Annotated in this window: 52 protein-coding genes (2 of these 52 only partly in view); 32 read left to right on the top strand and 20 right to left on the bottom strand. The window is 68.0% G+C overall.

The window, feature by feature from the left end; all coding sequences use genetic code 11:
* From AC1DFU_RS05010 to AC1DFU_RS05030, 5 genes are all read left to right on the top strand, one after another.
* Positions 1–2,302, top strand: the 3' portion of a protein-coding gene (locus AC1DFU_RS05010; protein WP_441591286.1) for a type VI secretion system Vgr family protein. Its footprint begins 236 nt before the window's first position; only the last 2,302 of its 2,538 coding nucleotides appear in the window; its start codon lies off the left edge, out of view; it ends in the stop codon at positions 2,300–2,302.
* Between the two features lie 76 nt (positions 2,303–2,378).
* Complete coding sequence (locus AC1DFU_RS05015; RefSeq protein WP_092293783.1) at positions 2,379–2,645, top strand: PAAR domain-containing protein; 267 nt, start codon at positions 2,379–2,381, stop codon at positions 2,643–2,645.
* Between the two features lie 8 nt (positions 2,646–2,653).
* Positions 2,654–6,031 carry a DUF6531 domain-containing protein gene (locus tag AC1DFU_RS05020; protein ID WP_441591287.1) on the top strand — a complete coding sequence of 1,126 codons (3,378 nt, stop codon included), beginning with the start codon at positions 2,654–2,656 and terminating at the stop codon, positions 6,029–6,031.
* Complete coding sequence (locus AC1DFU_RS05025; RefSeq protein WP_092293779.1) at positions 6,028–6,660, top strand: DotU family type IV/VI secretion system protein; 633 nt, start codon at positions 6,028–6,030, stop codon at positions 6,658–6,660. The genes AC1DFU_RS05020 and AC1DFU_RS05025 overlap by 4 nt, the downstream gene beginning before the upstream one ends.
* A gap of 78 nt (positions 6,661–6,738) precedes the next feature.
* Positions 6,739–7,149 (top strand): FKBP-type peptidyl-prolyl cis-trans isomerase, encoded by a 411-nt coding sequence (locus AC1DFU_RS05030; RefSeq protein WP_092293777.1) that lies wholly within the window; start codon positions 6,739–6,741, stop codon positions 7,147–7,149.
* Positions 7,150–7,162: 13 nt separating this feature from the next.
* Here the strand turns inward: AC1DFU_RS05030 and AC1DFU_RS05035 are convergent, their stop codons facing one another.
* On the bottom strand, positions 7,163–8,665 hold the full coding sequence (locus AC1DFU_RS05035; RefSeq protein WP_092293775.1) for a sigma-54 interaction domain-containing protein: 1,503 nt from the start codon (positions 8,663–8,665) through the stop codon (positions 7,163–7,165).
* A gap of 257 nt (positions 8,666–8,922) precedes the next feature.
* On the opposite strand from AC1DFU_RS05035, the gene AC1DFU_RS05040 reads away from it, so the two are divergent.
* The 3 genes from AC1DFU_RS05040 to AC1DFU_RS05050 all read left to right on the top strand — a co-directional run bounded on the left by AC1DFU_RS05040 (position 8,923) and on the right by AC1DFU_RS05050 (position 11,615).
* Positions 8,923–10,314, top strand: coding sequence for a GntP family permease (locus AC1DFU_RS05040; protein ID WP_092293773.1), 1,392 nt, complete (start codon positions 8,923–8,925; stop codon positions 10,312–10,314).
* Between the two features lie 22 nt (positions 10,315–10,336).
* Positions 10,337–11,113: a 3-hydroxybutyrate dehydrogenase gene (locus AC1DFU_RS05045; RefSeq protein WP_441591372.1), complete on the top strand. Its 777-nt coding sequence runs from the start codon at positions 10,337–10,339 to the stop codon at positions 11,111–11,113.
* Positions 11,114–11,303: 190 nt separating this feature from the next.
* Positions 11,304–11,615 carry a hypothetical protein gene (locus tag AC1DFU_RS05050; protein WP_092293769.1) on the top strand — a complete coding sequence of 104 codons (312 nt, stop codon included), beginning with the start codon at positions 11,304–11,306 and terminating at the stop codon, positions 11,613–11,615.
* Positions 11,616–11,684: 69 nt separating this feature from the next.
* Here the strand turns inward: AC1DFU_RS05050 and AC1DFU_RS05055 are convergent, their stop codons facing one another.
* Complete coding sequence (locus AC1DFU_RS05055; protein ID WP_441591288.1) at positions 11,685–12,734, bottom strand: phytoene/squalene synthase family protein; 1,050 nt, start codon at positions 12,732–12,734, stop codon at positions 11,685–11,687.
* Positions 12,735–13,015: 281 nt separating this feature from the next.
* On the opposite strand from AC1DFU_RS05055, the gene AC1DFU_RS05060 reads away from it, so the two are divergent.
* From AC1DFU_RS05060 to AC1DFU_RS05070, 3 genes are all read left to right on the top strand, one after another.
* A complete protein-coding gene (locus AC1DFU_RS05060) occupies positions 13,016–13,249 on the top strand; it encodes a CDP-diacylglycerol pyrophosphatase (RefSeq protein WP_092293765.1) in 234 nt (77 codons plus the stop codon).
* A gap of 153 nt (positions 13,250–13,402) precedes the next feature.
* The gene (locus AC1DFU_RS05065) at positions 13,403–14,665 is read left to right on the top strand and encodes an MFS transporter (protein ID WP_441591289.1); all 1,263 of its coding nucleotides are present in this window, start codon (positions 13,403–13,405) and stop codon (positions 14,663–14,665) included.
* A 236-nt stretch (positions 14,666–14,901) separates the two neighbouring features.
* The gene (locus AC1DFU_RS05070) at positions 14,902–16,443 is read left to right on the top strand and encodes a methyl-accepting chemotaxis protein (protein WP_092293761.1); all 1,542 of its coding nucleotides are present in this window, start codon (positions 14,902–14,904) and stop codon (positions 16,441–16,443) included.
* Between the two features lie 36 nt (positions 16,444–16,479).
* On the opposite strand, the gene cyoD is transcribed toward AC1DFU_RS05070, so the two are convergent.
* The 4 genes from cyoD to cyoA all read right to left on the bottom strand — a co-directional run bounded on the left by cyoD (position 16,480) and on the right by cyoA (position 20,692).
* Positions 16,480–16,911: a cytochrome o ubiquinol oxidase subunit IV gene (gene cyoD, locus AC1DFU_RS05075; RefSeq protein ID WP_441591290.1), complete on the bottom strand. Its 432-nt coding sequence runs from the start codon at positions 16,909–16,911 to the stop codon at positions 16,480–16,482.
* The gene (gene cyoC / locus AC1DFU_RS05080) at positions 16,908–17,567 is read right to left on the bottom strand and encodes a cytochrome o ubiquinol oxidase subunit III (protein ID WP_092293758.1); all 660 of its coding nucleotides are present in this window, start codon (positions 17,565–17,567) and stop codon (positions 16,908–16,910) included. The genes cyoD and cyoC overlap by 4 nt, the downstream gene beginning before the upstream one ends.
* Entirely contained in the window at positions 17,560–19,563 is a 2,004-nt protein-coding gene (gene cyoB, locus AC1DFU_RS05085) for a cytochrome o ubiquinol oxidase subunit I (RefSeq protein WP_092293756.1), read from the bottom strand. The genes cyoC and cyoB overlap by 8 nt, the downstream gene beginning before the upstream one ends.
* 67 nt (positions 19,564–19,630) lie before the next feature.
* On the bottom strand, positions 19,631–20,692 hold the full coding sequence (gene cyoA, locus AC1DFU_RS05090) for a ubiquinol oxidase subunit II (protein ID WP_441591291.1): 1,062 nt from the start codon (positions 20,690–20,692) through the stop codon (positions 19,631–19,633).
* Positions 20,693–20,841: 149 nt separating this feature from the next.
* On the opposite strand from cyoA, the gene AC1DFU_RS05095 reads away from it, so the two are divergent.
* The 5 genes from AC1DFU_RS05095 to AC1DFU_RS05115 all read left to right on the top strand — a co-directional run bounded on the left by AC1DFU_RS05095 (position 20,842) and on the right by AC1DFU_RS05115 (position 26,092).
* Entirely contained in the window at positions 20,842–22,164 is a 1,323-nt protein-coding gene (locus tag AC1DFU_RS05095; RefSeq protein ID WP_092293752.1) for an MFS transporter, read from the top strand.
* Between the two features lie 126 nt (positions 22,165–22,290).
* Positions 22,291–22,911, top strand: a complete 621-nt coding sequence (locus AC1DFU_RS05100; RefSeq protein WP_092293750.1) for a hypothetical protein — start codon at positions 22,291–22,293, stop codon at positions 22,909–22,911.
* Positions 22,912–22,977: 66 nt separating this feature from the next.
* Positions 22,978–23,886, top strand: coding sequence for a LysR family transcriptional regulator (locus AC1DFU_RS05105; protein ID WP_092293748.1), 909 nt, complete (start codon positions 22,978–22,980; stop codon positions 23,884–23,886).
* Between the two features lie 133 nt (positions 23,887–24,019).
* On the top strand, positions 24,020–24,784 hold the full coding sequence (locus AC1DFU_RS05110; RefSeq protein WP_177219896.1) for a substrate-binding periplasmic protein: 765 nt from the start codon (positions 24,020–24,022) through the stop codon (positions 24,782–24,784).
* 33 nt (positions 24,785–24,817) lie between these two features.
* Positions 24,818–26,092, top strand: coding sequence for a GGDEF domain-containing protein (locus AC1DFU_RS05115; protein WP_092293744.1), 1,275 nt, complete (start codon positions 24,818–24,820; stop codon positions 26,090–26,092).
* Between the two features lie 25 nt (positions 26,093–26,117).
* On the opposite strand, the gene AC1DFU_RS05120 is transcribed toward AC1DFU_RS05115, so the two are convergent.
* Positions 26,118–27,014: a LysR family transcriptional regulator ArgP gene (locus tag AC1DFU_RS05120; protein WP_092293742.1), complete on the bottom strand. Its 897-nt coding sequence runs from the start codon at positions 27,012–27,014 to the stop codon at positions 26,118–26,120.
* A gap of 73 nt (positions 27,015–27,087) precedes the next feature.
* On the opposite strand from AC1DFU_RS05120, the gene AC1DFU_RS05125 reads away from it, so the two are divergent.
* Entirely contained in the window at positions 27,088–27,744 is a 657-nt protein-coding gene (locus AC1DFU_RS05125) for a LysE/ArgO family amino acid transporter (RefSeq protein WP_441591292.1), read from the top strand.
* 27 nt (positions 27,745–27,771) lie between these two features.
* On the opposite strand, the gene AC1DFU_RS05130 is transcribed toward AC1DFU_RS05125, so the two are convergent.
* On the bottom strand, positions 27,772–29,196 hold the full coding sequence (locus tag AC1DFU_RS05130; protein WP_092293738.1) for an aldehyde dehydrogenase family protein: 1,425 nt from the start codon (positions 29,194–29,196) through the stop codon (positions 27,772–27,774).
* 133 nt (positions 29,197–29,329) lie between these two features.
* On the opposite strand from AC1DFU_RS05130, the gene AC1DFU_RS05135 reads away from it, so the two are divergent.
* A complete protein-coding gene (locus AC1DFU_RS05135) occupies positions 29,330–30,211 on the top strand; it encodes a LysR family transcriptional regulator (protein ID WP_092293736.1) in 882 nt (293 codons plus the stop codon).
* A gap of 144 nt (positions 30,212–30,355) precedes the next feature.
* Positions 30,356–31,534: a GGDEF domain-containing protein gene (locus AC1DFU_RS05140; protein WP_441591293.1), complete on the top strand. Its 1,179-nt coding sequence runs from the start codon at positions 30,356–30,358 to the stop codon at positions 31,532–31,534.
* Between the two features lie 8 nt (positions 31,535–31,542).
* On the opposite strand, the gene AC1DFU_RS05145 is transcribed toward AC1DFU_RS05140, so the two are convergent.
* On the bottom strand, positions 31,543–32,490 hold the full coding sequence (locus AC1DFU_RS05145; protein WP_369823409.1) for a hypothetical protein: 948 nt from the start codon (positions 32,488–32,490) through the stop codon (positions 31,543–31,545).
* Between the two features lie 275 nt (positions 32,491–32,765).
* Between AC1DFU_RS05145 and AC1DFU_RS05150 the strand changes: the two genes are divergently transcribed.
* The 9 genes from AC1DFU_RS05150 (at position 32,766) to AC1DFU_RS05190 (ending at position 40,713) form a co-directional block, all read left to right on the top strand.
* A complete protein-coding gene (locus tag AC1DFU_RS05150) occupies positions 32,766–33,359 on the top strand; it encodes a cytochrome P460 family protein (protein ID WP_218158026.1) in 594 nt (197 codons plus the stop codon).
* Between the two features lie 138 nt (positions 33,360–33,497).
* Positions 33,498–35,156, top strand: a complete 1,659-nt coding sequence (gene mdcA / locus AC1DFU_RS05155) for a malonate decarboxylase subunit alpha (RefSeq protein ID WP_092293731.1) — start codon at positions 33,498–33,500, stop codon at positions 35,154–35,156.
* Positions 35,156–36,037, top strand: a complete 882-nt coding sequence (locus AC1DFU_RS05160) for a triphosphoribosyl-dephospho-CoA synthase (RefSeq protein ID WP_441591294.1) — start codon at positions 35,156–35,158, stop codon at positions 36,035–36,037. Before mdcA ends, AC1DFU_RS05160 begins: the two co-directional genes overlap by 1 nt.
* On the top strand, positions 36,037–36,348 hold the full coding sequence (locus AC1DFU_RS05165; RefSeq protein ID WP_092293727.1) for a malonate decarboxylase subunit delta: 312 nt from the start codon (positions 36,037–36,039) through the stop codon (positions 36,346–36,348). Before AC1DFU_RS05160 ends, AC1DFU_RS05165 begins: the two co-directional genes overlap by 1 nt.
* Positions 36,345–37,199: a biotin-independent malonate decarboxylase subunit beta gene (locus AC1DFU_RS05170; RefSeq protein ID WP_092293725.1), complete on the top strand. Its 855-nt coding sequence runs from the start codon at positions 36,345–36,347 to the stop codon at positions 37,197–37,199. Before AC1DFU_RS05165 ends, AC1DFU_RS05170 begins: the two co-directional genes overlap by 4 nt.
* Positions 37,196–38,020 (top strand): biotin-independent malonate decarboxylase subunit gamma, encoded by an 825-nt coding sequence (gene mdcE, locus AC1DFU_RS05175; RefSeq protein ID WP_441591295.1) that lies wholly within the window; start codon positions 37,196–37,198, stop codon positions 38,018–38,020. Before AC1DFU_RS05170 ends, mdcE begins: the two co-directional genes overlap by 4 nt.
* 4 nt (positions 38,021–38,024) lie before the next feature.
* Positions 38,025–38,675, top strand: coding sequence for a malonate decarboxylase holo-ACP synthase (locus tag AC1DFU_RS05180; protein ID WP_441591296.1), 651 nt, complete (start codon positions 38,025–38,027; stop codon positions 38,673–38,675).
* A complete protein-coding gene (gene mdcH / locus AC1DFU_RS05185; protein WP_441591297.1) occupies positions 38,672–39,598 on the top strand; it encodes a malonate decarboxylase subunit epsilon in 927 nt (308 codons plus the stop codon). The genes AC1DFU_RS05180 and mdcH overlap by 4 nt, the downstream gene beginning before the upstream one ends.
* A 143-nt stretch (positions 39,599–39,741) precedes the next feature.
* Positions 39,742–40,713 carry a GGDEF domain-containing protein gene (locus AC1DFU_RS05190; RefSeq protein WP_441591298.1) on the top strand — a complete coding sequence of 324 codons (972 nt, stop codon included), beginning with the start codon at positions 39,742–39,744 and terminating at the stop codon, positions 40,711–40,713.
* Positions 40,714–40,723: 10 nt separating this feature from the next.
* On the opposite strand, the gene AC1DFU_RS05195 is transcribed toward AC1DFU_RS05190, so the two are convergent.
* The 8 genes from AC1DFU_RS05195 to AC1DFU_RS05230 all read right to left on the bottom strand — a co-directional run bounded on the left by AC1DFU_RS05195 (position 40,724) and on the right by AC1DFU_RS05230 (position 49,649).
* Entirely contained in the window at positions 40,724–42,172 is a 1,449-nt protein-coding gene (locus AC1DFU_RS05195) for an HDOD domain-containing protein (RefSeq protein WP_441591299.1), read from the bottom strand.
* Complete coding sequence (locus tag AC1DFU_RS05200) at positions 42,169–43,959, bottom strand: putative bifunctional diguanylate cyclase/phosphodiesterase (protein WP_441591300.1); 1,791 nt, start codon at positions 43,957–43,959, stop codon at positions 42,169–42,171. The genes AC1DFU_RS05195 and AC1DFU_RS05200 overlap by 4 nt, the downstream gene beginning before the upstream one ends.
* A gap of 332 nt (positions 43,960–44,291) precedes the next feature.
* Positions 44,292–44,930, bottom strand: coding sequence for a Vgb family protein (locus AC1DFU_RS05205; RefSeq protein WP_441591301.1), 639 nt, complete (start codon positions 44,928–44,930; stop codon positions 44,292–44,294).
* Positions 44,931–44,967: 37 nt separating this feature from the next.
* Complete coding sequence (locus tag AC1DFU_RS05210) at positions 44,968–46,197, bottom strand: helix-turn-helix domain-containing protein (protein WP_092293711.1); 1,230 nt, start codon at positions 46,195–46,197, stop codon at positions 44,968–44,970.
* A 79-nt stretch (positions 46,198–46,276) separates the two neighbouring features.
* A complete protein-coding gene (locus AC1DFU_RS05215; RefSeq protein WP_092293709.1) occupies positions 46,277–46,597 on the bottom strand; it encodes a hypothetical protein in 321 nt (106 codons plus the stop codon).
* Positions 46,598–46,809: 212 nt separating this feature from the next.
* Positions 46,810–47,865 (bottom strand): GGDEF domain-containing protein, encoded by a 1,056-nt coding sequence (locus AC1DFU_RS05220; protein WP_092293707.1) that lies wholly within the window; start codon positions 47,863–47,865, stop codon positions 46,810–46,812.
* A 78-nt stretch (positions 47,866–47,943) separates the two neighbouring features.
* Positions 47,944–48,777: an ABC transporter substrate-binding protein gene (locus tag AC1DFU_RS05225; protein WP_092293706.1), complete on the bottom strand. Its 834-nt coding sequence runs from the start codon at positions 48,775–48,777 to the stop codon at positions 47,944–47,946.
* On the bottom strand, positions 48,777–49,649 hold the full coding sequence (locus AC1DFU_RS05230) for a metal-dependent hydrolase (protein WP_092293704.1): 873 nt from the start codon (positions 49,647–49,649) through the stop codon (positions 48,777–48,779). The genes AC1DFU_RS05225 and AC1DFU_RS05230 overlap by 1 nt, the downstream gene beginning before the upstream one ends.
* Before the next feature lie 327 nt (positions 49,650–49,976).
* Here AC1DFU_RS05230 and AC1DFU_RS05235 point away from each other — a divergent pair, with 327 nt between their 5' ends.
* From AC1DFU_RS05235 to AC1DFU_RS05245, 3 genes are all read left to right on the top strand, one after another.
* Positions 49,977–50,951 carry a Bug family tripartite tricarboxylate transporter substrate binding protein gene (locus AC1DFU_RS05235; RefSeq protein ID WP_092293702.1) on the top strand — a complete coding sequence of 325 codons (975 nt, stop codon included), beginning with the start codon at positions 49,977–49,979 and terminating at the stop codon, positions 50,949–50,951.
* Positions 50,952–51,014: 63 nt separating this feature from the next.
* Positions 51,015–52,385 carry an MmgE/PrpD family protein gene (locus tag AC1DFU_RS05240; protein WP_092293700.1) on the top strand — a complete coding sequence of 457 codons (1,371 nt, stop codon included), beginning with the start codon at positions 51,015–51,017 and terminating at the stop codon, positions 52,383–52,385.
* A gap of 1 nt (position 52,386) precedes the next feature.
* Positions 52,387–53,349, top strand: coding sequence for a D-2-hydroxyacid dehydrogenase family protein (locus AC1DFU_RS05245; protein WP_441591302.1), 963 nt, complete (start codon positions 52,387–52,389; stop codon positions 53,347–53,349).
* Positions 53,350–53,366: 17 nt separating this feature from the next.
* Here the strand turns inward: AC1DFU_RS05245 and AC1DFU_RS05250 are convergent, their stop codons facing one another.
* From AC1DFU_RS05250 to AC1DFU_RS05260, 3 genes are all read right to left on the bottom strand, one after another.
* On the bottom strand, positions 53,367–53,708 hold the full coding sequence (locus tag AC1DFU_RS05250) for a hypothetical protein (RefSeq protein WP_092293696.1): 342 nt from the start codon (positions 53,706–53,708) through the stop codon (positions 53,367–53,369).
* 26 nt (positions 53,709–53,734) lie between these two features.
* On the bottom strand, positions 53,735–54,034 hold the full coding sequence (locus tag AC1DFU_RS05255; RefSeq protein WP_092293694.1) for a BrnT family toxin: 300 nt from the start codon (positions 54,032–54,034) through the stop codon (positions 53,735–53,737).
* A gap of 301 nt (positions 54,035–54,335) precedes the next feature.
* Entirely contained in the window at positions 54,336–55,799 is a 1,464-nt protein-coding gene (locus AC1DFU_RS05260; RefSeq protein WP_092293692.1) for an MFS transporter, read from the bottom strand.
* 220 nt (positions 55,800–56,019) lie between these two features.
* On the opposite strand from AC1DFU_RS05260, the gene AC1DFU_RS05265 reads away from it, so the two are divergent.
* A protein-coding gene (locus tag AC1DFU_RS05265; RefSeq protein WP_441591303.1) for an SDR family oxidoreductase crosses the window boundary here: on the top strand, positions 56,020–56,050 show its start. The gene runs 728 nt beyond the window's last position; only the first 31 of its 759 coding nucleotides appear in the window; its start codon is at positions 56,020–56,022; the stop codon falls past the right edge of the window.

Genomic DNA, 56,050 nt, shown 5'->3' on the forward strand with positions numbered 1-56,050 from the left:
GACGCTCTCGATCCAGATCGACGGAAGCGGGAAGGCGCCCAGCGAGCAGGTGGGGCGCGGCACGCGCGAGATCAGCGGGCTTGTGGTCTCTGCCGGCTACCTGCACCAGGAGGGGCGGTACAACGTTTATCGCGTGGTGTTGCGGCCCTGGCTGTGGCTGGCCACGCTGACCAACGACTTCAAGATATACCAGGACAAGACCGTACTCGAGATCATCGACGACGTTCTGGCTGACTATCCCTACCCGGTGGAGAAGCGGCTCGACGTGGGCAAGTACGCGCTGACGAGCGAATCCGAGCGCAACGACCCGCGCAAGTTCCAGGTCCAGTATGGCGAGACGGACTTCAACTTCATCCAGCGGCTGATGGAGGAATGGGGCATCTACTGGTTCTTCGAGCATTCGGACGGCAAACACCGGCTCGTGCTGTGCGACCACATCGGTGCGCACCGCCGCGTGCGCAGCGAGTCTTATCACCAGATCGAATACCACCCGAACGACGACAAGATCGACATCGAACACATCGCGGCGTTCTCCGTGCATGAGGCGCTGCGTACCGGCCGCGTGGAAGTGGACGACTACGACTTCACACGTTCGCGGGCGAGGCTGCTGCAAGCCAATCAGCAGCCTCGCCGCACGACATGGGCCGACCGGGACGTGTTCGAATGGCCGAGTGACTTTACTGACGCGCGTCATGGCGACATGATCAGTCGTGTCCGCATGGAAGAGGCCCGCGCGGAAGGTGTGCGCGCGTTCGGCCATGGGAACGTCCGTGGCGTGGCTTGTGGCGAGACCTTCGTGCTCGCCCGTCATGCGCACCGTGGGGCGAACCGCGAGTATCTCGTGGTGGAATCGACACTGATGCTGACGGAGGTTGCCGACGAATCGGGAGCCGGTTATCAGTACCAATGCCGGAACGAGCTTGAGGTGCAGCCCACCAGCGAGGTGTTCCGCATGCCCCGCACGACGGCCAAGCCCAATACCCACGGTCCGCAATCGGCCATCGTGGTCGGCCCGCCGGGCTCCACGGTCTGGACTGACGAATTCGGCCGCATCAAGGTGCGTTTCCTTTGGGACCGCTACGCGCGCAACGACGAGTCGGACTCATGCTGGGTGCGCGTGGTGCAGGCCTGGGCCGGCGCCAAGTTCGGCAGCATCTATATCCCGCGCGTCGGCCATGAGGTGATTATCAACTTCATGAATGGCGACCCGGATCGGCCGCTGGTCACTGGCAGTCTCTATAACAATGCGACGCAGCCGCCCTGGGACCTGCCCGCCAGCGCCACCAAGAGCGGCTTCAAAAGCCAGACGCCAGGTGGCGGGCCGGACAACTACAACGGCGTCCGGTTCGAGGACAAGGCCGGCATGGAGGAGTTCTACCAGCAGGCCGAGCGCGACATGGTCAGCCTGACGAAGCGGAACGAGACGAAAACCGTCGGTATGGACCTGGCGATGGGCGTGGGTGCCAACTTCAACCTTGGCGTTGGCGCACTGTATGCCACCAACGTGGCGGGCGGATCGGTCCATACCGTCGGCGCTGCCTATTCCATGAGCATCGGTGGCATATCGGCGGTCAACGTGGCCTTGGCATCGACCTATTCGGTGGGCGGCGCCTATCTGGTGAGCATCGGCAAGGCGATGGCCGTCAGTGCCGGTTCGGCCTTGTCGCTGACCTGCGGGGAATCGTCGCTGTCGATGGCCAGCGACGGAACGATCAAGCTCGTGGGCAACAAGATTGTCATCCAGGGCACGCAACTGGACTTGAACCCGGGCGACGGCAAGAAGAAGAGCGGCGGCGGAGGCGGTGGCGGTGGCTTCTTCGCGATCGGCCTGGCCGCACCGTCGGTACCGATTGTGGTGCCCATGCTCGGCCTCGGCTCCCGCGCCAATGCCAAGCAGATACCGGGACCGCCGGGGCCGAGTGGCGCAACGGGGGCGACTGGAGCAACGGGGGGAACTGGCGCAACCGGCGTAACTGGGGCAACCGGCGTAACCGGGGCAACAGGGCCAACCGGGCCAACCGGGCCAACCGGGCCAACAGGGCCAACAGGGCCAACAGGGCCAACGGGGTCGACAGGGCCAACGGGGTCGACAGGGCCAACCGGGTCGACAGGGCCAACCGGGTCGACAGGGCCAACCGGGTCGACAGGGCCAACTGGCGCGACTGGACCAACCGGATCGACAGGGCCAACCGGACCGACTGGGCCAACCGGACCGACGCCACCGTCGCCGACGCCCACCCCGCCCCCACCGACGCCGACGCCGCCGATTCCGACGCCGACGCCAACGACGCCAGAGCCATAACGGCGGAAGGCGCGAATCTGCTCGCCCCGGTGACATCCGTCACCGGGCCATCACTCGATTCTGAAAGGAAGCACATATGGGAACGCCAGCTGCGCGATTGGGTGACGCGATCGGCCACGGAGGGTCGATCACGTCGGGATCCGGCAATGTCTTTATCAACGGGGTGCCCGCCGCTATCGCGTGCGGGAGCAGTTGTTCGTGCTCGCTGCACGGAGGCGGATCATTGGCGAAAGGCTCGTCCACGGTATTCATCAATAACATGCCGGCCTCCATGGTCGGCGGCGTGTCCGGCTGCGGCGCGCCAGTCGCGAATGGCTCCCCTAACGTATTCGTCGGGGGTTGAGGGCGGACATGTCGGCCATCAGTGAACTGGGCAGCCTGCTCGACCTGCTCCGGGCGAAGGAACTCGATGCCGTGGCAACGCGTCCTTTTGCCGGGCGATTCCATGGTCACGAAGCGGAGATGGCGGCGCGGTACGGTGTTCGTCGCGCGCTGTCCGGCCTGCTGTGGGGCGAGATCGATGTCCTGTCTGGCGACAAGATCTGCCTCCCGGCGCACGAGACGGATTTCACGCTGCCGGCGCGCCTGCCGCTGCGCTGGTCGCGCTTCTATTCCGGCGCACTGGCCGCGGAAGGGGCGCTGGGCGTCGGCTGGCGCGTGCGTTGGGAGGTGACGCTGCACCGGCAGGGCGATCGACTGATCTACGCCGATGAGCACGGGCGCATGATCGACGTGCCCGATCCGCAGCCTGGCACGCGCGTGACAGTGCTGTCCGAACGGCTGCACCTGGCGTGCCTGTCGGACGGCACGATGGTCGTGGCCGATTTCACGCCGTGCTATCGCGTCTTCGAGAAGTTCGACGCGCAAGGCATCGCGCGGCTGAAGTACATCGAGGACTATGCCGGCGAACGCATCGGCTGCATCCGGGATGCCTCGGGACGCTTGGACCGGCTTGGCAGCACGTGCGGTGACGTCTTGCAGATGCACTATGCCGGCGACAGCCGGCGCCTGTCCGCCATCGAGCGTGTAGGGACAGGGCCTGCCGGCATGCTCGTGCACTATCACTACGATGATGACGAACGGCTCGCGCGGGTCGAGGACCGCACGGGTGCCACGACCCGGCGTTACGGCTACCGCGGCGGGCGCATGGTCGAGCAAGCCGGCGCTCTCGGCGGCGTGACACGCTACGTATGGGAGGCCGATGGAGACCGCGCGCGTGTGGTCGAGCGCAGCACCGATGCCGGGGCACGCGAACAGTTCACATACGACACTGCATCGCGCACCTGCGACGTCACCGATGTGTTCGGGCACACGGCGCGCTGGCGCTACGACGCGCGCGGTTGCGTGGTCGGCTTCCGTGACTTCGATCGCCGGCAGTATGCGTTCCAGTACAGCCGCTCGCACTGGCCAGTCGCGCTGGAACTGCCGGGTGAGCGTCGGATCGTGCTCACACTGGACAACCTCTCGCGCGTGGTCAAGGAGACCGATTCCGCCGGCCGATGGCGCCAGACCCACTACACCTTCAGCACGCTCGAGCCGCTGATGGTGAAAGATTCCGCCGGCCAGAACTGGTCGTGGATTCGCGATGACAGCCTCCAGCCGACGCAGCACAATACGCCGGAAGGCAAAGTGGCCACGGTGTACGACGCGCACGGCTGGATCATCCGTCGCACCGGCGCCGACGGTGCAACGGTTCAATTCGAGCGGGACGCCGCCGGTCGGGTGATCCGGCAGACCGATGCGGAGGGCCGTACCTTCGACCTGACCTATGGCGCGGACAACCGAGTCACCGCGCTGTGCGACGCGGCGGGCGGCATCACACGCTTCGAATGCAACGGCCACGGTTGGCCGCTCCAGCTGACGCGCGCCGATGGCAGCGATGAGCGTCATGACTGGAATGCGCTCGGTCAGCGCACCCAGTATGTCGGCGCCGACGGCCAGGGCCGGGCGTGGGAGCGAGATGGGCGCGGTCGTGTCCTGCGCGAGATCAACGAAGAGGGGCACGCAATCGCGCATGCCTACGACGCGCACGGCCGGCGCGTGCGCACCACGAGCGGCAATGGGGCGGTCCAGACGTTCGAATGGGATGCTGTGGGCCGTCCGAGCCGGTCGACCGACGAGAACGGCGTAACGCAGGACTTCACCTACACGGACAGCGGCGCGCTCGCCACGCTGACAGCGAGTGCCGGCGGGCAGGTGCGGCGCGAGGTGTACTCGTACGATCCCCTTGGCCGTCTCGTGGGGCGCGACACCACGCACAGTCGGTATCGGTTCGACTATGCCGCCGATGGTCATCTCCAGGCCGTGTCGCGCACGCCCACCGCTGAGGGCGAGGCGCTGGGGATCGTCGAGGCAGCCGTCCGCTACACGCATGACGAGATGGGCAAGCCCTTGTCCGAGGAAGGCCCGCACAGCAAGCTCCGCTTTGGCTACGATGACGCCGGTCGCCTGATTGGGGTGCTGCTGCCCCAACAGCAGACCGTGCAGATCACGCGCGACGACACGGGGGTGGTGACGTTAATCGGGATCGACGGCCAGCACGTCACGGAGTTTGCTTTCGACCCCATGCAGCGCGAAGTGGTTCGCATGCAGGGCGACCTGCTGACCTATACGGGCTACGACGCCATCGGCGCGCCGCTGTGGTGGCGCGCGGTGCTGCACAGCGAGACCGCCGAGCGCGAGATCGTGCCGGAAGATCTTCGGCTCTGGCGCGCGGTCAGTTACGGCGCTGGCGGCAAGGTAGTACAGACCGTCGATCACCGATATGGCACCACCCACCTCGACTATGACCGCAGCGGCAACCTGCTGCGGCGCGTGACCGACGATCTCGGCATTGAACGCTTCAGCTGGGACGGCGCGGGCACGCAGTTAGACCCATCGCGGAGCCTGGTGGGTCCGGTGCGGCGTGACAATCACCGGCTGACCGAATTTGCGGGCTGGCGGTATGAGTACGACGCGTGGGGGCAGGTCATAGCGAAGTCAGGCAATCGCGACGCAATGGCACTGGAATGGGACGCCGAAGGCCACCTGATTGCCGTGCGCGTGCGCGACCGGCTCGTGCGCTACCAGTACGACGCGCTGGGCCGTTGCATCGAGCGGACTGTGACGGTCCGGCAGGCGCCGGGCCGCGCGTTGCCAGCCACGCCGCCGCGCATCACGCGCTTCGTCTGGCACGACGACACCTTGCGGCAGATACTCGAGGCAGACCGCGTACGGACCTATCTCTATGTGCCGGCGGGGCAAGGCTCTGGCGGCGACGTGCCCTTGACCTGCATCGACCAGCCGCTCGATGCTGCCGGCCAGCCCGGGGCCATGCGGTTCCTGCATTACCAGACCGACGTCGCCGGCACCGCCGTGGCGTTGACCGACGAGGCGGGCGCGGAGGTCTGGTCTGGCCGCTACACGGCGCTGGGCCGGCTGCTGGCCCAAGATGGCCCGGCAGTCGCCGGCGGGCAGCCGCTGCGGCTCGCGGGCCAGTTCGCCGATGACGAAACCGGGCTGCATTGGCACGGCCGGCGTGTCTATGACCCCGACATCGGCCGCTACCTGAGCCCGGACCGTCGCGGCGGCGATGGCGTCAACCCCTATGCGTACCGGGCACCCACGGCGAAGCCGGCGCCATCGCCGCACGCGCAAGGGCCGGCCATGGCGGACGACTACTGGACCGTGGCGGATACCGCGCGGCGGCACGCCATGATCGCCTCCGGCGCAGAGAAGGACTGGGGATGACCCACTATTGGGGAGGCAATCTCCTGCTCCATCTCGCCCAGCCGCTGTTTCGCATCCTCGATGAACTGTCGCCGGAGCTGAAGTCGATGGCGCGGATGGAATGGCTCAAGCGCGAATCCCGCAAACAGCTCGTCCACCTGCGGCGGGCGGGCAACGCGGTGAACCTGCCGGTCGACGCCGTGCAGGCGGTGCACTACTGCTTCTGCACCGCGCTGGATCAGGCGGGCAGTCGTGTGCAGGGCGCGTCGGGCAGTTGCCGGGGCGTATGGCTGCAGGACAGCCTGCTGCGCGAGTACTACGGCAGCGCCGATACCGGGCAGCAATGCCGGACGTGGATCCTGCGCTTGCGTGAAGCGCCGGACATGGGCACGCACGCACTGGCGGTGATCGCGGCGCTGGTCGCCCGGGGGCTGCGGGACGAGCACGGCGCACCATTGCCAGACACCGCGCCGCGCGTCCGGCCGGCGCTCGTACCGGCAGAGGCGGAGGAGACGATGCCAGCTTCGGTCGCCAACCCGGAGCGGCGCCGCCGCACGATGCCATGGCGAGGAATTGCCGTGGTGCTGGTTGCGCTGGCGCTGTCGCTCTCGCTCGCGTACTTCATCGTCGGGCTGTTCGTGGTCGGATGATGCCTCGGGTACACTGCCGGCTGGCCTCGCGCGCGCTGCCGGCGCCAATTTCCAAACACACTGACACGACAGATTCCCATGAAGACTCTTTCCCTGATTCTTGCCGCCGTCACGCTCGCTGGCGCAGGCGTTGCCCAGGCCGCCGCACCGGCTTCCGAGACGCTGCCGTCCGGCGTGGTGATCCAGCACGTGACCAAGGGCACGGGCGCCTCGCCCAAGGCTTCCGATACCGTCAAGGTCCACTACCGTGGCACGCTGACCGATGGCACGGAATTCGACAGCTCGTACAAGCGCGGCCAGCCGATCTCGTTCCCGCTGAATCGCGTGATTCCGTGCTGGACCGAGGGCGTGCAGAAGATGCAAGTGGGCGGCAAGGCCAAGCTGACCTGCCCGTCGGCCAGCGCCTACGGTGCACGCGGCGTGCCGGGTACGATCCCGCCGAACGCCACGCTGAACTTCGAAGTGGAACTGCTCGGCATCGGCGGCTGATCAGGTCGCCTGATCAGGTCACCGAAGCCGGCTTCAGCGCCGCGAGCTTCTTGTAGAACGCGGCGCGGCTGATGCCGATCCGCGTGGCGGCGTCGGCCACCCGGCCGCCGCAGGCGTCCAGCGCCTGTTGCAGGAAGGCGGCCTCGAAGCCGGCCATCGCCGCCGCGTAGGTTTGCGGCGGGGGTTCGGGTGCCGTCGGCACAACCGTCGTCACCTTCGCCGGCGCGACGGGGGCTTCCAGGCTCGCTGGTACGCTTGACGGCAGGGTCGCCGGCAAGCGGCGGTCCAGCAGCGGGGCGAGAGTGGTCGCGTCGATCGAATCCTCGTCGCACAGCATCACGACACGCTCCAGCACGTTGTGCAACTCGCGCACGTTGCCGGGCCAGTCATATTCCCCAAGCAGTTGCAACGCGTCCTGGCGCAGCCCGGGCGGGTTGCGATCGGCCTTGATGCACAGTTCCTCGATGATCGCGTTGGCCAGCAGCAGCAGGTCGGCCCGCCGCTCGCGCAGTGGCGGCAGTTCGATCGTCAGGACGTTGAGCCGGTAGTAGAGATCGGCGCGGAACTTGCCCGCCGCGACCAGCGCCGGCAGGTCGGCCGACGTGGCCGCGATGATCCGCACATCGGCGCGCACGATGCGGTTGGAGCCGAGGGGCTCGAATTCCTTGTCCTGCAACGCCCGGAGCAGCTTGCTCTGGAGCATCAGCGGCATGTCCCCCACCTCGTCGAGCAGCAGCGTGCCGCCGTCCGCCAGTTCGAACTTGCCGATGCGGCCCTTGCGGTCCACGCCCGTGTAGGCGCCCGGCGCCGCGCCGAAGAACTCGACCTCCAGCAGCGTCTCGGGAATGGCCGCCACGTTCACGGTGACAAGAGGCTGCTCGGCGCGCGTAGAGCCGGCGTGGATACCATGCGCGAGCAACTCCTTGCCAGTGCCCGTCTCGCCAAGCAGCAGCACCGGCGACTCCACGCGCGCCGCGCGCCGGGCCTGGCGCTTGACCTCCTGCGCCGCCGGGCTGGTGCCGATGAAGCTGGCGAAGGTGTACTTCGCGCGGCGGGCCTGGTCGAGCGAGCGGCGCGCTGCGGCCAGCTCGGCCTGTACGCGCGAGTAGTGCGCGAACAGCGGCGTCAGCGACTTCAGTTCGTCGAACAGCGCGAAGCCCACCGCGCCGATCGTGCGCCCATCGTCGTCCTTGATCGGCAGGCGCGTGACGATCATCGTGTCGCTGTCCGTCTCCAGGATGTCGAGCAGGATCGGCTTGCCGGTGGTCACCACCTCGCGCATCAGGCTGTTGGGAATCACCTGCTCGCAGTCGCGGCCGATGGCCTCCTGCGGGTTCGAAAACCCGAAGCGCGCCGCGTAGCGCTTGTTGATCCAGACCACGCGCGCGTGGTCGTCCACGACGAACGTGCCTTCGCTGAAATTCTCGAACGTGCGGAACAGCGAGGCCATGGCGCGACGCGCCACGTAGTCGTAGTCCAGCAGCAGGGCACCGCCCGGCTCCGCTATTTTCTGCATGCTGCCGATCTCGTTGTCTCGATGGGGAGACGGCGAGTGTCTCACAAGCGAGATTTGCATGCGTCGATAGCAGGTTTGAATCCATGAATCGAGACAAAAACGTCAATAAGTGATGCATTCGCCTCGTATGGCGTATGGCACACATCCTGCGAACTCAAGCCGCCCCCGATGCCTGACAAGCCAGGGGCAATCCGCGCGCGACGGCTCTTCCATGGCCGCTCAGCAGCGTCGGTTCAAGAACAAATTCTGGAGACCTCATGTCTTTTGTCGTGGTGATCGCCGCCCTGGCGTTCCTGATGTTTGCCGCCTATCGCGGCTACAGCGTCATCCTGTTTGCACCCCTGGCGGCGCTTGGCGCCGTACTGTTGACCGATCCGTCCGCCGTGGCGCCGGTGTTCACGGGCATCTTCATGGAGAAGATGGTCGGGTTCGTGAAGCTCTATTTCCCGGTGTTCCTGCTCGGCGCGGTGTTCGGCAAGGTGATCGAACTGTCCGGCTTTTCCGAGTCCATCGTCGCCGCGGCCATCCGCTATATCGGGCGCTCGCGGGCCAATGCAGTGATCGTGGCGGTCTGCGCGTTGCTGACCTATGGCGGCGTGTCGCTGTTCGTGGTGGTCTTCGCCGTCTACCCGTTCGCGGCCGAACTCTATCGCCAGAGCAACATCCCCAAGCGGCTGATGCCGGGGGCGATCGCGCTGGGCGCGTTCTCGTTCACGATGGATTCGCTGCCGGGCACGCCGCAGATCCAGAACATCATCCCGTCGAACTTCTTCAACACCACGGCGTGGGCCGCCCCGATCCTCGGCGTGATCGGCTCGCTGTTCATCATCGCGGTGGGCCTGAGCTACCTCGAGTGGCGCCGCCGTTCGGCTGCTGCGCGGGGGGAGGGCTACGGCACCAACCTGCTCAACGAGCCGCAGCGCGTGGAAGGCGGCAAGCTGCCGCCGCCGCTGCTGGCCATCCTGCCGCTGCTCGTGGTGGGTGTGTCGAATTTCTGGCTGACGCGGATGATCCCGCTCTGGTATGGGCCGGCCAACAGCGTGTCGCTGCCGGGCCTGGCCAAGCCGATCGAGACCAAGGTGGCGAGCGTCACGGCCATCTGGGCGGTCGAGGGCGCGCTGCTGCTGGGCATCGTGGTGGTGCTCGTCACCGCGTTCGGCGCCGTGCGGGAGCGTTTTGCCGAAGGCACCAAGGGCGCCGTCGGGGGCGCGCTGCTGGCATCGATGAACACGGCATCGGAGTACGGCTTCGGCGGTGTGATCGCCGCGCTGCCGGGTTTCCTCGTGGTTAGCGATGCGCTGCGCAGCATTCCCAACCCGCTGGTCAACGCGGCCATCTCGGTCAGCACACTGGCCGGTATCACCGGCTCGGCCTCGGGCGGCATGAGCATCGCGCTGGCTGCAATGTCCGACGCCTTCATCCATGGTGCGCAGGCCGCCCAGATTCCGCTGGAAGTGCTGCACCGCGTGGTGTCGATGGCCAGCGGCGGCATGGACACGCTGCCGCACAACGGCGCCGTGATCACGCTGCTGGCGGTTACGGGCCTCACGCACCGCGAGTCGTACCGCGATATCTTCGCCATCACCGTGATCAAGACGCTGGCGGTGTTCTTCGTCATCGCGGTGTACTACATGACCGGCCTGGTCTGAGCGAGGCGCGATCATGAACAATCTGACCCATTTGCAAGGCAAGACCGCCCTGGTGACCGGCTCGACGAGCGGCATCGGGCTGGGCATTGCACAGGCGCTGGCCGAGGCTGGCGCCAATATCGTCCTGAACGGTTTCGGCGATGTGGACGCCGCGCTGGCCAGCCTCGCGGCAACCGGCGTGCAGGCCATCCACCATCCGGCCGACATGCGCAAGCCCGACGAGATCGCGGCGATGGTGGCCGCGGCGCAGGCGCGCTTTGGCGGCGTGGATGTGCTGGTGAACAACGCTGGCATCCAGCACGTGGCACCAGTGGAGGCGTTCCCGGCGGAGAAGTGGGACGACATCCTCGCCATCAACCTGACCTCCAGCTTCCATACGATCCGCCACGCGCTGCCCGGCATGCGTGCACGGAACTGGGGTCGCATCGTCAATATCGCGTCCGTGCACGGGCTGGTGGGCTCGGCGGGCAAGTCGGCCTACGTGGCGGCCAAGCACGGGCTGGTGGGCCTGACCAAGGTCACCGCGCTCGAGACGGCCGGTACCGGCGTCACGTGCAATGCGATCTGCCCGGGCTTCGTGCTGACGCCGCTGGTGGCGCAGCAGATCGCGGACATCGCGGCGCGGGATGGCATCTCGGCCGAGGCGGCGCAGGCCCGGCTGCTGGCGGACAAGCAGCCGTCCGGGCAGTTCGTCACGCCGCGCCAGTTGGGCGGGATCGTGGCGATGCTGTGCTCGCCGCTGGGCGACGAAGTGCGTGGCGCCGCCTGGGCGGCGGACGGCGGCTGGACTGCCCAATAAGGGGGCAAAAAGCGGTCAAAAAGCGGGCGGCGGTGGCCGTGAGGGCGCTCGCGCCCTTGCTGCGCCGCGCCAGTGCTTTACAACAATTCACGTGCGAATGCCATGGCGCTTTGGCGTCCATCGGGATAGGCTTAACCTTGGCACGTGCGTCCTGGACGCGCGATCTTCCACATTCCGTCAGGAGGCATCGATGAAGTCGATCACCATGGTATTGGCCATTGCAACGTTGGTTCCGGGCGTCGTGCTCGCGGCAGGTCCGGCGAATCCCGCCGATCGCTACGACTACAACATGCGGACCACGAACAAGGACGGCTATGTGCCGGATCCGGCTCGTGCCACCAACAAGGATGGCTACGTACCTGATACCGCGCGCGCTGGCGACAAGTTCGATCCGTACACCCAGGGTGCCAAGAGCACGGGGTCGGCGCTGACCGACACCAAGAGCACCACGAAGAAGTCCACCAAGGCGCCCAAGAAGGCGCCGGCCGAAGCCGCGAAGTAACGGCTTGCACGTCAGATGAAAACGGCCCGCCGAGTGCGGGCCGTTTGTTTTTTGGCGGGACGTCGACCCTCAGGCCAGACGAGCCTCGATGCGCGAGACCAGCCCTTCCATCCAGCCCCGCAGCGCAGTATCGATCATCACGCACGGAAGACTGCCCGCCAGCACCTGGTAGACCTTGCCGCGCGGGACTTTGGAGACGCGCGCCGGATCGAGCCAGGCGTCGTTGTCCACCAGCAACAGCAGCGTTTCCAGCCCGATCAGGATCGGCCAGATGCAGGCCAGCCGCAGCCGCACGGCCGTGCGCGGGATGGCCAGCGTGTAGGCGATGGCTTCGCGGAAATGGTCGAGCGCTACGCGCACGCCCTCCGCCAGCATCGGCCGGGCACGGCGGCTGTTGGCCGGGTCCAGCAGATCCGCCGACGACAGCCCGTGCCGGTCCAGCAACTCAGTCGGCAGGTAGCAGCGCCCGATGCGCAGGTCCTTGCCGCAGTCGCGCAGCACGTTGACCATCTGCAGCGCCTTGCCGAAGCGCACGCCCCGGCGCAGCATCAGTTCGGCCGGCGCCTGCAGCGTGCCCGGCTGATGCCGGTAGGTCATCGTGGTCCAGAACTCGCCCACGCAGCCGGCCACCAGATAGGTATACCGGTCGAGATCGGTCATGGTGGCCAGTGCCGCGACCTGCCGGGAGCCTTCGTCCGGGAAGGTGCGCAGGTCGAATTCCATGCCTTCGGTCAGCGTGGTCACGATGCCGCGCACGGCGGTGCGGTCGGCCTCGGGCAACTGGTCGAGCACGTCTAGCGCCGGGCCGATCGACTCCAGCAGCACCTTTTCGTCCGACAGGCTTTGCTGGCCGGCGACCTCGGCGGCCAGCCGGCGGACCAGTTCGCCCCCGTCATCGGCACCGTTCACGCGGGCGCGCAGCCCCAGCAGCAGGTCCAGCCGCTGCGGCGGGGGAATCAGCGCGGTATCGGCGATGGTGTCCGCCGCGCGGGCCAGCAGGTAGGCGAGCCCCACGGGGTCGCGCATGCCGGCGGGCAGGATGCGCAGCGTCAGGTAGAACGAGCGGGACACCCCCTTCAGCAGCGGGCCGAGCAGGAAAACCCGGTCAGGAATTGGCATAAAACGGCATAAAGCGGTGGAGGCGGGATGAGCGGGCCGAATGGGCCCGGATGCGGCGCAGGCGCATTGTAGCCGCCCGGGCCACACCAGGATGGCGTCGGCGTGGCGCGCGCACCACGTCAACACGGCGCCACACCACCCGCAAAGCCAGCGCCGGCGCGGCAGTCCCCACCAATGGGGCGTGCACCATACATGTGCGCGTGGCTGTCATCACGTGGTCATGGCAATGTCACGCCGATCCGCGCATAATTTTCGGCATCTGGGCTCTAGGAACTGCGTTGATGCAAGTCACGATTCGAACCACGACGATTCCCGGATCGCCCGACAGGGCGGCGGTGCACCGGGCGGCCGTCTACCCTAACACCGAGGAAGACGCCTCGCCGCTGATGGTCAGCGCCTGGACACAACGTGAGCCGGAAGCCTTTCTGGCCGCGCAACGCTGGGCGATCAGCCAGGCGTACCATATCTCCAATCCGCGCACGGGAACGTTCTACGGCGGCCGCTCGGCCCGCTGATGTCCAGGGCGCCGAGGCCTTAGGCTGCTCTCCAGGTTTCGCCAGGCGGAATGGCGTGCCGTAGTTCGCACGATTTATTGCATTCCTGCGAATACCGAGCGAACCGCGCGCGTAAAATGGCCGGCTGCCCCCCGACAGCCACGAGTCATCGCGTTGCATCGCCCTCATATTTCGACTTTCCCCGAGGAAAGCCCCAACACGACCCCCGACGCCACGACCCGGCGCGGCATCACGTTTCTCACGTTCGCCTTCATCCTGAGCCAGTTCTATCGCAGCTGCCTCGCGGTGATCGCGCCTGAACTCCAGCACGACTTCCAACTGTCGCCCGCGGGCTACGGGGCCCTGTCGTCGTGCTTTTTCCTGGCTTTCGCGGTGGCGCAGATTCCGGTCGGGCTGGCGTTCGACCGTTTCGGCGTGGGCCGCCCCACGGCGTGGCTGCTCGGCGTGGGCGCGGTGTCCGGCGTCGCGTTCGCGGCGGCGCCCAACGCCACGGTCGCCATGCTCGCCCAGATGGGCCTCGGTCTGGCCTGCGCGCCGGTCTTCATGGGGTTGCTCCACTACGCGTCCGAGCAACTCTCGGAAAAACAGTACATGCGCGTGGTCAGCCGATCCAACGCGCTGGGGATGGTTGGCGCGCTGTGCGCCACGGCCCCGCTGGGCTGGGCCTCGCAGCATGTGGGCTGGCGGCCGGCGATGGGGCTCTCGGCCATTTGCATGGCGGCCGTCTGCTACGGCGTCTGGCGCGTGGTGCGCGACGAAGGCCACGCCGAGGCACGCAATGTGCCGATGGGCGCGATGCTGACCGATAGCGCGCGGCTGCTCGGCATGGGCTCGCTGTGGCTGCTGATTCCGATGTGCGTGGCGATGGCCGCCGGCACGGCGTTCCGGAATGCCTGGAGCGGGCCGTATCTGGCCGATGTCTACCATCTCAACGCGGGCACGCGCGGCGTGGCGCTGACGCTGTTGAGCCTGGCGGGCTTCCTGACCGCCTTCCTGCTGCCGGTGCTGGTGCGCGGCACGTCCCTGAAGGCGACCATCTTCGGCTGGGGCGCCCTGTCGATGGTGGGCGGGCTGCTGCTGTGGGCCTGGCCGGACAGCGGGATCGTGTCCGGCGTGGGCCTGATGGCGCTGGTGTCGACCATCGGCATGTTGCATCCGCTGGTCATGGCCCAGGGCCGCGCGCTGATTCCGGCGCCGTCGCGCGGGCGCGGGCTGGGCGTGCTCAATACCTTTGTCTTCCTTGGTTCCGCGCTGACCTCTTGGGGCTTCGGGCTGATCGCCAATGTCGGCCACACGCGCCAATGGGCGGAAGGCGATACCTACGGCGCGATTTTTCTCACGGCGGCCGTACTGGTAGCGCTGGCGCTGGTGCCGTACGCCTTCAGCCGGACCTCGGTCGCGGCCCAGCCGCGCTAGAACCCGACAGGACCGCGCTGCGTTCCGCGATGTGGGATGTCCTCTGCCCACGGGCGGGCAACGTCCGCAATGCGCGTTTTCCCTGAGAAATTTCTCAAGCTTCTGCTACCCGATGCCGTTAAGCCATCCAATGTCCGGTCGTGCGTTCATTCGCGCGACGGGGCACCGGAGAGAGAGCGGCCGGGCGCCATGCGGGCGCGCACGGTCACCCACCAGTGTGCAATCAGGTAGAAGAAATGAAGAATCTTGGTATTGGTGTTCGCCTTGGCATTGGCTTTGGCGTGGTCTTGATGCTATCCACCCTCATGACCGTGGTGGGCGTGCTGCGCCTCCAGGAAGTGGCCGGCCGCACGCACGAAATGATGCAGCAGCCGCTGGCCAAGGAACGGCTGGTCAGTGACTGGTACCGGCTGATGTACGCGAGCGTGCGCCGCACGACCGCCGTGGCGCGTAGCGCCGACCCCTCGCTCGGCACCTTCTTCGCGGCCGAGACCAAGTATTCGGTCGAGGCGATCGCCAAGCTGCGCGAGAAGCTCGACCCGGTCATGACGTCCGAGGCCGAGAAGGCGGCGTTCCAGCGCATTCTTGTTGTGCGCAACCCGTACAACGACTCGCGCGACAAGATCACCAAGCTCAAGAAGGACGGGCAGACCGACGAGGCGAACAAGGTCCTCGAGACCGAATTCGTGCCGGCCGGCGATGCCTACCTGGGTGAGATTCAGAAGTTGCTGGACATCCAGCGCGCGGCCATCGACAGCACGGCCGAGGAAATCAACGGCATCTACCGCAGCGCGCGTAACGGCCTGATCACGCTGGGCGTGGTGGCGCTGGGTATTGGCGTGGCGTTTGCGTGGTGGCTGACCATCGGCATCACGCGCCCGCTGCACCGTGCGGTGGGCTTTGCGCGCACCGTGGCGGCGGGCGACCTGACCAGCCAGATCGAGGTGGATAGCCACGACGAGACCGGCCAGCTGCTCGAAGCGCTGCGCGAGATGAACGACAACATCCTCGGCATCGTCACCGAAGTGCGCTACGGCACCGAGGCGATTGCCACGGGCACGAGCCAGATCGCGGCCGGCAACACGGACCTCTCGCAGCGTACCGAAGAGCAGGCGTCGTCGCTGCAGGAAACGGCCTCCAGCATGGAGGAGCTGACCAGCATCGTCCGCCAGAACGCCGACAGCGCCAAGCAGGCCAGCGCGCTGGCCGTGAATGCGTCGGAAGTGGCGACGCAGGGTGGCGACGTGGTGGGGCAGGTGGTCCACACGATGGACGAGATCAACGTGTCCTCGCGCAAGGTGGTGGACATCATCTCGGTCATCGAGGGCATCGCCTTCCAGACCAACATCCTGGCGCTGAACGCGGCCGTGGAAGCGGCCCGTGCCGGCGAGCAGGGCCGCGGCTTCGCGGTGGTGGCGGGCGAGGTGCGCAGCCTGGCGCAGCGTTCGGCCACGGCGGCCAAGGAAATCAAGTCGCTGATCGGGGATTCGGCGGATCGTGTGGAGCGCGGCTCGCAACTGGTGGCGCGCGCCGGCGAGACCATGGAGCAGATCGTCAGCGCCGTGAAGCGTGTGACGGACATCATGGGGGAAATCAGCGCGGCCTCGGCCGAGCAGAGCGCCGGTATCGAGCAGGTGAACCTGGCGGTCACGCAGATGGACACCGTGACGCAGCAGAACGCGGCGCTGGTGGAGCAGGCCGCTGCGGCGGCGGGCTCGCTCGAAGAGCAGGCCCAGCGCCTGAAGGAAGCCGTGTCTACCTTCCGCCTGGCCGCCTAAGTGGACACCTGAGCGGCAGCAGGAGTATCAGAAGTATCAAGGGGCCTTGGGCGGCGTGATGCCGCCCGGGCCCGGCAGCTTCTCCGAATGCTGCATCGACGGCATCATGTTGCTGTTCAGGTGGAACATCACCCAGAGCGAGCCGGTGAGCGTGATGACCACGAGCACCAGCGTGAAGATCAGGGACAGCATGTTCCAGCCGCCTTCCGAGTGCGCGTTCATGTGCAGGAAGAAAATCATGTGGACGACGATCTGCACTGCGCCGAGCAGCAGGATCACCACGGCCGTGGTCGAAGTGTTGTCGAACACGTCGCCCATCACCAGCCAGAACGGAATCGCGGTCAGGAAGACCGACAGCACGAAGCCGGTCAGGTAGCCGCCCAGCGTGGCGTGCGGCCCGATCTCTTCTTCGTGACCATGACCATGCGCGTCCGCGTGGTCGCCGAGGGTGTTGTCGTGCACGCTCATTGCAGCGTTCCCATCAGGTAGACGAAGGTAAAGACGCCGATCCACACGACGTCCAGAAAGTGCCAGAACATCGACAGGCACATCAGCCGACGCTTGTTGGCGGTGATCAGCCCGTGCCGGCTGACCTGGAACATCAGCACGACCAGCCAGATGATGCCGAACGTCACGTGCAGCCCGTGCGTGCCGACCAGTGCGAAGAACGACGTCAGGAAAGCGCTGCGCTGCGGCCCCGCGCCTTCGTGGATCAGGTGCGCGAACTCGTACAGCTCCACGAACAGGAAGGCCAGGCCGAATACGCCCGTGATGGCCAGCCAGATCAGCGTGCCGGCCTTGCGCCGCACCTGCATCTGCAGCATGGCGAAGCCGTAGGTGATCGACGACAGCAGCAGGAAGGTGGTGTTCAGGGCCACCAGCGGCAGCTCGAACAGCTCCGCCCCGGTGGGGCCGCCCGCGTATTCCCGCCCGAGCACGCCGTAGCAGGCGAACAGGCACGCGAAGACCAGGCAGTCGCTCATCAGGTAGAGCCAGAACCCGAGCAGCGTGCCGTTCTCCGCGTGGACCTCTTCCTTGACGTAGAACTGGTAGTTGTGGTCGAGCGGCGCGGCCGGGTGGGTGCCCGGGCCGCCGTGCGAGAGGGGCATCGTCGATTCAACCATGGGTCGCGAGCAGTTGGGTGCGCGTCGCTTCGGTCCGGACCACGTCATCGGCCGGAATGTAGTAATCGCGCTTGTAGTTGAAGGTATGGACGATGGCGGAGATGATCGTCGCCGCGAAGGACACCACCACGAGCCACCAGATGTGCCAGATCAGGGCGAAGCCGCACAGGGTGCTCAGGCCCGCCAGCACGATCCCGGCGGCGGTGTTCTTCGGCATGTGAATGGGGATGAAGCCCTGGTCGGGGCGCTGGTAGCCCAGCTGCTTCATCTGCCACCAGGCGTCGGCGTCGTGGACCATCGGCGTGAACGCGAAGTTGTACTGCGGCGGCGGCGACGAAGTGGACCATTCGAGCGTGCGGCCGTTCCACGGGTCGCCCGTGGTGTCGCGCAGCTGCTCGCGGCGCATGAAGCTGACCACCAGCTGGATGATGAAGCAGCCGATGCCGAGCGCGATCAGCAGCGCACCCAGCGCGGCGATCTGGAACCACGGCTGCAGCGACGGATCGTCGAAATGGTTCATGCGGCGCGTCACGCCGAGGAAGCCCAGCCAGTACAGCGGCATGAACGCCACGTAGAACCCGACCAGCCAGAACCAGAACGAGCACTTGCCCCAGAACGGGTCGAGCTTGTAGCCAAAGGCCTTCGGGAACCAGTAGGTGATGCCGGCCATCAGCCCGAACAGCACGCCGCCGATGATCACGTTGTGGAAGTGGGCAATCAGGAACAGGCTGTTGTGGAGCAGGAAGTCAGCGGGCGGCACCGCCAGCAGCACGCCGGTCATGCCGCCGATCACGAAGGTGACCATGAAGCCGACGGTCCACAGCATCGGCACCTCGAACTTGATGCGCCCGTGGTACATCGTGAACAGCCAGTTGAAGATCTTGGCGCCGGTTGGGATCGAGATGATCATCGTCGTGATCCCGAAGAACGAATTGACGCTGGCGCCCGATCCCATCGTGAAGAAGTGGTGCAGCCACACCAGGTAGGAGAGCACCGTGATCACCACCGTGGCGTACACCATCGACGCATAGCCGAACAGCCGCTTGCGCGCGAAGGTGGCTACCACCTCGGAATACACGCCGAACACGGGCAGGACCAGGATGTAGACCTCGGGGTGGCCCCAGATCCAGATCAGGTTCACGTACATCATGGCGCTGCCGCCCTGGTCCGCCGTGAAGAAGTTCGTGCCGACGTAGCGGTCCAGCGCCAGCATGGTGATGGCGGCGGTCAGCACGGGGAACGCGGCGATGATCAGCACGTTGGTGCACAGCGAGGTCCAGGTGAAGATCGGCATGCGCATCAGCGTCATGCCCGGCGCGCGCATCTTGACGATGGTGACGAGCAGGTTGATCCCCGATAACAATGTGCCGACCCCGGCCACCTCCAGGGACCATATGTAGTAGTCCACGCCCACGTCCGGACTGTGCAGGATGCCGGACAGCGGTGGATAGGCCAGCCAGCCGGTGCGCGCGAACTCGCCCACGAACAGCGACATCATCACCAGTATCGCGCCGCCCACGGTCATCCAGAAGCTGAAGTTGTTCAGGAACGGGAACGCCACGTCGCGCGCGCCGATCTGCAGCGGCACGACGAAGTTCATCAGCCCGGTGACCAGTGGCATCGCCACGAAGAAGATCATGATCACGCCGTGCGCGGTGAAGATCTGGTCGTAGTGGTGCGGGGGCAGGTAGCCGAGGTTGTCGCCGAACGCGACGGCCTGCTGGATGCGCATCATGATCGCGTCGGCAAAGCCGCGCAGCAGCATCACGATGCCCAGGATCACGTACATGATGCCGATCTTCTTGTGGTCGATGCTGGTGAACCACTCGCGCCACAGGTAGCCCCAGACCCGGTAGTAGGTCAGCGCGCCGACGAGGGCGAGGCCCCCGAGCGCCACCACGGCGAACGTCGCCAGCAGGATCGGTTCATGGAGCGGAATGGCCTCCCAGGAGAGGCGGCCAAAGATCGGCGAGGCGAGATCGGAACGCTCGGGCATGTTGTGTCACCTGGGCCAGCAGGCCGCTGAGTATTGGCGAAAGATTACGAGTCCGGCGGCGCTTCGTCTACCGCAGCAAGCGCCTGCCGTCGTTCAGCGCGGGTTCCGAGGCGAACATGGACGCCTCGCCCGCCGCGCCGCCAGCCGTATTGCCGGCCGTGCAGACATAGGTGGACGGGTCGAACTTGCCGCGGCTGCGGTCCAGCGCCATCGTGTCCGCCATGCAGGTTCCCCCTAGCACGCAGCGGTTCAGGATCTGCTTGTACAAATCGGGCTCGACGCTGGCATAGCGCTGCACCGGCACGCGCTCGCTCGGCTCGGCCAGCTTCGCGTAGGCATCTTTGGAGAGCGCGGTGCCGCCCGATTTCACCTGCTGCACCCATTTGTCGAAATCGCCGTCTGACAGCCCGTGGAACTTGAAGCGCATGTGCGAGAACCCTTCGCCGCTGTAGTTGCCCGAGAGTCCATCATAGACGCCGGCCTTGTTGATGACGGCGTGCAGCTTGGTCTCCATGCCGGGCATCGCATAGACCATGCCCGCCAGCGAGGGCACGAAGAACGTGTTCATCACCGAGGTGGCCGTGATCTTGAACGCGATGGGCCGGTCCACCGGCGCGGCCATCTCGTTGACCGTGGCGATGCCCTGCTCGGGGTAGAGGAACAGCCATTTCCAGTCCATCGCCACCACTTCCACGACCAGCGGCTTGGTGTCAGGCGTGACGGCGCGTTTGCCGTCGATGAAGGTGAGGGGGCGGTAGGGATCGAGCTGGTGGGTACTCACCCAGGTCACGGCGCCCAGCGCGATGATGATCAGCAGCGGCGCGGCCCAGATGGCCAGCTCCAGCACGGTGGAGTGGTCCCAGTCAGGGTTGTAGTGGGGATTGTTGGCGTTCTCCCGGTACCGCCAGGCGAACAGCAGCGTCAGGATGATCACCGGAACGATGATCAGCAGCATCAGCAGGGTGGCGATGATGATGAGGTCGCGCTGGCGCACGGCCAACTCGCCAGATGGCGAAAAAAGCACTGCGTTGCAACCGGCGAGCGCGGCCAGCAGGCCGAACGCACCAACACGCAAAAGCAGTCTTCCCGTCACTTTGAGCGGCCGAGCCGCAGAATCGAAGGGTCGCATGGTTGCGGAAGTGGCGTTTGAGGAACGTCGAGCGCCGCTCGACGCAATCATCTTTTCGATTTCCTATGGCAGTTTAGGCGCTATTCTTGTCAGTGGATGACTTTGAGTGCAGTTTGACATGCCTCTCGCTCGCGAAGGAGATCTCAAGGATGGCCAGCCTGACCCATCAGCACCGCGCGTCGCCGACTGCACCTCCGGCGGAAGGTCACCATCAGGTGGCGCCCGCCGAAATCGCCACCGGCGTCGTGATCGGCCGCGCGTCGGAGTACTTCGACTTCTTTGTCTACGGCATCGCCTCGGTGCTGGTCTTCCCATCGGTCTACTTCCCCTTCGCCAGTGAGCTGGCGGGGCTGCTCTACAGCTTCACGATCTTTTCCTTCGCGTTCATCGGGCGGCCGTTCGGCACGGCGCTGTTCATGCGCATTCAGCGCCGATGGGGGCGCGGCGTCAAGCTGACGGCCTCGCTGTTCCTGCTCGGCACGGCAACGGTGGGCATCGCCTTCCTGCCGTCCTATGCCACGCTCGGCAGCGCCGCCATCTACCTGCTCGCGTTTTTCCGCTTCCTGCAGGGCATTGCCTTCGGCGGCTCGTGGGATGGCCTGCCGTCGCTGCTGGCCATCAACTCGCCCCCGCACAAGCGCGGCTGGTACGCGATGGTGGGGCAACTGGGCGCGCCCACGGGCTTCATCATCGCCGGCGCGCTGTTCCTGTTCCTCTACGCGAGCCTGACACCGGCTGAATTCATCGACTGGGGCTGGCGCTATCCGTTCTTCGTGGCCTTCGCCATCAACGTGGTGGCGCTGTTCGCGCGGCTGCGGCTGGTGGTGACGCACGAGTACACGCAACTGCTCGACGAAGGCGAGCTGGAGCCGATCAGCACGTTGCAGATGGTGAACGCGCAAGGCTTCAACATCTTCCTCGGCGCCTTCGCGGCGTTGGCGAGCTACGCGCTGTTCCACCTGGTGACGGTGTTCCCGCTGTCCTGGGTGCTCCTGCACAAGGCGCAGGGCGTGACGGACATGCTGGCGATCCAGATCGTGGGCGGCTTCATCGCCTTCATCGGCACGCTGCTGTCGGGCTGGATCGCGGACCGTATCGGCCGCCGCACCACGCTGGCGGTGATGGCGGTGCTGATCGGCATCTTCAGCCTGTTCGCCCCATGGCTGCTCGACGGCGGGCAGACCGGGCAGGACGTGTTCATCCTGGTCGGGTTTGCGCTGCTGGGGCTGTCCTACGGGCAGGCGGCGGGCGTGGTGACGTCGAATTTCGACCGCCGCTACCGCTACACGGGCGCCGCACTGACCACGGACTTCGGCTGGCTGTTCGGCGCGGCCTTCGCGCCGCTGGTGGCGCTGGGCCTGTCGTCCCTGTTCGGGCTGGCGGCAGTGAGCCTGTACCTGCTGTCCGGTGCCGTCGGCACGCTCGTGGCGCTGCGGATCAACAAGGCGCTGGGCACGCACGACGAGGTGTAGCACCGATGGGGCACGACCTGCCCCATCGCCACCCGTTGCGCCACGCCGACACCCCACTAACCACTGAGGCGTGGCGGCCGGCGCGCTGATACCCTTCGGCTCGCGATCCATCCTCAGTCTCGTTCCATGTCTTCCAAGTCCCTGTGCGCAGTGTCCCTGGGCGCGCTGCTGTGCGCGCCTGCCCTGGCCGCCAACACTCAAGTCCTGCTGGAAACCCCCGTTACCTATGCGCCCGGCGCCGGCGTGGTCGACAAGGTCCGCGAGGAATGCCAGATCGAGTCGATGCTGGCCACGCGTGTGTCGGACGTCCTGCGCCGCCGCAACAAGGGCGGTGACGGCAAGCTGGCCGCCGGCGCGGAGGCCGGCGAGGCCCAGGTGATGCGGCTCCAGATCACGCACGTCCTGGGCGTGGGCGGCGGGGCCTGGACCGGCCCGAAGGCCATCACGGTGAATGCCGAGCTGATCGAAGGCGGCAAGGTGGCGCGCCACGTCAAGCTGAACCGCTGGTCCATCGGCGGATTCTGGGGCGGGTTCAAGGGCACCTGTTCGATCCTGAACCGCAGCGCGGTGGCGCTGGCCAAGGACCTGAACCGCTGGGCGCGCGATCCGTCCTACGTGCCGAAGGATGAGGTCGAGCCGCCGGCGCAGGCCGCCGAGGGACCGGCAGAAGGGCAGGCTGAGCCGGCAGCAGAAGTCCCGGCCGATGCCGCGGACGCGCCGCAGGCCAAGGGCACGGCGCTCGAATAGCGCGAGGCGGGCGGCGTATCATGGTGGCGTCATCGACCCCCTGACCCTCCCGTCGCCCCCGCCGCCATGCCCCTGCGCATCAGTGAAGAGATCACGTTCCGCAAGCTCGAGGCCCTGCTGGCCTTCATGGAGACCGGCAACCTGGCCAAGGCCGCGGAGGCGCTCGATATCAGCCCGGTAAGCGTGCACCGGGCGCTCCATTCGCTCGAGGACGGCATGCGCTGCGCGCTGTTCCGCCACGAGGGCCGCAACCTGTTGCCGACCGAGGCCGCGCACGTGCTGGCCGATGTGGCGCGAGATGTCCTCAAGACGATGTCCGACGGCATCCGCGTCACGCGCGAGGCCGCCGGCTACTCCGCCGACCAGCTCAAGATCGGCTCGCTCTATTCGCTGACCATCAAGACCGTGCCGCAGGTGGTCATCGGCATCAAGATGCGCCGCCCGGAGCTGCAGACCGAACTCGTGCTCGGCTCCAACGCCGACCTGCTCCAGAAGCTGCGCCAGGGCTCCATCGACGCCACGCTGATGGCCCTGCCCGAGCCCGACGCCGAAATCGAGTCGATTCCGATGTTCGAGGACGACATCTTCTTCGCCGCCCCGGCCGATTCCCACTACGCCACGCTGCCCGAGATCGACCTGCGGGTCTGCCGGGACGAGCCGTTCGTGTCGCTGGGCGAGGGCTTTGTGACATCGAGCGGCTTCATGGAGGCGTTCCGCATCGCAGATTTCACGCCCAACGTGGTGATGAAGGTCGGGGACATCTTCTCGCTGATGAACCTCGTGGGCGGCGGCATCGGTTATTCCCTGCTGCCCGGGCGCGTGCGGGACGTGTTCGCGAAGAACGTCGCCTTTGTCCCCCTGACCGCCGAATACGACATGAAGCAGTCCATCGGCCTGAGTTTCCTGCGCCGCCGGGAGCGCGATCCGAACCTGCTCGGCCTGGCCGCCGTGTGCCGGATGCTAATGAAAGCCTAGGGTTTCCGGGAGGCAATACCCCTTGTGAGGGGGCCGCACCGCCGTCAATAAATACGGGAGAATGCCGTTGTACTGGCGTGTCAATCCCTTGGTGCCCATGGAAATCATGCTGTCTGCGCGACGAATCGCCGTAATGGCGCCATTGGTGCTGGGGATCTGGCACGCGCAGGCCGCCGCCCAGGCCCGCGCCGCGCCGCCTGCAGCGCCCACCCAGGCGCAGACCACCATCGTTCTGTACTCGGAGGCCGGCCAGCGACCCCAGTCCTACGAGGAAAACGGGATTCCCAAGGGCGCCTATATCGACAACATCAATCGCGTCCTGAAGCGGATTCCCGAATTCAAGGTGCAGGTCCGCTTTGCCCCCTGGGCGCGGGTGGTGGAGGAGGCCCGGAACGGCAACAGCGCCGGCGTGCTCGGCGTCTATTACCGGCCCAGGGAGCGGCCGTTCCTGAATCACTCCAAGCCGTTCTATAGCGAGGAAGTGGCGGTGCACTGCAACCGCGATTCGATCGAGGGCCGCACCTTCCATCGCTATCCGGACGACTTCGCGGGGCTGAAGTTCGGCAACCAGCGCGGCTACCTCGCCCCCGGCCCGCGCTTTTTCCAGCTGGCGCGGGAGGGCAAGATCCAGCTCGTGGAGGGGCATGAGTTCCACGACCTGGTCAAGAAGATGCTGGTGCAGGAGATCGACTGCGTGGTGAATCCCACCGTGGTCATCAACGAGGCGCTGGTCACGCTGGAAGCGCAGGGCATTCCGGAGCGCATGCGCTACAAGTCCCGACGGGCGATGACCATCAAGACCGAGACCGTGCACGTCGGATTCAGCAAGAAGTACGAGGAATCGCACCCGGAACTCGCCAGGTTCCGGCAATTGTTCGACCAGGCGGCGGACCAATAGCCCGCGCCGCGACCCCTCAGGATTGCGCATTCCATGCCACTGCTGCCACCGGTTCGTTCGATCCGGAACAGGATGATCGTGCTGTTCATCGTTGCCACCACGACAACGCTGGGCGCGTTCGCCATGCATCGGCAATGGCTGCTGCACCAGGACCTGGAGCAGCGCTTCGAGCGGACCCGTGGCGAGGTGTTGGACGGCCTCAAGCAGAGCCTGGCCGCGCCCACCTGGGCGCTGAACGTGGGGACCCTGCGCACGCAGCTGGAATCCACGCTGATCCATCCCGAGGTCACCGAGGCCTGCGTCTTCTCCCCGGACCGGGAGGAGGTGTACGCGGCGGTGCAGCGCACGGCCACCGCCGCCCCGGCCGGGCCATTCTGCGCGGCCAGCGGGCATGACGTGCTGGCGGAAGTCACGCTCTATCCCCCGGATGACATCGACGCCGAGCGGCGCAGCCAGGCCATCGGCACGGCCGTGGTCCGCTTCACGCGCGACACGATGCAGAAGACCCAGCGCGCGGCCATGATCCAGGGGATCACCGAGGTCGCCGTGATCGACGTAGCGCTGGTCATCCTGCTGACCTTCGGCCTGCGGATGGTGTTCCGGCCGCTCGAGCATCTGCGGGAGGCGCTGTTCGAACTGTCCTCCAGCCATGGCGACCATCTCGACGAACTTGCCCGGCTGGGTCGCACCGAGTTCGATAGCGTGATCGACGGCTTCAACTCGGTCCTGCGCCGGCTCCGGCTGATCATTGCCCTGCGCACGGAGGCGGAACTGGAATTGATGGAGAAAAACCGCCTGCTTGAGGCGCTCTCCAAGACCGACCAGCTCACCGGGGTGTTCAACCGGCGGCATCTCGACGATGCACTGGCCGGCGCGCTGGCGCGCAGCCGTGTCGAAGGCAAGCCGTTCTCGATCCTGCTGATCGACGTGGACCGCTTCAAGTCGGTCAACGACACCTACGGCCATCAGGTGGGCGACCGCGTGCTGGTCGAGATCGCCGACCTGATCATGGCGGTCAAGCGGCCGACGGACACCCTCGGGCGCTGGGGCGGCGAAGAATTCCTGCTGATCTGCGCCGATACTGCCCTGCAGGACGCCGTGTACTTCGCCCACCGGCTGCGTAATGCGCTGGCCGAGCAGGACTTCGCGGTGACGGGCCGGATGACCGCGAGCCTGGGCGTGGCCTGCGTGCAGCCGGGCGACACCATCCACGGCATGATCGCCCGCGCCGACACGGCCCTGTACCGCAGCAAGGAGCGCGGCCGGAATCGGGTCGAGTTCGCCGACGATGGCGTGACCACGCCGTAACAGCGGAAAGCCGCCGCCGGGCCGGTCAGGGCGGTAACAGACCGGTCCGGGCGGCGGCCATCACTTCCCGGCTCAGGCCGTCGATCAAGGCCGATGCCGCGCGGGCGTAGTGCCAGTGCAGGGGCACGTCCAGCGGGGTGTCTGGCACGAGTTCGACCAGCGCGCCGTCTGCGAGATGTTGGGCGATCAGGCTCTGCGGATGCAGGCCCCAGCCCATGCCGGCCACGGCCGCCGTGACAAACGCCTGCGATGAGGGCAGCGTGTGCCGGGGCAGTTCCACATGCCGATGGCACAGGCGCCGCACCCAGGTCGCCTGCAACGCATCCTTGTTGTTGAACACCAGACTCGGCGCCGCCGCCAGACTGCCGGCACCCACGCCGGCGGCGAAATGGCGTTGCACGAAGGCCGGGCTGGCAGCCGCCAGATAGCGCATGGCGCCCAGCGGACGGCTTTCGCAGCCAGCGGCAGGGCGGGCGGCGGCGGTCACGGCAGCCAGCACGGCGCCGCTGCGCAGCCATTCGGTGGTGTGGTCCTGATCGTCCACCGCCACCTCCATCAGGACGGGATGTTGCGCGGCAAACGTCGCAATCGCCGGCGCGGCCCACGTCGCCAGACTGTCGGCATTGATCGCGACGGGCAGCGCCACCCGCGCCAGCCCCTCCGCCGCGAGTGACGGCAACGTCCCCTGCAATTCATGTTCGAGCATCCGCACGCGGTCCACGTGCTGGCACAGCCGGCGCCCGGTTTCCGTGGCCCGGCAGGGCTGGTCGCGGATCACCAGCGCGCAGCCCACGCGCTCCTCCAGCAGGCGAATGCGTTGGGAAATGGCCGATGGGGTCACGTGCAGCGCGCGGGCCGCACGCTCGAAGCTGCCTTCGCGCACCACGGCGGCCAAGGCGGACAGGGCGGCGTAATCGAGCATGAGATTAGTGAAACTACATCGAATGAAGAAAAGATAGTTTGTCTACATTTTCCAGAGCAGGCAAGCTGCGCGCATGATTTCCGCACTGCCCACTCCTTCGCTCCCTTTATCCGTCGCCCTGCAGGGCCTGGCCCTGAGCTTCGGCCTGATCGTCGCCATCGGCGCGCAGAACGCGTTCGTGCTGCGTCAGGGCCTGCGCCGGGAGCATGTGGGCAGCGTGGTCCTGCTCTGCGCGGTGGCGGATGCCTTGCTGATTGCCGCCGGCGTCATGGGCATGGCCCAGGCGCTGGGCGAGCGCCCGGGCCTTGCGCGCTTACTGGCGCTGGCCGGCGCGATCTTTCTGGCCGTCTATGGCTGGCGGGCGCTGCGGCGCGCGGGGCAGGCGCACCGGCTGCAGGCGTCGGAGGGGGAGAAGGGTGCGAAGAGTCTTAGCCGAGGCGCGATATTGGCGCAGGCGGCGGCCTTCACGCTGCTCAATCCACACGTCTATCTGGACACCGTGCTGCTGGTGGGCAGCATCGGCGCCCAGCAGCCGGCCGCGCTACGTGGCTGGTTCGTGGCGGGCGCCAGTTCCGCCAGCCTGTGCTGGTTCGGGCTGCTCGGGTTTGGCGCGCGCTTTCTCGCCCCGTGGTTCGCCCGGCCGAAGGCCTGGCGCGTGCTCGACGGGCTGGTCGGTATCACCATGTTCGTTCTGTCGGCGCTGCTGGTGCGCCATGCCTGGGCGGGCTGAGCCCGCCCGCCATGACAGCGCCCCTGACTACACCGGCACGTTCAGCACCGCCTTGGTCTCCAGGAACGCTTCCAGCCCATAGACGCCGTACTCGCGCCCAATGCCCGACTGCTTCAGGCCGCCGAACGGCGCCGCCGGGTCGTGGGCGAGCGTGTTGACGAGGACCCGCCCGGCCTCGATGCGCGACGCCACCGCGTGCGCCCGCTGGACATCCGCCGACAGCACGTAGGCCTGCAAGCCGTAGCTGGTGTCGTTGGCGATGGCGATGGCCTCCTCCTCGTCCCGGTAGGTAATGATCGACAGTACCGGTCCGAAGATCTCCTCGCGCGCAATCGTCATGTCGTTGGTCACATCGCTGAAGACGGTCGGGCGCACGAACCAGCCTGCGTCCAGCCCCTCCGGCCGGCCTTCGCCGCCCGCAACCAGCCGCGCGCCTTCGTCAATGCCGATGCGGATATAGCGCTGCACGCGCTCCCACTGCTTCTGGCTGACCATCGGCCCGACCGTCGTCTGCGGATCGCGCGGATCGCCGGCTTGCGTGGCCGCCACGATGTCGCGCACGTGCGCCTCGAACTCGGCAAGCCGGTGTTCCGGCACCAGAATCCGCGTGCCGGCGATGCACGCCTGCCCGCTGTTCATAAAGCCGGCGTCCATGGCCATCGGCACGGCTTCGTCGAAGTTCGCATCGTCGAGCACGACCACGGGCGACTTGCCACCCAACTCCAGCGTCACCCGCTTCAGCGTGTCCGCCGCCACACGCAGGATGGTCTTGCCGACCGCCGTGGAGCCCGTGAACGACACCTTGGTCACATCGGGATGCGTGCTGATCTCGGCGCCGACCACATCGCCGCGCCCTGTGACGATATTGAACACGCCGGGCGGCACGTCCGCCGCGTGCAGCGCCTCGGTGACGATGCGGGTCTGCATCGCGCTCATCTCGCTCGGCTTGATGACGGCGGTGCAGCCGGCGGCCACGGCGGCAGCCAGCTTGCCGCAGATAAAGCCCGCGTCGCTGTTCCACGGCGTGATCAGCCCGGCCACGCCCATCGGCTGCATCACCACCTCGGCGCCGCCCACGCGGCGCGTGAACGTGTACTGCTCGAGCACATTGGCCGCGTCGATCAGCACGTTGCTCGCATGCCGGGCCATCCAGCGGCCCCGGGACACCGGCGCGCCGTACTCCTCGGTGATCGCCTCGTACAGTTCGTCTTCCTTCGCCAGCACGGCGGCGTGCATGCGCTTCAGCAGGTCCACGCGCGCGCGCTGGCTGGTGCGGGAGAAGGCCGGGAACGCCCGTTTGGCGGCGGCGATGGCGTCCCGGGCGTCCTGCGCGTCGGCCAGGCGCACCTGGCCGATCACCTGTTCGGTGGCCGGGTTGAACAGGTCGAACATCTCGTCGCCGTGCGGGGTGACGAAGGCACCGTCGATATAAATCTTGTCGATGATCTGCATGGTGGGTCTCCGGGGTAGCGGAAAAGCATCTTAAGCAAAGCGCGAAAAACGCGGGCTGAAGCACAAGATAGCTCTGCGCCATTGTGTTGACTAGCCATACAATGCGGGATGTGATGATGAAGAAATCAGGATAATGAAATCCTCTGGCCTCGGTGAACTGGAGGCGGTGCTGGCGGTGGCGCGGCATCGCAGCTTTCGGGCGGCAGCGGCGGAGCTGGGCGTCTCCACGTCCGCGCTCAGCCACGCGGTGGCGGCGCTGGAGTCGCGCATCGGCGTGCGGCTGTTCCATCGCACCACCCGCAGCGTGTCGCTGACGGCGGCCGGCGCGCAGTTCGTGGACAGCATCGCGCCGGCGCTGTCCACGATCCGGGGCGCGATCGAGCAGGCGGGGAGCCTGCGCGACACCGTGTCGGGCCAGTTGCGCATCAACACCTCGGCGGGCGCCGCGCGGCAGGTGATGCCGCTGTTCATCGCCTTCCTGCAGCGCTATCCGGCCATGACGCTCGATATCGTCACGGAAGGGCGGCTGATCGACATCGTCGCCGACGGCTTCGATGCCGGCATCCGCCTCGCCGAAACCCTGCCGCAGGACATGATCGCCGTGCCCTTCGGCGATACCCAGCGCTTCGCCGTGGTCGGCAGCCCGGACTACTTCGCCCGGCACAAGCCGCCGCGCACGCCCGCCGACCTGCACGCGCACGCCTGCATCCGCACGCGCATGCCGAGCGGGGCGATCTACCAGTGGGAATTCGCGCGGCATGGCGAGGCGGTGCGCGTCGACGTCAAAGGCGCGCTGACCCTCGACGAGCCCGGCCTGACGCAGCAGGCCGCCCGCGCCGGGCTGGGGCTGGCCTACCTGAGCGAGTGGAACGTGGCCGCCGACCTGCAGGCCGGCACGCTGGTGCGCGTGCTGGAAGGCTGGACGCCGCCGCTCGATGGCCTGTGCCTGTACTACCCGGGCCGCCGCCACGTGCCGGCCGGCCTGCGCGCGCTCATCGACCTGATCCGCGAGTAGGCACCGAACAGGCACCGAACAGGCACCGAACAGGCACCGAATAGACACCAATCACCGGCGTATCAAGCACCATCCCGCGGGCGGGTTTCCACGTAAAATTCGGCAGCCGGCGCGATGCGTCGGCGCAATGTCTTTACATTTGGGATGTACGTAGACCTCCTCACCCTTTATCTCCTCGCCATCGGGACGCTTCTGGCCAGTGCCGGCATGACGTTCTGGGAGCATCGGACCAATCCCCGCCGCAGCCGCACGCTGCGGATTCTCGCGGCCGGTTTCACGACGCTCGCCATCGGCTGCGCGCTGGTGCTGGTCCGGCGCAGCGTGCCCGGGGCGATGGGCTCCGCCGTCAGCAATCTCGTCATCCTTACCGGGTACCTGCTGGTCCTCGGCGGCATCGCTTCGCTGAGCGGGCGGCAGTATCGCGCGGCGTCGGTGGGGATACTGATCGTGGACGCGCTGGTGTGGGCCGGCTGGGGCGCGCAGCGGCTGGACCTCATGTGGAACTACGTCAGCGCCCTGCCGATCGCGCTGATCAGCGCCATGACAGCGCGCGAGATGCTGCGTTGCGAGGCGATGAAGGCGCTCCGTTCGCGCCACATCATCGTGGTCGTGGCGGGCATCCATGCCGTGGTCTATTTCGCGCGGGCCCTGATCCTGCCGTGGCTGGTTTCTGCCTACGGGCCGGCGATGCAGGCCGCCGCCAGCAAGCTCACGGTCTACGAAGGGGTGCTGTACTCGGTCCTCCTGCCGATGGCGCTGCTCAAGCTGATCCGTGACGAGGCCCACGGCCAGCTCCTGCAGGAAGCCCAGACCGACTACCTGACCCGGCTGGGCAACCGCCGCTGGTTCTTCGAGCAGGGCGCCCGCCTCTTCGGTGGCGAAGGGAGCCGGCCGGTGGCCGTGCTGGCGTTCGACCTCGACCGCTTCAAGGCCGTCAACGACGTGTACGGTCACCAGACTGGCGACCAGGTGCTGAAGTCGTTCGCGGAAATCGCCCGGCGTGTGCTGGGGCCGCACGCGCTGCTCGGGCGCATCGGCGGCGAGGAGTTCGCCGCCCTGCTGACCGGCGACGACGCGCGCCGCGCCCGGGCGCTCGGCGAGGCCGTGGCCACGCGCTTCGCCGACACCATCCCGCACCAGATCCACGGCCTCGGTCTCGGCATTCCGGCCACGGTCAGCATCGGGCTGGCCCACTTCGAGACCGAGGTGCCGCCGCTGGCCGACGCGCTGGCCGCCGCCGACCAGGCGCTGTATCGCGCCAAATCGCTCGGCGGCAACCGGCTCGAAGTGGCGCGGACCGCCGAGGGCTCCGCCGTGCGCTGAGCCGGGCCCTAGAAGCTGGCCGCCAGCCCGAACGACAGGCCGTGCACGTTGTTGCCGAAGACGTAGCGGAACACGCCCCGGATGCGGGTGACGAATACTTCATGTGCGCTGGTGTCGAGTTCCAGCCCGGTGCCGACCGTGGTCAGCTGGCTGAAGCCCAGCGCGCCGGCCTGGTTGCCGAAGTAGTGCGAGTGGGACAGTTCGAGCACATAGCGCACCGGCCGGTCCAGCGCACGCAGGCCGGTGGGCGCGCGCCAGCGGGCGTAGAGGCTGGCGGTCTGGGCGGCGGCGGAGGCGTTCATGCCCCCCGTGGTGCCAAAGCTGCGCAGGTAGATGTTGGTGTAGCGCAGCTCCACATCGACATCGCGCTCGTTGCGGTGGCTTTCCCAGTCCAGCATCACCGACCCGCCCAGCCCGTAGGCGTTCATGGCGCCGTTGTCCAGGAAGGCGATCTCCTGGTCGGTCACATGTTCCACCGCGAACTTGGCGACGGAGAGGTCGCTGGCCACGCGGCCGATCGAGGCATTGAAGATCGGCCGGAACACCAGTTCCTTGCTGTCGATGAGCGGGAAATCCCAGCCGACGCCGACCGTGCCCGCGAAGGTATTCCACTTGGTCGGCAGCTTGCGGGTCTCCTGGCCGTTGGAGGCCACGAAGGTCGGGTCGTAGCGGTTGTAGGCAATCGACCCCTCCAGGTAGAGCGGGAACGACTGGCTCAAGGTGAAACCGCCGCCGAGCTGCCAGAGCGTCAGGGCGGGGTTGTCGGTGCTGGTGTTGCTGATGGAGAGCGAACTGGAGGCGAGGTCAGGCACCACGGCGAACGACATCAGCGTCAGCACCGCATTGGCCTGCTTCTGGACGTTGGCGCCCACGATGCCGAACGTGGGGCCGGTCTGGGCGTGGGCCGGCGCCGGGGCGAGGCCCACCATCCCCATCATCGCCAACATCACCAACATCACCAACATCACCACACATCGCGCGGAATTCAGGATGCCATGGGCGCGCATCGCCTACCTCTTCCTGGCCGGATTCAAGGACGCGGTCATGATCGCCGCAACGCCCAGTCGGCGGAAGTAAAACTTCTTGCGCGGCCATTAAGAAAGTTCGGTGCTTGATGTGGCGCAAACGGCGCGACGCTGCGCAACGTTCATTCCGGACAAATCCGACCGCCTGTTCAATGCCGCGCGGCGGATTGGCGTGACGATGGCGCCTGCACACCGGAGGACAAACCATGAAAAAAATCGTAGGGATGGCGCTGGCCGTGACGGCGTTGGCTGGCGCGGGCGTTGGGCTGGCGGAGACGGCGAAGGAAGCCGCCGGGAAAGACAGCATGCAGGCGGCCAAGCCGGTCGCCAAGATAGCCAATCAGGACCTCAGCAAGGTAGCCGTGCCGGACAAGATCCCGCCCGGCTACCGCGCGTGGACGCTGATCTCGGTGGCCCGCGAGGAAGGCGCCACCGACGACCTGCGCGCCATCCTCGGCAACGAGGCGGCGGTCGTGGCCCTGCGCAGCGGCAAGTACCCGCTGCCCGACGGCGCCATCATCGCCCGGCTCGCCTGGAGCTACGACGCGCTGGCGGAGAGCGCGGAAGCCTTCGGCAAGGCCCAGTCCCACGTGGCCGGGCACCCGAAGAACGGCCTCCAGTTCATGGTGCGGGATTCGACCAAGTACGCCGCCACCGGCGGCTGGGGCTACGTGCAGTTCGATGACGGCAAGCCCTCGGACGCCACCAAGCAACAGGCCTGCTTCGCCTGCCACACGGTCGTCAAGAACCGCGACTATGTGTTCAACCGCTTCGCCCCGGATCCGCCTAACAGCAACTAGCCGAGCCCGGACAGAGGGAAGTGGCGGTCCCGTCATTTCTCTCACCGTAACGATCCGCCGCCGGGTGTCATTGTTTGACCATGGCCCCCGGCGTATCGTGGCCCACATCGACAGTCATGCCGCATGTCCGGAGCCGCGATGCCAGATTCCCCCACTCCCCGCCAATGGGACACCCGCCGCGTTGAGAAGCGCCGCCGCCAGGGCCTTGGCGCCCGGCTGGCCGATGGCAAGGTGGTTGCCACCGACAACATCGTCCCCTTCCTCGAAGCCGTGACCGCCCCGGGCGACCGCGTGGTGCTCGAGGGCAACAACCAGAAGCAGGCGGACTTCCTGTCCCGTGCGCTGGCCGAGGTAGACCCGGCCACCGTGCACGACCTGCACATGATCATTCCGAGCGTCAGCCGCGTCGAACATCTGGACCTGTTCGAGCGCGGCATCGCGCGCAAGCTCGACTTCGCCTATGCCGGCACGCAGAGCGTGCGGATCTCGCAGTTCCTTGAGGATGGGCTGCTCGAAGTCGGCGCCATCCACACCTATATCGAGCTGTACGCCCGGCTGTATGTGGATCTGACACCACAGATCGTGCTGATTGCCGGCTACAAGGCCGACCGCGCCGGCAACCTCTACACCGGCGCCAGCACCGAGGACACGCCCGCGCTGGTGGAAGCCGCCGCGTTCCGCGACGGTCTGGTGATCGCCCAGGTCAACGAGATCGTGGACGACCCGGCCGACCTGCCGCGCGTGGACATCCCCGGCTCGTGGATCGACTACGTGGTGCAGGCCGACAAGCCGTTCTTCTGCGAGCCGCTGTTCACGCGCGACCCGCGCCTGATCAAGCCGGTGCACGTGCTGATGGCGATGATGGCCATCCGTGGCATCTACGAGCGGCACAAGGTGCAGTCGCTGAACCACGGCATCGGCTTCAACACGGCCGCCATCGAACTGATCCTGCCGACCTACGGCGAATCGCTCGGGCTCAAGGGCAAGATCTGCAAGCACTGGACGCTGAATCCGCACCCCACGCTGATCCCGGCGATCGAATCGGGCTGGGTCGAGAGCGTGCACAGCTTCGGCAGCGAACTGGGCATGGAGAACTACGTGTCGGCCCGGCCGGACGTCTTCTTCACCGGCGCGGACGGCGCGATGCGCTCCAACCGGGCCTTCTGCCAGCTCGCCGGCCAGTATGCGGTGGACCTGTTTATCGGCTCCACGCTCCAGATCGATGGCGACGGGCATTCGTCGACGGTCACGCGCGGCCGGCTTTCGGGCTTCGGTGGCGCGCCGAACATGGGCCACCAGCCGGGCGGACGTCGCCACGCCACCCCGGCCTGGCTCGACCTGATCGAGACTGACGACCCGCTCGCGCGGGGCCGCAAGCTGGTGGTGCAGATGGTCGAGACCTTCCAGGCGGGCGGCAAGCCGACCTTCGTGGAGTCCATGGACGCTGTGCAGGTGGCCAAGGATGCCGGCATGCCGCTGGCGCCGGTGATGATTTATGGCGATGACGTCACGCACGTGCTGACCGAGGAAGGCATCGCCTATTTATATAAGGCGACGTCGATCGAGCAGCGCCGCCGGATGATCGCGGCGGTGGCCGGCGTCACGCCGATTGGCATGCGCCACGATCCGGCCACCACGCGCCAGATGCGCAGCGACGGGTTGATCGCACTGCCGGAAGACCTCGGCGTGCATCGCGCCGATGCCACGCGCTCGCTGCTGGCGGCCAAGAGCATGGCCGATCTGGTCGAGTGGTCGGGCGGGCTGTACGAGCCGCCGGCACGTTTCCGGAGCTGGTAATGGCCGTCCCAATCCATGTGGTAGCGCTCACCGAAGACCGCGCCGGCGCCATCGGCGCACTGGCCGAAGCGGTGTTGATCGACGAGGCGATGTTGTCGCCCAAGCCCGGGCTGGTGGATGCGCGCGGCAGCGGCGCCCACCGCGACCTGACGCTGGCGCTGATGGTGGCGTCCGCGCGCAGCCTGCGCGGCGGCTTCGCCGCGATGGCGGAGGCGGGGCGGGAATCCTCCGGCGTCGATCGACCCCTGCGCGAACAACTCGGCGCGCTGGGCCGCGCGGCGGAGGCGACGATGCTGCGCGCCACCGGCGGCGTCAACACCCATCGCGGCGCGATCTGGTGCCTGGGCCTGCTGGCCGGCGCCGCCGGGCTGCTGCCGGAGGGTGCGGATGCCCACGCCGTGGCCGACGCGGCCGGGGCCATCGCCCAGCTGCCAGACCGGCATCGCCCCGCGCACACCGGCAACAAGGGCGAACTGGCGCGGCAGGCGTATCAGGTAGGTGGCGCGCGCGGGCAGGCCGAGGCCGGCTTCCCGCATGTCGTGCAACGGGGTTTGCCGACGCTGCGCGCCAGCCGCGCGCGCGGCGATGCGGAGCCCACCGCGCGCGTTAATGCGCTGCTGGCGATCATGGCCGGGCTCGACGATACCTGCGTGCTGGCCCGCGCCGGCCGCGAAGGGCTGGCCACGATGCAGGCCGGCGCCGCTGCCGTGCTGGCGGCGGGCGGCATCGGCACGCTGCCGGGCCGGCGGCTGCTGCATCGGCTCGAAGCCGGCATGCTGGCGCGCAACGCCTCCCCCGGCGGCGCCGCCGACCTGCTCGCCGCCACGTTATTTCTCGATCGCCTGCCCACCGGGCCGGCGCTCCCCCACGGAGACCGATGATGGAACAACTCCAGTTCGAATATCCCGCCGGCGCACCGGCCAGCCAGCGCGTACTGGTGGGCGTGGTCGGTTCCGGCGACCTTGAAGTGATGATCGAACCCGGCGACGCCGGCAAGACCTCGATCCAGGTGACCACCTCGGTGGACGGCTACGGCCGCGTCTGGGACGCCCAACTCACGCGCGTCTTCAGCGCCGAGCCGCGCGCCGCCATGCGTATCCGCATCCACGACTTCGGCGCCACGCCGGGCGTGGTGGGCATGCGGCTGGCCGAGGCGTTCGAGGCATTGGATGACAGCAAGGGGCAGCCATGAGCCAGCCCGCACTGCTGTCGCGCGAGAGTTTTGTCGAACTGGGCGCCCGCGCGCGCGCCCATGCGCTGCTGGACCCCGGCACCTTCCGCGAACTGGCGGGGCCGTTCGACGGCCTGACTTCGACCTGGCTCGCGCGTCAGGGCGTTGTGCCGCAGGCCGATGACGGCGTGATCGTCGCCAAGGGCACCATCGACGGGCATCCCACCGTCGTGCTGGCCATCGAAGGCGCCTTTCAGGGCGGCAGCCTGGGCGAAGTGGGCGGCGCCAAGATTGCCGGCGCGCTGGAACTGGCCGCGCAGGACAACCGACAGGGCACCCCGACGCGCGCGGTGATCCTGTTCGAGACCGGCGGCGTGCGGCTGCAGGAGGCCAACCTCGGCCTCGCCGCCATCGCCGAGATCCACGCGGGCATCGTCGATCTGCGCCGCTACCAGCCGGTGATCGGCGTGATTGCGGGGCAGGTGGGGTGTTTCGGCGGGATGTCGATTGCGGCCGGACTGTGCAGCACGCTGGTGGTCACGCGTGAGGCGCGGCTGGGCCTGAACGGGCCGGCCGTGATCGAGCAGGAGGCCGGCATTGCCGAGTACGACTCGCGCGACCGGCCGCTGATCTGGAGCCTGACCGGCGGCGAGCAGCGCATCGCTACCGGGCTGGCGGACCGCTATGTCGAGGATGACAGCGCGGCGATCCGCGCCACCGTGGCGGCCCTCGTCGCCGAGCCGCCCAATCAGCCACCCACCCCGCCGCGCAGTGCCGCGTATGCGTCCTATCTGCAGCGGCTGGCCGACTATGACCCCGCGCGGCAGGCCGATGCGGCCACCGTGCGCGCCGTGTTTGGAGAACCGTCATGACGACCGAATCGACTGAATCGAACTCCCGGGGCGCCATTTGGCTCGCCGCCTTGAGCCAGGGCGCATCGCGCCTGACCGACTATCCGGCCTCGATCCAGGTGGCCGATGGCGAACTGGCGGGCCGGCCCGTGCGCTGGATCGCGGTGGTGCCCGATGCCGCCAGCCCGTTCCCGCGCGCCCGCCATGGCGAGGTGGGGCTGCGCGAGGGCTGGACGCTCGCGCGCGCCGTCCATGACGCCGTGCAGGCGGACCGCGACGCGCCGGTCAAGCGCGCCATCGTCGCCGTGGTGGATACCCCGAGCCAGGCCTACGGCCGGCGCGAGGAAGCGTTCGGCATTCACCAGTCGCTGGCCAGCGCGGCGGATGCCTACGCCACCGCGCGCCTGCAGGGGCATCCGGTGATCGCGCTGCTGGTGGGCAAGGCCATGTCGGGCGCCTTCCTCGCGCACGGCTATCAGGCCAACCGCATCGTCGCGCTGGCGGACCCCGGCGTGCAGGTGCATGCGATGGGCAAGGAAGCGGCGGCGCGCATCACCATGCGCAGCGTGGAGGACCTCGAAGCCTTCGCGGCCACCGTACCGCCGATGGCCTACGACATCGACAACTACGCCACGCTGGGCCTGCTGTGGCGGCGCGTGCCGGTCGCCCGGGCCGAGGCGCCCGAAGCCGGTGACGTCGCCACGGTGCGCACGGCGCTGGAAGCTGCGCTGGCCGATATCGACGCCGACCCCGAGCGCGACCTGCGCAGCCGGCTGGGCGGCGAGAACCGGCAGGCATCGGCGCGCGTGCGCGAGGTGCTCGCCCGGCAGTGGCAGGGATGACACCGTGCCGGACGCTGCGCTCCCCCGCCCACTCCAGCCGCACGACCTGATCTGGCTGCGCGACGCCCCGGCGTTCGCGGCCAGCCAGCCGCTGCCGGCGTGGGTCGATGCCACGTGGCTGGCGGTGGCGCCCGGAGTGGTGCGGCGCGATCTGCTGCGCGATAGCTGCATCCCGGTGGGGCTGCGCGGCCGGCGGCGCGAGGAGCGCCACGCCACGTGGATCGATGCGTCCCAGTGCGATCGGGTGATGTCGCCGTTCGCCATCGCCGGGGCGGCGCGCTGGCAGGATCACCCGCGCCGACTGGCGCTCCCGGCGCTGCGCACGCTGGCGCGGATCGCCCCGCTGCTCGATGCGCGCGGCCTGCACTGGGGCGTGACCGGCGCGGCCGGGTTCACGCTCGCGTCCGGGCTCGATGTGCTCCATCCCGGCAGCGATGTGGACCTGCTGATTGACGCCGCCGCGCCGCTGGCTCAGGCCGACGAACAATGGCTGGCGGCGCTGATCGACGATTGCAAGGAGACGCGGCTCGATATCCAGATCGCCACGCCTCACGGCGGCTTTGCCCTGCTGGAGCGCCTGCGCACCGGCGGCCGCGTGCTGCTGAAGACCGCCACCGGCCCGGTGCGCTGCACGGACCCGTGGCAGGCGGCATGAGCACGCTGCTGACCTTCCCCGGACAAGGCGCACAGCGCCCCGGCATGCTCCACAGCCTGCGCGACCATCGCGCCGTGCACGAAACCCTCGCCCAGACCAGCGACGCGCTGGGCCATGACGTGATGGCGCTCGACACCGCCGACAGCCTGGAATCCACCGTATCGGTCCAGCTCTGCCTGCTGGCGGCGGGCGTGGCCACGGCGCGCGCGCTGATGGCGGACGGCGCCCGGCCGGAGGCCGTGGCCGGGCTGTCGATCGGCGCCTACGCGGCGGCCGTGGTGGCCGGCGCGCTGGCCTATGACGACGCGGTGCGGCTGGTGGCGCTGCGGGGCCGGCTGATGGCGGACGCCTACCCGCAGGGCTTCGGCATGACCGCCATCCTCGGGCTCGAAGCCCCGGCGCTGGAAGCCATCGTGACGCGGGTCCGGGCGACCGGTCTGCCGGTCTACGTCGCCAATTTCAACGCGCCGACGCAGTTGGTCATCGCCGGGGCGGACGTGGCGATGGCCCGCGTGGCGGCGCTGGCGCAGGAGGCCGGTGCGCATGGCGCCAAGCGGGTGGCGATCGCCGTGCCGTCCCACTGCCCGCTGCTGGACGATGCCGCCGCGAGCCTCGCACAGGCGTTCGCGCCGGTCACGCTGCGCCGGCCCACGCTGCGGCTGTTCAGCGCCAGCGCCGCGCGCGAGCTACGCGACCCGGCACGCATCGCGGCGGATCTCGCCGCCAACATGGCGCTGCCGGTGCGCTGGCACGAGACCATGCTGCTGGCGCGCGCCTGCGGTGTGCGGCTGGCGGTGGAGATGCCGCCCGGCAACGTGCTGACGCGGCTCGCCGGCATGGTGCTGCCGGAGGCGGTGGCCTGTGCCGAGACGCGGGCGGACAGTGTGCGCGTGTTGATGGACCGGGCCAGCCGGGGCGAATAGAAGGTGCTCCCGACCTCGCAAAAAATTGAAACAATCGGTGTGCACGTGGGCGGCAAGCCTGCAGGCGGCGTACGATTTGGCCGTTAACACAGGCACGATCCCTAGCCGCCGGGACCCGCCCGGCGCGCGCTCAGGAACCGCCCATGCAGCCGCCCCCGATTCCGCCCGATGAAACCCTGCGTCTCGCCACGCTGAGATCGCTCAACATCCTCGACACCCCGGCCGAGGAACGGTTCGACCGCCTGACCCGGCTCGCCAAACGGCTGTTTGACGTGCCGATCGCGGTGGTCAGCCTGGTCGATGCCAACCGTCAGTGGTTCAAGGCCTGCGAGGGCCTGGACCAGACCGAGGCGCCGCGCAACACCTCGTTCTGCGGCCACGCGATTGCCGGCGACGGCATCCTGCTGATTCCCGACGCCCGCCTGGACCCGCGCTTCCACGACAACCCGCTGGTCACCGGCGATCCGCATATCCGCTTCTACGCCGGCTGCCCGCTGGTGGCGCACAACGGCACCAAGCTCGGCACGCTCTGCCTGATCGACCGCCAGCCGCGCACCTTCGACGACGACGACCGCGCGCTGCTGCACGACCTGGCCCGCATGGCCGAGCAGGAGCTGGCCGCCGTGCACCTGGCCAGCATGGACGAGCTGACCGCGCTCTCCAACCGGCGCGGCTTCACGGTGCTGAGCCAGCATGCCATCGAGTTGTGCCGCCGGCTGGACCGGCCGGCCACGCTGGTGTTCTTCGACATGGACGGCTTCAAGCCGATCAACGACCAGTTCGGCCATGCCGAGGGCGACCGCGCGCTGACCGCGTTCGGCGCGGCGCTGCGGATGGCGTTCCGGGATTCGGATGTGGTGGGGCGGCTCGGCGGCGACGAATTCGCCGCGCTGCTGACCAATACCGATGCCGCCGGCTGTGGCGAGGCGCTGGCGCGCCTGCATCGAAACGTGGATGCGTGGAATGCGCAGAACGCGCGTGGCTACCGCCTGCGTTTCAGCGTGGGGCTGACCGAGTTCGATCCGTCCCGCCACGCCACGGTGCATGAGCTGCTGGCGCAGGCCGATGCGGCGATGTACGCCGACAAGGCCCAGCGCAAGGCCACGCGGCACTGATTCAGGCTGGTTAGGGCTCCGCGCGCTGCGGCGCGGCGCGCAGCACGCCGGCGGCGATCTCGCGCATCAACTCGTCCACGGCATTGAGTTCGGGCTCGCCGAGTTCCCAGGCGCAGCGCGTGGCGCCCCAGTCGCCATAGATCAGCGCGATGCAGCGGTTGCGCATGCGCACCGGCGCCAGCAGGATCGACTTCGCGTCCGGCAAGGCGTCGCGGTACCAGCGCGGAATCCGGTGGGCGATGCTCGGGTCGAACGCATCCTCGATCAGCAGCGGCTTGTCGGCCAGCCCGGCGAAGTGGAACACGTCGGGCACGAAGCCTTCCTCGAAGGACAGGGCCGTCAGCTTGTCACGCATGCCCTCGCCAAAGCCCAGCCGCGCGTGGAAGCGCTTGGTGGCCGGGTTCAGCATCATCAGGAAGCAGCGCGAGAAGTTCATCGCGCGCATCGTGGTTTCCAGCACCATCGGCGCCAGCTGGGACACCGACAGCCCGGCGCCCTCGCGCCGCACCTCGTCCAGCCCCTGGCGCAGCCGCCGCAGCATGTCTTCCGGATCGCTGCTGGCGCCGGCGGGCGCCGCCGCCTCGGCCGGGGCCTCGGCGCGGGTGATCGAGGTATTGAGCGAATCGGCCTGGCGCACGGCAATCGCCACGTCGCCGGTGGTCAGGCCCAGCATCTTGGCGTGGGCGGTGAGCAGGTCCTGCACCGACTCTTGCGTGCCGTCGCGCACCATGGCAGCGGCGGCCTGGGCCGAGACATGGGCGATGGCGGCCAGCCAGTCGGCATGGGTTTCCAGCACCGTGTCCGGCGACATCAGGCGCGGCTTCATGGCATGGGCGATGATCCCCGGCAGGCGCCACTTGCGCGCGGCGGCCTCGGCGATCTCCTCCATCGAGACGCCCAGCACCTCCTGGCAGGCCTCGTTCTCGGTCATCGGGTGCGTGGCGCACATCGCCTCCACGCGCTCCCACTCGTCCGGGAAGTAGAACACCACCAGCAGCCGGCTCATGTGGTGCATCAACGTGCAGACGACCGCTTCCTCGCCCTCGTTGATGCCGCGCGCATGCGACAGCGCCCGGGTGATCTCGCCCGCCACCAGCGCGCGCTGGAGCCCCTTGGTGGCTTGCGGGCGCTGCGACGCCACGCCGTGGAAGTAGTCGAGCAGCTGGATGCCCAGCGTCAGGTGGCTGATGGCCTCCACGCCGAGCACCAGGATGGCGCGGGACACCGTGGTGACCTCGCCGCCGAACGAGCGGTACATCGCCGAGTTGGCCAGCCGGATCACCTTCTGCGACAGGCTGAAGTCGGACAGCACGCTGGTGGCCATCTCGCCCACGGTGAGATCGCCGTTGAGCGTCTGGAAGATGTTGTCGACACAGTACTGCAGGGTCGGGAAGTCCCCCTGCTGCGCCATGCGGTTCCACAGCGACTCGAAGAATTGTTCCTTGGACAGCATGGTCATCCAGCCACCTGCCGCGAGAACACTTCGTCGCGGCCCAGCATCAGGCGGCCGTCCGCGAGGGCCTGCTCGAAGTCGAGCGGGCTCAGCGCGCGCGCGTAGCGCCAGCCTTGCACGAGGTTGCAGCCCTGGGCGGCCAGCAGCTCGCCCTGCGCGTCGGTTTCCACGCCCTCGGCGATGGCGACCAGACCCAGCTCGCGCGCCAGCGACAGCACCGCCGAGACGATGGTGCGCGCATGCGGGGAATCGACCATGTCCGCGACGAAGCTGCGGTCCACCTTGAGCGCGGACAGCGGGAAGCGGCGCAGGTAGGAGAGGCTGGAATAGCCGGTGCCGAAGTCATCCACGGCAAAGCGCAGGCCCAGCGCGCGCAGGGACATCAGCAGGTCCTCGGCGGCCTTGGGGTCGGTCATCAGCGCGCTTTCGGTGATCTCCAGCACCAGGCGGTCGGCGCTGATGCCGGCGTCCTGGATGGCGTTGCGCACGCTCTCGAAGAACCCCGGGTGCAGGAACTGCACGGCGGAGACGTTGACCGACATATGGCCGACCTGGAGCCCCTGGGCATCCCACGCGGCCAACTGGGCGCAGGCGCAGCGCAGCGCCCAGGCGCCCAGATGCTTGATCAGGCCGTTCTTCTCGGCCACGGGAATGAAGACGTCGGGGCGGATGAACTCGCCCGCGTGGTCCCAGCGCATCAGCGCCTCCACGGCGCAGACCTCGCCCGTGGCGGGCCAGACGATGGGCTGGTAGTGGAGCAGGAATTCGCCGTTCTGCACCGCCTCGAACATGCTCTGCTCGATGCGGAACTGCTCGTCCAGCCGGCGGTCCAGCTCGGGCGAGTAGACGCAATAGCGGTTCTTGCCCAGCGCCTTGGCCTCGTACATGGCCAGGTCGGCGCGGCGCAGCCAGTGCGACTCCGACTCCGGCTGGACGTTGCCGGACGCGGCCGACGAGAAGGCCAGCCCGATGCTGGTGGTGATCCGCACATGGCAGCCGCCCAGCAGGAAGGGCTGGCGGCAGACGTGGATCACGCGCTCGAGAATGCGGATGGCCTCGGCCTCGGACTCCAGGCCATCGAGCATCAGCACGAATTCATCGCCACCCAGGCGCGCCACGCTCTGCTGGGAGCGCACGGTGTCCTGCAGGCGGGCGCCGACTTCCTTGAGCAGCGCGTCGCCGAACTCGTGGCCGAGCGAATCGTTGATGTTCTTGAAGCCGTCCAGGTCCATCAGCGCCACGGCGAACGGCACGCGCGCGCTGGCGGCGCCGGCCATGTACTGCCCGATGCGCCGACGGATGAAGGCCCGGTTGCCGACGCCGGTCAGCGGGTCCAGGAAGGCGCGGGCGTTGAGCTGGCGCTCGTTCTCGACCCAGTCCGTGACGTCATGGCCGAACAGCAGCAGGCTCGCCGGGGTGTTGCCCTCGCCGGGCTGGTGCGCGATGCGCAGGTCCAGCCAGCCGCCGCCGATGCCGCCGGCAAAGCGCACGCGCTCGCGGCGGGCGGCGCGGTCGCGCGCGCAGGCCTGGAGCAGGGCGGCCACGCTATCGCGCGATTCCGGGGCGATGACGTCGAGCACCGACGTGCGCAGCAGGTATTCGTGGGGGTATACGAGCAGGTCAGCCGTGGCTTCGGTGGCCTGGAGGATGCGACCCTGGACATCGACCCGCATGGCCAGCGCGCCGGAAGCTTCCAGCAGCGCCCAGGCCTCGCGCCCGGCAGGGCGGTCGCCGGCAGTCCCGCTTTCCGCGGGCTCCGGCGCCAGGGCAACATCATATGCAAACGAGGTCATGTCTTCCTCAGCCCGGAATCCCCTTGGACGCTGGCCTGATAACTGTTGAGTGGGTCTCGATGGGTAACGCGTGTTCTGGCAGGCAGATCGGAACCAGTCCGGGGCCTTCCCGCACCCGGAACATGACCACTGGTTCTGTTGCATGCCGAACGGATCGACACCGGCGATTCTAATACGAGCCGGCATCAGGCTGAACGCCGCGCGGGGCAAGGAATGCGCGGCGTCGGCGCCGCTACAACAGGCGCGCGGCGCCCGGGGGTGGGCGCCGGTGGGGGGATTGACATCGCAACGAAAATGGCGCTTTGTGCGCCGCGGGCTTTCAGCCCCGTTTGTCAGCCCTTCCGTGGCCGGCGCACGGCGCGCAGCTTGCCGCTCGTGCCGCCGCCGCAGAAGAACTGGTCGGCGCCATCGGACTCCAGCCCGGACACGCCCACGCCGGCCGGCATATCCAGCCGCTCCAGCACCTCGCCCGAGGCCGGATCGACGCGCCGCAGATCGCTTTCCTCGCTTTCCCAGGTGCCATGCCACAGCTCGCCGTCCACCCATGTCACGCCCGTGACAAAGCGGTTGGACTCGATGGTGCGCAGGACCTTGCCGGTCTCCGGGTCGATCTGGTGGATCTTGCGCGCCTGCCACTGGCCCACCCACAGCGTGCCTTCGGCCCAGGCCATGCCCGAGTCGTTGCCGTCGCCCGGGGCGGGGATGGTGGCCACCACCTCCCCGGTCTGCGGGTCGATTTTCTGGATCTGGCGCTCGGCGATCTGGTACAGGTGCTTGCCGTCGAAGGCGGTGCCGGCATTGGCGGTCACGTCGAGGGTGCGCAGCGTCTGGCCGGTGGCCGGGTCGAGCACGTGGAGCGCGTCGCCCGAGGCGAACCAGACGCGCTTGCCGTCGTAGGTGACGCCGTGGACGGCCTCGACGCCGGGGAAGGGGCCGTATTCACGGAGGATTTCAGCGGGCTGTCGTTTCATGGGTGGATTCCCTCGTTGGTTGAAACATGCCTTCATCCTAGTGATTCGGCAGCGGGGTGGGGAGTAACAAGGTCGTCGTGAATCCGGGCACGGGGGTGCTCAGCCAGCGCCGGGCGCGGCCCCGGCCGAACGCCTCAACCTTGCCGTCGGCGGCCAGCGCGTCCAGCGCGCGCTGGGCGGTGCGCTGGCTGGCGCCCAGCGCCAGGGCGAGGGCGGAACTGGACCACGACTCGCCATCGCCCAGCAAGGCCAGCACGGCACCGTGCTTTTCCTCGACCGGCCGCGCCAGCACCACCACCTGCCGGGCGGGCGGTGGCTCCAGTGGCACCAGCGCGAAGCCGTCCGGGGTGGCCTCTACCCGCGCCAGCGCGCCCAGCATCGCGCGCAGCCGGCCGATTTCCACGCGCAGCCGCGCGCGGTGGGAGCCGTCGATATGGCGGGTACGGAAGGCCCGGGCGATCAGGGCGTCCCGGGGCACATCGGCCGGCCAGGCTTCGCCGAGCGCCCGCGCCAGCGTCAGCAGCACCGGCCGCCGCGCCAGCGAGATGGCCGTGCCGTCGGCCTGCACGACATGACGGCAGCCATCGATCACCAGCGCCTTGGAGGCTAGCAGCGCCTCCACCTCGTCGAGCCGCAGCGGCCAGTCGCCGTCCGGCGTGATCTGCCGCGCGGCGGGGGCGTCGAGCAGCCGGACGGCCTGCTCGACCTCGGCCGAGAGCCCGGGAATGGCGGCCTGGCGCGCCGCCTGACTGGCCCGGGCGAGGGCCTCGCGCGCGGTCTGGGTGCGCAGCCGGCGCAGGGCGATGCCGGCCACGATCAGTTCGTGCGCGGCGCGCGAGGCGGGTGGGAAGGGGGTGGGGTCGAGCGTGGCGAGCGCGGCCTCGGCGGCATCGAGCCGGCCAATCAGCAGCAGATGGCGGATTTCGAGTTGCCGGGCGTGGGCGGCATTGGCGAGGTCGCCGTGCGCCGCCAGCGTGGCCTGCGCGGCGCCGAGCGATTTGGCTGGCCAGCCGAGATCGCGGGAAACCAGCGCGATCTCGGCTTCGGCCACCACGCAGCGCGCCCGGGCCACGGCCTCCTTCTGGCCGAAGGCGCGGGCGGCGCGGCGCACCAGCAGCCGGGCACGCGCGAGATCGCCAAGCTGGGCCATGGCGATGCCGCGCAACGCCAGCGCCGGCGCGTCCTCGCGCAGGGCCACGCGGTTCAGCGCGCCGAGCGGGTCACCCGCCGCCAGCGCCCGCGCGGCGGCGGTAATCAGTGCGTCCATCCAGTTCCGCCAGGAAATGGGTCATGGACGGCACACTATCACGCAAGTTACGCAAGCCGCTGGCGCAGGCGGGGGGCAGTCAAGCCAGCGCGCCATCCGTGTAGACGTCGAACTGGCGTGACGGCTCGGCGGACACCCCACGCCGGTCCATGCCCGACAGGAAACGCGAGCTGTCCTGGTCGCGCGAGGGCGGTGTCACGTCGCGGGCGCCGTCGGTGTAGACGTCGAAGCGGCCACGGGCGCCGTCGCTGTAGACATCGCGCGAATCGACGCGGAAGTTGTAGCCGTATTTGTCGCCGGCGAACAGGCTGTCACGCGGGCTGGCGGCCTGGGCAAGCTGGGCGGCAAGGGCGGTGGCGATGGCGACGCCGATGAGGAAGGGAAGAAAGCGGTAGTACATGGGTCGAACTCCGATTGGGACAGGGTAGGAAGGGCAAGGAACGCAATCGCGCGTTCCTCCCTTCCTACGCAGGGGCCGTGCCAATCGAAAATCTCGCCCGAATGTGCCGTGGCTGGCGCAAAACCGCGCTATCGGGCGCCTGGCTGGCGGGTGCCAGCCAACAGGTGCGGCGCGTGCCGATGGCCGTGCGCCAACACCCGTTGGGGGTAGGTTCAGCGCGAGTGCGTCCGGAAGCCTTCGCCCTGCATGCCGGCCCGATCCACGGCGGCGATGCGGTTCCGGCCATTGTCCTTCGCGTGATACAACTGCGCGTCCACGAGGTTGATGAAGGCAGTGGGCTCCGCGCCCGGCACCGGCAGCGTGGTGCCCACGCCGAAGCTGGCCGTTACGCGCTGTTCGTAGGGGGAGCGCAGGTGGGGGATGGCCGCGTCGGCGATCATCGTGCGGCAGCGCTCGGCAATCGTCACGGCTGTGTCCGCGTCGGTGCCCGGCAGCACGGCCACGAACTCCTCGCCGCCAAAGCGGCCCACGAAGTGCTCGGCGCCCACCGCATCGGCCAGCAGCGCCGCCACCTTGCGCAGGCAGTCATCGCCCTGCAGGTGGCCGTAGTAGTCGTTGTAGGCCTTGAAGAAATCCACATCCATCAGGATCAGCGACAGCGGCTTGCCGGCGTCCTGCAGGGCGGCCCATTCGCGTTCGACCACGGTGTCGAACATGCGGCGGTTGCCCACGCCGGTCAGCCCGTCCGTGAACGAGAGCCGCTCCAGCTCCTTCTGCAACTGGGCGAGCTGTTCCTCGGTGCGCTTGCGTTCGCTGATGTCGAACATGAAGCCGATCAGCGACTCCACCTCGCCGCTGGGCTTGCGCACCACGTGGACCACATCCCGCAGCCAGACATAGCCGCCGTCGCGCGTGAGCGCCCGGTAGTCGGCCTCGTGGTCGGTGCCCGCCTGCGACTGCGCCACGCAGAAGTTCACCACGGCCTCGCGGTCGTCCGGGTGCATGCGGTCGGCCCAGTCGTTGACGGTCTTCCAGGACGACGGCGCCCAGCCGAGCAGCGCCTCGATCTGCGGGCCGATATAGGCGAATGCCATGGTCGCCCAGTCGATCTTCCACGGAATGGCCTTGGTGGACTCCAGCAGCGTGCGGTACACGGCGCTGTCGTCCTCGCCGACCATGCGCCCGGCCGGCGCCAGCGATTGTTCGTGCCGCAGGAAGGCGGCCTGGAGCGGGTGTTCGGGGTGATCGGGCTGGTCGGGCTGGCTCATGGAGAGGGAAAAGGGCGGTGGCGGAAGCCGGGAATTATGTGGGGAATCGATTAAGGCCGATAGCAACTGGCGATAGCGTCAGGGCTGCCGGGGCGGCGCCACGCCCGCCCCTTCGATGCGGTGCCGTTGCAGCGCCGCCGCCACGAAGCCGCTGGCCTTCATCTCCTCGATATAGCTGCTCAGCCACGCCCGCGCGGCGGTGCGGCCCTTGGGCACGCCCATGGCCTGCTCGATGACCATGAAGCGGCCCGGCAGCAGCCGCACGCCGCCCACGCGCCGTGCGTCGGCTTCCAGCTGCTGCTTTACGCCGGCCGCCACGTCGAGCCGCTCGGCCAGGAACATGTCCGTCACGGCGGGGGAGGTCGGCGCGCGCACCAGCGTGGCCGCCTTGATCTCGCGCGTGAGGAACAGGTCGTAGGCGCTGCCCCGACCCACCACGATGCGCGTGCCGGGGCGGTCCACGTCCTCGTTGCGCTGCAGCGCGGCGTCGTTGCGCACGAGGTAGGCGCCTTCGATGATCACGTAGGGCGCGGTGTATTCCATGTCCGCCGCGCGCACCGGGTCGATGGCGACGAAGGCCAGATCGACCTGCCGCCCCTTCACCGCCTCCACCACGCTGCCTGCCGACTGGAACGCCACCAGTTCCAGCGGCAGGTTCAGCCGGCGCGCGGCCTCGCGGGCCAGGTCGACGGACACGCCCTGAAGCTCGCCGTTGGCCGCCCGGCCCGCCAGGATCGGGTTGCCGAGGTTGATGGCGGCGCGTAGCTTGCCAGTGCCGCCGAGTTCCGTGGCGGCGGCGCGTGCGTCCGGGTTGCCGGCGGCTGCCGGTCCGCCCGGCGTGGCACAGCCGGACAGCGCCAGCGCGATGGCTGCGGCGCCGGCGGTGCCGATCAGGCGTCGCGTCCGGTTCATCAGAAGTCCACCTTCTGGCCCGGCTCCGGCACGATCACCTGCGTGCCGGTGGCCCCCAGCGCGGCCGTGAACTGAGCCGGCGTGCCGGCCAGCTGCGGCGTGGTCAGGTAGTGCATCGGGATGGCGTACCTGGGCTTGATCATGTCGCGCACGGCCACGGCGGCCTCTTTCGGCCCCATCGTGAAGTGCCCGCCAATCGGAATCAGCACGAGGTCCGGCTTGATCATCTCGCCGATCATGCGCATGTCGCCGTACAGGCCGGTATCGCCCATGTGCCAGACCTTGAAGCCGTTCTCCATCTCGATGATGTACCCGACCGGTTCACCGCCGTAGTGCACTTCATCCTTGTTCGTGGCCGGGTTCTTCCAGACCAGTTCGGACGAGTGCTCGGCGTGGACGGCGGTGATTTTCGGCCCCTGCGGCCCGAACGGTGCCACCGTGCCGCTCTTGTTGAAGCGCTGCGACATCGCCGCCGGCACCATGCCCAGCGCGACCAGGGTCTGGCCCATGCCGCCGCCGTTCCAGATCGGCGCGTTGTTGAGCTGCGACAGCGCCGCGGCGTCGCCGAGGTGGTCGCCGTGGGCGTGGGTGACCAGGATCAGGTCGATCTTGCCGAGCGCGCCCAGCTGCTTGAAGTTGGCCGGCGTCTTGGGATTTCCGGTCAGCCAGGGGTCGATCATGATGACCTTGCCGCCCGGCGTGGTGATGCGCATGGCGGCCTGGCCGAGCCAGAGCACTTCGGTCTTGCCGGCGGTGATCTGCCCCGGCGCGGTGGGCTTGGGCGCGTCGGCGCCCGTGCCGGAGAGGGTCGATGCGCAACCGGCGAGTCCCGCCACCACGGCGGCACAGAGGAGCGTGCGGAGTCTTTTCATGGTCGTCCTTGCTTGGATGTGTGACAGCGGTGAATGACGTCTCTAACCCTGCCACCCATGAGCATGGACATGATCGGGGCGCGGGCTGGCGATGTGGAGTATTCGCAGGCCGCCGGTCCGTGTCAACTCAGGGTGCACCATGACGACTCCCCATTGATGCACACCATGCATCAATCGAGAGGAAATTTGCAATTCACAGACGCGCGGCGGGCGTCCATGATGCGTTCAGCCAAAGCCAGGGCCCCGCCGGCCCAGCCGGCCATCGGCCCCATCCCGAAAAAAAGGCACCCGGTACGCTTCCCGCGGTGTCATGCAAGTGGAGGAGACATGAATGCCACCCGCCGCAGCCTGCTCAAGGCTGGCGCGATGCTGCTCGCCATGCCCGGCTTTGCCGAGGCGCAAGACCCGTTTCCCAACAAGCCGCTGCGCTACGTGGTGCCGGTATCGGCCGGCGGCGGCTCGGACCTGATCGGCCGCACCGTGGCGGACCGCTGGGGCCGCGTGCTCGGCCAGTCCATCGTGGTCGAGAACCAGGCCGGCGGCGGCGGGGTGATTGCCTGCCAGATGACCGCCAAGGCCGCCCCGGACGGCTACAGCCTGATGCAGGGCTACGTCGCCACGCACGGCACCAATCCCGCCACCCGCAAGGTGCCCTACGACCCGCTCAAGGACTTCACCGCCATCGGCATGATCGGCGGCACGCCCAATGTGCTGGTGGTGAGCGCCGGCGTGCCGGCGTCCACGTTGGCCGAGTTCATCGCCTATGCGAAGAAGTCCGGCGCGGTGGCGTACGGCTCGTCCGGGCCGGGGTCGCTGACGCATCTGTCGATGGAGTTGTTCGCCCAGCAGGTCAACGTGAAGATGACCCACGCGGCGTACCGGGGCATTGCCCCGGCGTTCAACGACCTGATTGGCGGCCAGACGCAGGCGATGTTCCCGGGGCTTTCCGCCGCGCTGCCGCATATCCGCTCGGGCCGCGTGAGGCCGCTGGCCGTGACCGGCCACGCGCGCCACCCGCTGCTCAAGGACGTGCCGACGCTGGAGGAAGCCGGGCTCAAGGGCTTCGACGCCCAGCAGTGGTACGGCGTGGTCGGCCCGGCCGGCATGCCCGCCGATATCGTCGCCAAGCTCAACAGCTCGCTCAACACGGTGCTCAAGAGCCCGGACCTGGCTGACAAGCTGTCCTCGGAGGCGCTCCAGCCCACGCCGATGACGCCCGACCAGTTCCGCCGCTATATCGCCGACGAGGTGAACCGCTGGAGCAAGCTCGCCAAGGACCGCGGCATCCATCTCGATACCTGACCGGCTCGGCTGCCTGCAAGCCAGCCCCCATTTTTCGATTCACTGAACAAGGACCCCTATCCCATGGCACGCAATACCCATGTCGCCGCCGACCACAACGCCCCGCCGGTCACGCGCATCCTCGGAAAATTCGTGGCCACGCATCCGTCGCAAGGCTGGAGCCGCGAGGTGGACCACGAAGCCCATCGTACCTTCATGAACTGGCTGGGCTGCGCCGTGGGCGCCGCCGGGCATGAGTCCGCCGTGGCCGCGCTGGCCGCCGTGGCGGAACTGCAGCCGGCGCCGCAAGCCACCGTGCTGGGCCGCCGCGACAAGGTGGACATGGCCAGCGCCGCGCTGGTGAATGGCATTACCTCGCATACGTTCGATTTCGACGATACGCACCTGAAGACCATCATCCACCCGGCCGGCCCGGTGGCATCCGCCGTGCTGGCGCTGGCCGAGCACACTGGCGCCAGCGGCCGTGCCGTGACCGATGCCGTGGTGCTGGGCATCGACGTGGCCTGCCGCGTGGGCAACGCCATGTACCCGGACCACTACGACCGTGGCTGGCACATCACCGGCTCCACCGGCATGCTGGGCGCGGCGGCAGCCTGCTCGCGCCTGCTTGGGCTGGACGAGGACCGTACGACGATGGCGCTGGGCATCGCCGCTTCCCAGCCGGTGGGTCTGCGCGAGCAGTTCGGCACCATGACCAAGCCGTTCCACCCGGGCGGCGCGGCGCGCGCCGGGCTGATGTCGGCGCTGATGGCGCGGCACGGCTACACGTCGAGCGCGAAGGCGCTGGAGGCACCGCGCGGCTTCATGCAGGTGATTTCGGCCAAGACCGACTGGAACGAGATTACCGACGAGCTGGGCAGCCGCTTCGAGATCTCGTTCAATACCTACAAGCCGTTTGCCTGCGGCATCGTGATCCACCCGAGCATCGACGCCTGCGTGCAGCTGCGCGAGCAGGGCGTGAAGGCCGAGGACGTGGAGCGCATCGAACTGCGCGTGCACCCGCTGGTGCTGGAGCTGACCGGCAAGAAGGAGCCGACCGATGGCCTGCTCGCCAAGTTCAGCGTCTACCACGGCTGCGCGGCGGGCCTGATCTTCGGTCGCGCCGCCGAGGAGGAGTTCTCGGACCACATCGTCACCCGTGAGGACGTGGTGGCGCTGCGCCGCAAGGTGGTGGCGACGGCCGACGCGAACGTCGACGAGGCCGCTTCCATCGTCAAGGCCGTGCTCAAGAACGGCCGCGAGATCGCGGTGACCGTGGAGCACGCCATCGGCTCGCTGCAACGCCCGATGACCGATGCCAACCTGGACGCCAAGTTCCACGCGCTGGCCGACCCGGTGCTCGGCGCGGCGCAGGTAGCCAAGCTGATCGATGCCTGCTGGAAGCTGGGCGAGACCGCCAACGTCGGCACCATTACCGCGCTGGCGCGTCCGTAACATGGCGCGCCCCCGGATTGCGGTACTGGGCGACTACGAGCGCGCCCTGACCCGGCTGGCGGACTGGTCGGCCATCCAGGCGCAGGCGGACGTGGCCTTCCACCACGCCCCGCTGCGCGGGGAGGCGCTGGCCGCCGTGCTGCGCGAGGTGGAAGTGCTGGTGCTGGTGCGGGACCGCACCCCGCTGGATGCCGCCACGCTGCGGATGGCCGAGCGGCTGCGCTACGTGGTCTTCACCGGCACGCGTAACACCACGCTCGACGTGGAGGCGCTGCGCGCGCGCGGCATCCCCGTCGCCAATACGGAATGGGGGCCGTCCAAGGAGTCCACCTGCGAGATGACGTGGGCGCTGATTTTGGCGGCCACGCGCCAACTGGAGATGCAGATGGCGACGATGCGGCTCGGCGGCTGGCGGCCGGCGGAGGCGCTGCCGCTGCCCGGCGTGCTGCACGGCGAGCGGCTGGGCCTGATCGGCCTGGGCGAGATCGGCAAGCGCGTGGCGCGTGTCGGCAAGGCGCTCGGCATGGAAGTGGTGACGTGGAGCCCGCGCATGACGCCCGAGCGCGCGGCGGCAGAGGGGGTGACGGCGGTGAGCCTGGAGGCGCTGCTCTCCACCTCGCGCGTGGTCAGCCTGCATCTGGTGCCGACGGCGGAAACCACGCGGCTGATCAACGCCGAGCGGCTGGCGCTGATGCGGGCCGACGCGCTGCTGGTCAACACCTCCCGCTCGGCCCTGATCGACATGGAAGCCCTGCCGCGCGCGCTGGACCGCCATCGCCCTGCCATGGCGGCGCTGGATGTCTTCGACGTGGAGCCGGTGCCCGCCGATCATCCGCTGCGCGGGCGTACGGATGTGGTTGTTACGCCACACACGGGGTTTGTCAGCGAGCCGGTGTTCACGATGTTCGCCAAGGGCGTGGTCGGGACGCTGGCATCGTGGCTGGAGGCGCAGGCCGGTTCGTAGAGCGCGCCAAACCTTGGTCAGGCCGCCTTCGGCCGCTTGGGCTTGCTGTCCCCCTGCTCGGCCGCGCCACGCCGCCGTTCGTTGGCGTACTTGACCGCGAGGCGCTTCATTTCTGCTTCCGCAAAGCGGCGCAGCGCCTCGCGCATGAGCGGCTGGTAGCCCATGCCGTGCTCTTCGGCGAGGAACTTGAAATCGCTGATCAGCGATTTTTGCAGGCGGATCGACACTGCCTGCAGGCCAAGCGCCCGGTCCAGTGCCGCGGATTCGTCGGGTGCGACGACGGCGTGTGCCTCGTCCTCCCCGAGGTCACCCTGCTCCCACGCTTCGACGGTTCCCGGAATTTTCTTGGCGTTGCTCATGTGCTACTCCTGTTGCAAAGGTTGATTCATGACCGCCCGGCCAGGCACATGCGCCGGTAGAACGCCACGGTGGGCAGTGCCGGTTCATACGCGGTCTTGAGAAAAATAGTGTCGTCCCTTCTGACGTAGACGATCTTGAGCATGCGGCCAGTGTCCGTCTTCGCGCAGAACCAGTGCGTGGGCGGGTCCGAGGCGTGTTCCTCGCGGTCATCCACGAGGATCTGCCCCACCCGGTTTGCAAAGGCTTGCCGGATCTCCACATCGCGAATGCCGCCGTGCTTCGCCACAAGCTTCTTTGCGATGGCTGGTGAGATGACGATCTTCAAATGCTACCCCCTATTTGTATATACGGCAATACGCTTGTTGGGCGAGTTAACCGTGTGGTCAGGGGGCGCGGCGTCGCGTTTTACGCGATTTCTTGGGAATGATCTGGTTTGAAGTGATGCTGTGTTGGCATCTTGTCGTATATACAGAATATGGGCAATGGCCACTATGCCCACTGTCGGCAACACCCCACGGTGTGTGTCCAAAATGTAAAAACCCCACGCTCTCTCAAGCGTGGGGTTTCTTTTTGGCGCAGACCTGTGGGGAACCTACCGGCTCCCCATCGGCGGGCGGATCGGCAAATCAGAAGTCTTCGGCGTCCACGTCGTAGTTGGCCGGCTCCCAGCGGATGGCCAGCAGGGCGACCAGGCCGGCCAGCGGGGCCAGGGCGATGACCCAGAACACCTTGGTGCTCAGCGCGGCGGCCAGCACCGGGAACAGGAACAGCGATGCCGTGGAGCTGGCGCGCATCAGCGTCTGGTTGAAGCCGACGCCCACGCCGCGCAGCGACGTCGGGTAGCTCAGCGAGGCGTAGGTCATGGTGTGCGCGCCCGGGCCGAAGCCCTGGCCCAGCAGGAACACGGCCAGGAAGGCGATGGCGGCGACCACTTCGGGGGCGCCGTGGGGCTTGCCGACCAGCGCCAGGCCGATCAGCGCGGCGAGCTGGAAGGCGTAGCCGGTCACGGTCAGCTTCCAGGCGCCGGTCTTCGGCACCAGGTGCACGCCGATCAGGCCGCCGACGAAGGCGAACAGCAGGTTCAGCGCCAGCGAGACCAGGATCGTGGTCAGCATCGACTGCGCCAGGAAGCTGGCGATGATCACCGGCAGGCCGAACGCCACGGCGTTATAGGCGAACGACGAGGCAATCGACATCACCGTGGCCAGCACCGTGCGCCGCGCGTACACGCCCTTGAGCAGCAGCCCGTAGTTGCGCCAGGAGGCGGGGCGCTTGGGCGGCTCGGCCACGGCGTCCGGGGCCACTACGGCGTCGATGCCGTAGGACTGGCGCAGGATCTTGGCGGCGCCTTCCAGGTCGCCCTGGTTGGCGGCCCACACCGGCGATTCGCTCATGTAGCGGCTGCGCACGGCGATGATGACCAGCGCCGGCACGGCGCCGAAGCCGAGGATGATGCGCCAGAGCAGGTTGCTGTGCGATTCCGGCAGCACCGAGTAGCAGAGCAGCACCAACAGATAGGACACGCAGATGGCCGCGTACCAGGTCGGGCACCACATCGCCACCCGGGACGCCTTGTTGCCCTTGCCCTGGAGCTTGGAGAACTCGGCCAGGAAGGCCATGGCGACAGGGAGGTCGATGCCGACCCCCAGTCCCATGACGAAGCGCGCGCCGGCCAGCACGTATTCGTTGGGGGCAAACGCGCAGGCGATGGCGGCCACGACGAAGAACACCATGTCGGCCATGAACACGCGGTAGCGGCCGATGCGGTCGGTGAAATAGCCGCCCAGGAAGGCGCCGACGATGGCGCCGAACGTGATGGCCGATGCCACCATGCCGGTGCCGGCGGGCGACAGGTTGAATTCGCGGGTGACGTCCTTCAGGCCGAAGGCCAGGGCGCCGAGGTCATAGGCATCGAGGAAGATGCCGCCCAGCGCGATGGCCACGACGATGCGGGCATTGCTGACGGCGGCGCCGCCCTGGTTGACCAGCTTGGCCACATCGGCGGCGGAACGGATGGTCGCACGGGCGGGCGCGGCCGCCTGGGCGGCGGCCTGCGTCGCGGCGGGCGACAGGGCAAGATCGGCAGACATTGATTGGGGGCGATTGAAAGAAAATTGCGCGTGGACCGGGCGCAATCGGCCCTGTCCGCAAGAAAAGACTGCCGCATGCTACGGGAAGGCGCCCCGCCGGCCAAATGCTTTGTTGTTATATCTTTAGATCATCACGAAAATGCGACGCCGGGAATGGCTCCCAAGGCATTTTCAGGCGCGTCGGACTATCATCGGCAGCTACGAAAACAGGAGACAAGGCATGACGCAAGGAAGCAAAGTCGCACTGGTCA

Source organism: Cupriavidus sp. 10L45, assembly GCF_056395225.1.

What these genes read in the sequence shown, in the direction of transcription:
- AC1DFU_RS05015 (WP_092293783.1), top strand. Translation starts at nt 2,379, where the DNA reads ATGGGAACGCCAGCTGCGCGATTGGGTGACGCGATCGGCCACGGAGGG.
- AC1DFU_RS05020 (WP_441591287.1), top strand. Translation starts at nt 2,654, where the DNA reads ATGTCGGCCATCAGTGAACTGGGCAGCCTGCTCGACCTGCTCCGGGCG.
- AC1DFU_RS05025 (WP_092293779.1), top strand. Translation starts at nt 6,028, where the DNA reads ATGACCCACTATTGGGGAGGCAATCTCCTGCTCCATCTCGCCCAGCCG.
- AC1DFU_RS05030 (WP_092293777.1), top strand. Translation starts at nt 6,739, where the DNA reads ATGAAGACTCTTTCCCTGATTCTTGCCGCCGTCACGCTCGCTGGCGCA.
- AC1DFU_RS05035 (WP_092293775.1), bottom strand. Translation starts at nt 8,665, where the DNA reads ATGCAGAAAATAGCGGAGCCGGGCGGTGCCCTGCTGCTGGACTACGAC.
- AC1DFU_RS05040 (WP_092293773.1), top strand. Translation starts at nt 8,923, where the DNA reads ATGTCTTTTGTCGTGGTGATCGCCGCCCTGGCGTTCCTGATGTTTGCC.
- AC1DFU_RS05050 (WP_092293769.1), top strand. Translation starts at nt 11,304, where the DNA reads ATGAAGTCGATCACCATGGTATTGGCCATTGCAACGTTGGTTCCGGGC.
- AC1DFU_RS05055 (WP_441591288.1), bottom strand. Translation starts at nt 12,734, where the DNA reads ATGCCAATTCCTGACCGGGTTTTCCTGCTCGGCCCGCTGCTGAAGGGG.
- AC1DFU_RS05060 (WP_092293765.1), top strand. Translation starts at nt 13,016, where the DNA reads ATGCAAGTCACGATTCGAACCACGACGATTCCCGGATCGCCCGACAGG.
- AC1DFU_RS05070 (WP_092293761.1), top strand. Translation starts at nt 14,902, where the DNA reads ATGAAGAATCTTGGTATTGGTGTTCGCCTTGGCATTGGCTTTGGCGTG.
- cyoD (WP_441591290.1), bottom strand. Translation starts at nt 16,911, where the DNA reads ATGAGCGTGCACGACAACACCCTCGGCGACCACGCGGACGCGCATGGT.
- cyoC (WP_092293758.1), bottom strand. Translation starts at nt 17,567, where the DNA reads ATGGTTGAATCGACGATGCCCCTCTCGCACGGCGGCCCGGGCACCCAC.
- cyoB (WP_092293756.1), bottom strand. Translation starts at nt 19,563, where the DNA reads ATGCCCGAGCGTTCCGATCTCGCCTCGCCGATCTTTGGCCGCCTCTCC.
- cyoA (WP_441591291.1), bottom strand. Translation starts at nt 20,692, where the DNA reads ATGCGACCCTTCGATTCTGCGGCTCGGCCGCTCAAAGTGACGGGAAGA.
- AC1DFU_RS05095 (WP_092293752.1), top strand. Translation starts at nt 20,842, where the DNA reads ATGGCCAGCCTGACCCATCAGCACCGCGCGTCGCCGACTGCACCTCCG.
- AC1DFU_RS05100 (WP_092293750.1), top strand. Translation starts at nt 22,291, where the DNA reads ATGTCTTCCAAGTCCCTGTGCGCAGTGTCCCTGGGCGCGCTGCTGTGC.
- AC1DFU_RS05105 (WP_092293748.1), top strand. Translation starts at nt 22,978, where the DNA reads ATGCCCCTGCGCATCAGTGAAGAGATCACGTTCCGCAAGCTCGAGGCC.
- AC1DFU_RS05110 (WP_177219896.1), top strand. Translation starts at nt 24,020, where the DNA reads ATGGCGCCATTGGTGCTGGGGATCTGGCACGCGCAGGCCGCCGCCCAG.
- AC1DFU_RS05115 (WP_092293744.1), top strand. Translation starts at nt 24,818, where the DNA reads ATGCCACTGCTGCCACCGGTTCGTTCGATCCGGAACAGGATGATCGTG.
- AC1DFU_RS05120 (WP_092293742.1), bottom strand. Translation starts at nt 27,014, where the DNA reads ATGCTCGATTACGCCGCCCTGTCCGCCTTGGCCGCCGTGGTGCGCGAA.
- AC1DFU_RS05125 (WP_441591292.1), top strand. Translation starts at nt 27,088, where the DNA reads ATGATTTCCGCACTGCCCACTCCTTCGCTCCCTTTATCCGTCGCCCTG.
- AC1DFU_RS05130 (WP_092293738.1), bottom strand. Translation starts at nt 29,196, where the DNA reads ATGCAGATCATCGACAAGATTTATATCGACGGTGCCTTCGTCACCCCG.
- AC1DFU_RS05135 (WP_092293736.1), top strand. Translation starts at nt 29,330, where the DNA reads ATGAAATCCTCTGGCCTCGGTGAACTGGAGGCGGTGCTGGCGGTGGCG.
- AC1DFU_RS05140 (WP_441591293.1), top strand. Translation starts at nt 30,356, where the DNA reads ATGTACGTAGACCTCCTCACCCTTTATCTCCTCGCCATCGGGACGCTT.
- AC1DFU_RS05145 (WP_369823409.1), bottom strand. Translation starts at nt 32,490, where the DNA reads ATGTTGGTGATGTTGGCGATGATGGGGATGGTGGGCCTCGCCCCGGCG.
- AC1DFU_RS05150 (WP_218158026.1), top strand. Translation starts at nt 32,766, where the DNA reads ATGAAAAAAATCGTAGGGATGGCGCTGGCCGTGACGGCGTTGGCTGGC.
- mdcA (WP_092293731.1), top strand. Translation starts at nt 33,498, where the DNA reads ATGCCAGATTCCCCCACTCCCCGCCAATGGGACACCCGCCGCGTTGAG.
- AC1DFU_RS05160 (WP_441591294.1), top strand. Translation starts at nt 35,156, where the DNA reads ATGGCCGTCCCAATCCATGTGGTAGCGCTCACCGAAGACCGCGCCGGC.
- AC1DFU_RS05165 (WP_092293727.1), top strand. Translation starts at nt 36,037, where the DNA reads ATGGAACAACTCCAGTTCGAATATCCCGCCGGCGCACCGGCCAGCCAG.
- AC1DFU_RS05170 (WP_092293725.1), top strand. Translation starts at nt 36,345, where the DNA reads ATGAGCCAGCCCGCACTGCTGTCGCGCGAGAGTTTTGTCGAACTGGGC.
- mdcE (WP_441591295.1), top strand. Translation starts at nt 37,196, where the DNA reads ATGACGACCGAATCGACTGAATCGAACTCCCGGGGCGCCATTTGGCTC.
- mdcH (WP_441591297.1), top strand. Translation starts at nt 38,672, where the DNA reads ATGAGCACGCTGCTGACCTTCCCCGGACAAGGCGCACAGCGCCCCGGC.
- AC1DFU_RS05190 (WP_441591298.1), top strand. Translation starts at nt 39,742, where the DNA reads ATGCAGCCGCCCCCGATTCCGCCCGATGAAACCCTGCGTCTCGCCACG.
- AC1DFU_RS05195 (WP_441591299.1), bottom strand. Translation starts at nt 42,172, where the DNA reads ATGACCATGCTGTCCAAGGAACAATTCTTCGAGTCGCTGTGGAACCGC.
- AC1DFU_RS05200 (WP_441591300.1), bottom strand. Translation starts at nt 43,959, where the DNA reads ATGACCTCGTTTGCATATGATGTTGCCCTGGCGCCGGAGCCCGCGGAA.
- AC1DFU_RS05205 (WP_441591301.1), bottom strand. Translation starts at nt 44,930, where the DNA reads ATGAAACGACAGCCCGCTGAAATCCTCCGTGAATACGGCCCCTTCCCC.
- AC1DFU_RS05210 (WP_092293711.1), bottom strand. Translation starts at nt 46,197, where the DNA reads ATGGACGCACTGATTACCGCCGCCGCGCGGGCGCTGGCGGCGGGTGAC.
- AC1DFU_RS05215 (WP_092293709.1), bottom strand. Translation starts at nt 46,597, where the DNA reads ATGTACTACCGCTTTCTTCCCTTCCTCATCGGCGTCGCCATCGCCACC.
- AC1DFU_RS05220 (WP_092293707.1), bottom strand. Translation starts at nt 47,865, where the DNA reads ATGAGCCAGCCCGACCAGCCCGATCACCCCGAACACCCGCTCCAGGCC.
- AC1DFU_RS05225 (WP_092293706.1), bottom strand. Translation starts at nt 48,777, where the DNA reads ATGAACCGGACGCGACGCCTGATCGGCACCGCCGGCGCCGCAGCCATC.
- AC1DFU_RS05230 (WP_092293704.1), bottom strand. Translation starts at nt 49,649, where the DNA reads ATGAAAAGACTCCGCACGCTCCTCTGTGCCGCCGTGGTGGCGGGACTC.
- AC1DFU_RS05235 (WP_092293702.1), top strand. Translation starts at nt 49,977, where the DNA reads ATGAATGCCACCCGCCGCAGCCTGCTCAAGGCTGGCGCGATGCTGCTC.
- AC1DFU_RS05240 (WP_092293700.1), top strand. Translation starts at nt 51,015, where the DNA reads ATGGCACGCAATACCCATGTCGCCGCCGACCACAACGCCCCGCCGGTC.
- AC1DFU_RS05245 (WP_441591302.1), top strand. Translation starts at nt 52,387, where the DNA reads ATGGCGCGCCCCCGGATTGCGGTACTGGGCGACTACGAGCGCGCCCTG.
- AC1DFU_RS05250 (WP_092293696.1), bottom strand. Translation starts at nt 53,708, where the DNA reads ATGAGCAACGCCAAGAAAATTCCGGGAACCGTCGAAGCGTGGGAGCAG.
- AC1DFU_RS05260 (WP_092293692.1), bottom strand. Translation starts at nt 55,799, where the DNA reads ATGTCTGCCGATCTTGCCCTGTCGCCCGCCGCGACGCAGGCCGCCGCC.